This is a genomic window from Halopseudomonas salina (assembly GCF_008641105.1).
The window spans coordinates 97,536-139,906 of the sequence record NZ_VTTI01000012.1 but is presented as its reverse complement, the minus strand read 5'-3'; the positions used below and the strand labels follow the sequence as shown (position 1 = coordinate 139,906).

Sequence of the window (42,371 nt, the reverse complement as noted above, 5' to 3'; positions counted from 1 at the left end):
TTCAGTTCAGATACATTTTTGTACATTCCATAGCCAATATGGCTTCTACTGTCGATGTATTTCATAGAGTGCTAACGTGTGAACTCATGGGCCGGTTTGTAGCCGCGAAGCGGCGGAGAAGCGGTCCCATGCAGTGATTGGTTATGCATTTTTACGCCACAGAAGGCTCTTGATGAAGATGGCCATATAGGTAGCGCTGAACAGCCAGGCCGCAAGCTTGAAAAACACGACAAAAGTGAACCATGCCGGCCTAGTGCCAAAATGCACTGATTCTGTAGTTCGAATGTTGGGTACTGATAAGGTCGTTGCTGCTTGAGCTAAATGGGCTCCCAAAAAGATTACGAGAAAAACGAAAATACAAAAATAGAGCCAGCCTTGCTTTCTGGAACGCATCAAGCTCTCAAAAACATCGCTTAGCATGGAGAGTCCGGACACGCGCGATGCTTTGACCGATTCTTCATTTCGTGCGCGCTTCTTCTTGCTCGGATGCCATTTCATAAATATGCATAACGTCCGGCACAGCGGCGAGCGTCAGCGAGTCCAGCCCCGAAGGGGCGATGCTGCTGCCGCTTGTTATGTTTCATTTCTGCCACCCTGATTGCGTTGCCTCACCTGTGGATGGATTTATTGTGTATGTGTTACCAAAGAAACGGCGACCGGTAATTATGCCATTGCTCTCTTTATTAAGCTCTACGAAGGAGTCTCTTTCAAAACCAGTAGCCGGCGCAGATACTCGCCAAATTATATTCATATTGTTATCAAAGCAGACGATATTTGAATTAGCCTCTTTGATTGGAATAGTCTTATCACCGGCTACATAAATTAGTGCCATCCGGTTTCCGCCATCGAGTTCAATAATTTCTTGATATTCCATGATGACCCTAGGAAACATAACAGTGATTAGACCGCATGCGGTGTTAATGCATAACGGATGGTTCGATATAACTCCGGGACTCCTTCGAGGGCACCGGAAGCCTTTTCCTAGCTATAACAACGTTTTAGCACCTACGCGATGCTTCCAGCTCGTATTCGCTTGACTTCGACATTCTATGAACCTATTACTACTGTATAAATACACAGCATTGGAGTCAGCATGGACAGCCCCTCTCCCAAGCCGCGCCTGCGCGATCAGTTTCGCGCGGTGATTCGTGTAAACCATTACAGCATTCGAACAGAGAAAAGCTACTGGTACTGGATCCGTTACTTCATTCGCTTTCATCAGATGCGTCACCCGCTTGAGCTTGGCCCGGCCGAGGTAAACGCCTTTCTCAGCTGGCTGGCAACTGATCGGCAAGTGGCTGCGGCGACCCAGAACCTTGCGCTGAACGCGATTGTATTTCTGTATGCGCGAGTGCTTGAGCATCCCCTTGGAGACATTGGTGAAACGGTGAGGGTCAAACGCCCTCCCCGCTTGCCTGTGGTGCTGACCCATGCAGAAGCGATGAGCATCATTGATCGGTTGGCCGAACCCTACAAACTGATGGCCTCGCTGATGTATGGCGCCGGCTTGCGCGTTGTGGAAACGTCGCGCTTGCGTATCAAGGATATCGATTTTGATCGGCAAATCATCACCGTGAGAGATGGTAAGGGTGGCAAAGATCGCACTACGTTACTCCCTACGGCGCTTATTCAAGCTTTACATCACCGCAATCAGCGCATTTTTTCCGACTGGAAAAGCCAGGACGGTTTTTTTGCCGTCCCGGTTTCCCTGCCTTTTGCGTTACGTCGGAAATATCCCTCAGCTTCGCGATCTCTTGAGTGGCAATGGCTTTTCCCATCCAACAATATCTGTCTGGATGAGGACGGAAACAGTGTTCGTCATCACGTGCATGTCAGCAGTATCCAGCGAGCGGTGAAGATCGCCGTCGGCGAAGCGGGTGTTGGCAAACCGGCTGGGTGCCACACCTTTCGACATACGTTCGCTACCGAGCTGCTGCGCCGCGGTAGCGACATTCGCACCGTACAGACCCTGCTTGGCCATGCGGACGTGCGCACTACGCAGATATACACCCATGTGCTCGGCCAGGGCTTTGCGGGTGTGCAGAGCCCTTTGGGCTGAACTGTGTTCAGGCACGCTACCGCCCTATCCTGTTCCCGGACAAGTGGAAGAAGCTCGTTATATTTGGTTTGAAAGGAGTGCAGGCTGTCCTTGCCTGGAGGCGGGATGGAGCTCGCATTCCGTTGCGTACCCTGAGAGTAATCCAGAGCAGCGGGAATTGTCCAAAGGGATTTTCGCTGGTTGTGAGTTGCGACCAAAAAGCAAAACCCCGGCGGGCGCCGGGGTGTTGGTTACTGCTCTGGGTGGCGTCAGCCGACCCAGACTCGGGCATTGCGGAACATGCGCATCCAGGCACCGTCTTCGCTCCACTCACTGGGGTGCCAGGAGTTTTGCGAGGCGCGGAATACGCGTTCCGGGTGGGGCATCATGATGGTGACTCGGCCGTCACGGGTGGTCAGGCCGGTGATACCGCGCGGCGAGCCGTTGGGGTTGGCCGGGTAGCGTTCGGTCATGCGGCCGCGGTTGTCCACGTAGCGCATTGCGACGCTATTGCTTGCTTCACAGGCGTCCACGGCTGCGCTATCAGCGAACTCGGCGTGGCCTTCACCGTGGGCGATGGCAATGGGCAGTTGCGAGCCGACCATGCCGCTGAGGAAGATCGAGGGCGATGGCTGGATTTCGACCATGGCGACCCGCGCTTCAAACTGCTCGGAGCGGTTACGCACAAAGTGTGGCCAATGCTCACTGCCGGGAATCAGTTCTCGCAGGTTGGAGAGCATCTGGCAGCCGTTGCACACACCCAGGGTGAAGGTATCGGGGCGGGCAAAGAAGGCGCTGAAATCCTCACGGGCCTGGGCATTGAACAGAATCGACTTGGCCCAGCCTTCGCCGGCTCCGAGCACGTCACCGTAGGAGAAGCCGCCACAGGCGACCAGCCCGCGGAAGTCTTCCAGATGCACCCGGCCGCTGAGTATGTCGCTCATGTGCACGTCAACGGCGGTGAACCCGGCGCGGGTAAAGGCGGCGGCCATTTCTACCTGACCGTTAACGCCCTGCTCGCGCAGTATGGCGATGCGCGGGCGCGCACTGCCACTGATGAATGGCGCAGCCACATCTTCGTTGATGTCGAAGCTGAGCATGGCTTGCAGCCCGGGGTTGGCGTCGTCGGCCAGCAGCTCGAACTCCTGATCCGCACAATCGGGGTTGTCGCGCATCCGTTGGATGTGCCAGCTGGTTTCGCTCCAGGCCCGCTGCCAGCTTGCCCGAGTGCCGGTGAGTACGTCTTCGCCGGCAAAGCTAAACCAGAAGTCCTGCGGCCCTTGCGGCTGGCCGATCACAGCGCTGCAGTCACCCAGGCCAGCGGCTGAAAGCTGGCTGAGAACGGCTTCGGTATCGCTCTGGCGTACCTGAATCACGGCGCCCAGTTCTTCATTGAACAAGGCAGCAGGCAACTCGCTCGCGGCGTCGGCCAGTACGTCGAGCTGGATTTTCAAGCCGCAGTGACCGGCAAAGGCCATCTCGGCCAAGGTGGTCAGCAGACCCCCGTCGGACCGGTCGTGATAAGCCAGCAGCAGCTCATCCTGATTCAGACCCTGAATCACAGCAAAGAAGGCTTTGAGGTCTTCGGCGTCGTCCAGGTCCGGTGCGGTCTGGCCGATGCTGTTGTATACCTGCGCCAGCGCAGAGCCGCCGAGGCGGTTCTGGCCACGGCCCAGGTCGATCAGGATCAGATCAGTATCGCCCTGGTCGAGATGCAATTGTGGTGTGAGCGTGGCGCGCACGTCCTGTACCGGTGCAAAGCCGGTGACCACCAGGGACATCGGCGAGGTCACGCTGCGGTCTTCGCCGGCATCATCCCAGCGGGTTTTCATGGACATGGAATCCTTGCCCACCGGCACGGTGATGCCGAGTGCCGGGCACAGTTCCATGCCGACGGCGCGCACGGTGTCATACAGGCGAGCGTCTTCCCCGGGGTGGCCGGCGGCAGCCATCCAGTTGGCGGACAGGCGAATATCGGAAATGCTGTCGATGCGTGAGGCGGCCAGGTTGGTAATGGCCTCGGCGACGGCCATGCGGCCGGATGCAGGCGCATCGAGCAATGCCAGCGGTGTACGCTCGCCCATGGCCATGGCTTCACCGGTGTGCACATCAAAACTGCTGGCAGTCACGGCGCAATCGGCGACCGGTACCTGCCAGGGTCCAACCATCTGATCACGGGCAACCAGACCGGTAATGCTACGATCACCAATGGTGATCAGAAAGCCCTTGCTCGCCACCGAGGGCAGACGCAACACGCGGTTCACTGCTTCTTCCAAGGGCAGTGCACTGGCGTCAAAGTCATCCGCGGGCTCGGCTTCACGCTCAACACTGCGGTGCATGCGTGGCGGCTTGCCGAGCAATACCGACAGGGGCATGTCGACCGGATTGTTCTCAAAATGGCTGTCGCTCAGAGTCAACAACTGCTCTTCTGTAGCTTCACCGACGACAGCGAAGGGGCAGCGCTCGCGCTCGCAGATAGCCTGGAAGCGATCGAAATCGCTGTTATCCACGGCCATGACATAACGTTCCTGAGATTCGTTGGACCAGATTGCCAATGGGCTCATGCCCGGCTCATCGTTGGGGACGTTGCGCAGTTCGAAACGACCTCCGCGACCACCATCATTCACCAGTTCCGGGAAGGCGTTGGACAGGCCACCGGCACCCACATCGTGGATGAAGGCGATCGGGTTCTTGTCGCCCAGCTGCCAGCAGCGATCGATCACTTCCTGACAGCGGCGTTCCATTTCCGGGTTTTCGCGCTGTACCGAAGCAAAATCAAGATCTTCAGCGCTGCTGCCGGTATCCATAGAGGAGGCAGCACCGCCACCGAGACCGATCAGCATCGCCGGTCCGCCGAGAACGATCAGCCTGGCACCAACAGTGATTTCGGCCTTTTCCACGTGGTTGGCACGGATGTTACCCATGCCACCGGCGATCATGATTGGCTTGTGATAGCCACGGATCTCAGGGCCGCGCGGGGAGTTGACGGTCTGCTCCCAGGTACGGAAGTAACCGGTCAGGTTTGGCCGGCCGAATTCGTTGTTGAAGGCAGCGGCGCCCAGCGGACCATCGATCATGATCTGCAGCGGCGTGACAATACGCTCGGGCTTGCCGTTATCTTCTTCCCAGGGCTGAACGAAGCCTGGGATGCGCAGGTTGGAGACGGTAAAACCGGCCAGACCCGCCTTGGGCTTACCGCCGCGACCGGTGGCGCCCTCGTCACGAATCTCGCCGCCGGAGCCGGTGGCAGCACCGGGGAAAGGTGCAATCGCTGTGGGGTGGTTGTGCGTCTCGACCTTCATCAGGATGTGCACAGGCTCTTCATGGGCGCGGTATTCGCCGCTGCCGGCAACCGGGAAGAAACGCCCGGCGACAAAGCCTTCAATGACTGCGGCGTTGTCCTTGTAGGCAGACAGCACGCCTTCGCTGTGCAGTTGGTAGGTGTTCTTGATCATGCCGAACAGGCTCTTGTCCTGCGCTTCACCGTCAATGTCCCAGGTGGCATTGAAGATCTTGTGGCGGCAATGCTCGGAGTTCGCTTGCGCGAACATCATCAGTTCGACGTCACTGGGATTACGCTCCAGCTCCTTGAAGCTGTCGACCAGGTAGTCGATCTCGTCATCCGCCAGCGCCAGACCGAGGCTGATATTCGCCTGCTCCAGTGCCTTGCGGCCACCGCCGAGAATGTCGACGCGCTGGAAGGGTTGCGGCTCAGCATGGCGGAACAGGTCGGCTGCGGCCTCGACGTTGTCCAGTACACGCTCGGTCATGCGGTCGTGCAGCAGTGCTGCGACCTGCTTGTGATCGGCGGCGCTCAGCTCCCCATCCGCGCTGGTCACGTGATAGGCGATACCTCGCTCCAGACGGACAACAGACTCCAGGCCGCAGTTATGTGCGATGTCGGTCGCCTTGCTGGACCAGGGAGAAATGGTGCCAAACCGCGGCACGACCAGAAACTGGCTGCCCCGCGGCTCTTCGGCAGGAACCGAGGGGCCGTAACGCAGAATACGCTCGAGCACTTCCAGCTGCGCCTCATCGAGTGCTTCGCGCAGCTCGGCAAAGTGCATGAACTCGGCGTAAACGGCGCTCACGCCGGGAACACGCTCCTGCAATCGGGCCAGGAGCTTGTCACGACGGAATGGGGAAAGGGCTGGGGCGCCACGCAGTGTATGCATGCTGGTTACGGCCTCGGAGAAGTGTAAAAAAGAAGGCACATAGGATACCCCAAGCTGGCGTTGGGGGCCATGGCAGGCTGATGACACATAGTCGAACAGCTGGCAGCTATGTCCGCCCTGCGCTTTTGCATATACTCACTCCCATGCCAGCAAAACTGACTCGATTAGCTCTGCTGCCGTTTTCGACCATAGTGCTTTTTACTGCATTGTTGTCGGGCTGCGAGCAACCCACTACCCACCTGGAGCAAATGCGCGACCAGGGTGTAGTTCGCATGGCTACCCGCAACACACCCACCACTTTTTACCAGGACCGCCACGGTAATACCGGGTTGGAATACGAGCTGAGCAAGCGCTTTGCCGACAGTCTTCAGCTGGACCTGGAAGTGGAAACCATCGACACCCTGGATGAGCTGTTCGAGCAGATGTCGGAGCCCACCGGTCCTCATATCGGCGCGGCCGGCATTACCGTCAACCCGCAACGTTCTGACCAGGTGCGCTTCTCCACACCTTACATGGATGTCACCCCCCAGGTGGTCTATCGCCATGGCGAGTCGCAGCCGCGTACGCTCGAAGATCTTTACGGCAAGCGCATCATGGTGCTCAAGGGCAGCACCCTGGCGGACCAACTACGTGATTTGCAGACCGAGCATCCAGACCTGGTATTTGAAGAGTCCGACCGGGTCGAGGTGGTTGACCTGCTGCGCCTGGTCAATGACAACGAGATAGACCATGCGGTGGTGTATTCCAACGAGCTGGTGGTAAACCAGGCGTTCTATCCGGCAGTGCGGGTGGGTTTTGATTTGTCCGAACCCCAACCTATGGCCTGGGCCTTACCCCCCGGCGAGGATGACAGCCTGCAACAGGCAGTGGATGTGTTCTTTGCCGGCATACGCGCCGATGGCACGCTGGATCAATTGGTTGAACGGTTCTACGGCCATGCCGACGTGCTCGACTACGTGGGAGCCCGCTGGTTCGCCCAGCACACGCTGCAACGCTTGCCACGCTATGAGACTCTGTTCCGTCAAGCCGGTGATCAGTACGGACTGGACTGGCGCCTGTTGGCAGCAATGGGCTACCAGGAGTCCTTATGGGATCCGGATGCCGTGTCGTTCACCGGCGTGCGTGGGATCATGATGTTGACGCTGCCCACCGCCAAATTCGTCGGCGTGACCAACCGTATCGATCCAAAGCAGAGTATTTTTGGCGGCGCCCGGTATCTGATCTGGGTGCGCGACCAGTTACCCGAAGACATCCCCGAGCCTGATCGCACCTGGTTTGCTATGGCCGCCTATAACGTGGGCATAGGTCACCTGGATGACGCACGCAACCTGACCCGCAGCAACGGCCGCGACCCCAATCGCTGGGTCGACGTAAAGGACCACCTGCCGTTGCTATCGAAAAAGGAGTGGTACACCAAGACCCGCTACGGCTATGCCCGCGGCGCCGAGCCGGTGCACTACGTGCAGAACATCCGCCGCTACCACGAGATCCTGCAATGGGTGACCCAGCCACAGGCCGAAATGGCCCAGGCGGATGCCGAGCAATATCATGCGCCGGGAATCCTGGACCAACTCCCGCAAAACTTTTAAGTCTTGCGGGAGTTAGTCCAGCTGCAAGCTTCAAGCGGCAAGCTGCAAGAAAACCCTAGACCAAACCTCTACCCCTGGATCTGAGTGGGCAGGGACAGCTTGCCGCTTGCCGCTTGCCGCTGTGTTTGGGCTTGGGGCTTCACCTCCGCCCTTTAAAAAACGCCCTGAGCACTTCCCCGCACTCCTCCGCCAAAACCCCGCCTTCCACTTCAATTCGGTGGTTCATCCAGGGCTGGTCGAAGATCTGCGCGCGGCTGATCACGGCGCCGGCGCGGGGTTCGCTGGCGCCGAACACCAGCCTCGAGACGCGGCTGTGAATCAGCAGGCCCGCGCACATGGTGCAGGGTTCGAGGGTGACGTACAGGGTGGTGTCCGGCAGGCGGTAGTTGCTTTGGGCCAGGGCGGCCTGGCGCAGGGCAACCATCTCGGCATGGGCACTGGGGTCGTTACTGCTGATCGGTTGATTGAAGCCCTTGCCGATCACCCGGCCCTGGTGCACCAGTACCGCGCCCACCGGCACCTCGCCTAGCTCCGCGGCAAGATGCGCCTCGGCCAGGGCCAGGCGCATAAAGTCGATGTCGGCGGGCTTCATCGGCGGTCGCGCTCAGATCAACTTGCGGGTTCTGAGCAGCTCTATCACCTCGGCAACGCAGGTCTCCAGATTCTGCTTGCTGGTGTCCAACACCAGATCCGCATCAGCCGGAGCTTCGTACGGATAGGAAACGCCCGGTATGGTGCCTTCGGCATTAGCTGCATACAGACCGGAAGGATCACGTTCCTGGCAGACGTCCATGGGTGTATCCAGATACACCATCAAGCAGCGCTCACCCAGAATGTAACGGGCCTGAGCGCGGCTTTCCGCGGTCGGAGCCACGAAGGCTCCCAGCGCGATCAGTCCGGCTTCGTTCATCTGCCGGGCAATACGTGCGCCCTTGTGCAGATTCTCGGCGCGGCCAGCGGCATCCTGTGTCAGCCCCTTGCTCAGATCCTGACGCAACTCCTTGCCATCGAGCACGTAGCAGGCACGGCCGCTGTCGAACAGTTTGCGTTCAACCGCATAGGCCAGGGTGCTCTTGCCGGCACCGGAAAGACCGGTAAACAGCAGAGTAACCGGCTCCTGGCCGAAACGCTGCGCGCGTTCGCTGGCAGTCACATGGGCGAACCCGCCATGGCGGCTACCGGTGGTGTTCTGACCCAACAGGCCCTTGGCGACAATCATGCCGGCGCCAACGGTGCCATTGGTCATGCGGTCGATGACGATAAACGAGCCGCTGGTGCGGTTGGCCCGGTAGTCGTCATAGGCAATCGGACGCTCAAGGGATAACTCGACGCGGCCGATCTCGTTCAGACCCAGTTCGGGCGCATCCTGTTTTTCCAGCGTATTGACGTCGATGCGGTGTACGATCCGGGTAAAGGAGCCCGGGCTGTTGCTGGTTGCTCGCTTGATATCGTACTTGCGGCCCGGCTGCATCGGCTGGTCGGCCATCCACACCAGATTGGCTTCAAACAGATCGCCGATCAGGGGGCGGTTGTCGATATGCGCGAGCACGTCGCCACGGGAGATGTCGATTTCGTCTTCCAGGGTCAGCGTCACTGCCTGACCAGGACCGGCGCTTTCCAGCTCTCCGTCGAAGGTGACAATGGATTTGACCCGACTGCTCTTGCCCGATGGCAATACGACCAACTCATCACCCTTGTGCACGACACCGGATGCCAGGGTGCCGGCAAAGCCGCGGAAGTTAAGGTTCGGCCGGGTAACCAGCTGGACCGGGAAACGCAGATCCTTGAGGTTGCGATCGGCGGCGACTTCAACGGTCTCGAGGATCTCCATCAGGGTCTGGCCGGTATACCAGGGGCTGCGCTCGCTACGGTTGACGACGTTGTCGCCCTTGAGTGCAGACATCGGCACGAAATGTACGCTATTGCCGTCGAGCATTTCCAAGCCCTTGGCAAACTCGCGGTAGTCGTCACAGATCTGATTGAAGACGCCTTCATCGAAGTCCTTCAGATCCATCTTGTTTACTGCAACAACGATATGCTTGATACCCAGCAAGGAGGCGATAAAGCTGTGGCGCTTGGTCTGGGTCTGCACGCCGTAACGGGCGTCGATCAGGATGATCGCCAGATCACAGGTCGAGGCACCGGTGGCCATGTTGCGGGTGTACTGCTCATGGCCGGGGGTATCGGCGATGATGAACTTGCGCTTGGCGGTCGAGAAATAGCGGTAGGCAACGTCAATGGTGATGCCCTGCTCGCGCTCGGCCTGCAGACCATCGACCAGCAGCGCCAGATCGACCTCTTCACCGGTGGTGCCAGACTTCTTGGAGTCGCGGGTAATGGCTTCCATATGATCTTCGTAGATCATCTTGGAATCATGCAGCAAACGCCCGATCAGCGTGCTCTTGCCGTCGTCGACGTTACCGCAGGTAAGAAAACGCAGCAGTTCCTTGCGTTCGTGCTGGCCGAGGTACGCCAGGATATCTTCGCTGATCAGTTCTGATTGGTGACTCATGTTCCAAGCTCCAAGCTGCAAGCGACAAGCGGCAAGCTGTCCGTGCAATTATTCAGTAATTCTATTAATCAAGCCTGTCAGCATTCGCGACAGCTCGCGTGTTTCATGGATCCAATGCGCGGCAAACGCCTGCTCCACGTAATCAATCTCTTGTCCTACCATCAGCTGCGTGCGCACTTCTGCGCAAGACCCTTTGGCAACGCTGAGAAAGTAACGCTTCTCTGCATTGCCAGCTCTCTCCATTCCCTCGGCGATATTGCTTGGAACGGATAGAGCAGACCGCGTCAGTTGATTCCGGAAGCCATAATCCGGGCAGTCTGCCAGCGCTCGATACATGGCAACCGAAAGCGCTTTGCTGCGATGCCAGACCTCAAGCTTTTCAAAATCCATCAGCAACCTCCATGTTGCCGTTATAAATCGTAAATACGGCGACTGCTCCAATCTGCTTGTCGCTTGCAGCTTGAGGCTTGCCGCTTTTTTAGCTACCGCTAGAAATAGCCCTGCCTCTTCTTCTCTTCCATCGATCCGGCTTGATCATGATCGATCATGCGGCCCTGGCGTTCGGATGTACGGGTCAGGAGCATTTCCTGGATGATTTCCGGGAGCGTGGCGGCGGTGGATTCGACGGCGCCGGTGAGGGGGTAACAGCCCAGGGTACGGAAACGAACCATTTTCATTTCCGGCTTCTGACCTTCTTCCATGGGCATGCGCTCGTCATCGACCATGATCAATGAGCCGTTGTGCTCGACTACCGGACGTTCGGCGGCAAAGTACAGAGGCACAATCGGGATGCTTTCCAGGTAGATGTATTGCCAGATGTCGAGTTCGGTCCAGTTGGACAGGGGGAATACGCGAATGCTTTCGCCCTTGTGTACTTTGCCGTTATAGACGTTCCACAGCTCGGGACGCTGGTTCTTGGGATCCCAGCGGTGATGCTTGTCGCGGAATGAGTAGACGCGCTCCTTGGCGCGGGACTTTTCCTCGTCACGGCGGGCACCACCGAAGGCCGCGTCAAAACCGTACTTGTCCAGGGCCTGCTTCAGCGCCTGGGTCTTCATCACGTCGGTATGCACGGCGCTGCCATGGGTGAAGGGGCCTACGCCCTGGGCCAGGCCTTCAGCGTTCTGATGCACCAGCAGGTCGAGATCCATTTCTTCGACCATGCGCTCGCGGAACTTGTACATTTCGCGGAACTTCCAGCCGGTATCCACGTGCAGGACCGGGAACGGCAGGCGACCAGGATAGAAGGCCTTGCGCGCCAGGTGGAGCATTACAGCGGAGTCCTTGCCGATCGAGTAGAGCATCACCGGATTCTGAAACTCCGCAGCCACTTCACGAATGATGTGGATGCTTTCCGCTTCCAGTTGCTTGAGATGAGTCAGTTTTTCCAGCATGGCGTACTCGCGATATCAAGGGGACGAGGCGCATCCCGTATTCAGTTGACGGCATTGTATCAAACGCCAAGCAATCTAATAAGGCGTGTTTTAATACCTTTAAAGCATATCAATATAGCTCGGGTCGCCTGCCGGTTACCGCTCAAACCGGGTTGTCGATATCGATAAATTCGTGGTGCAGGCCAAAGCGCTCGGCCAGATGCTCGCCCAGAGCCTTGACGCCATACCGCTCTGTCGCATGGTGTCCGGCAGCAAAAAAGTGGATGCCATTCTCCCGCGCTGCGTGAACCGTGGGCTCGGACACTTCCCCGGTCACATAAGCGTCGGCGCCTAGGGCGATAGCCCGTTCGATATAGCCCTGGGCTGCACCAGTACACCAGGCAATACGTTTGATGGGGCGGTCATTACCGGCGATATGCAAAGGCTCGCGCTGCAGCACGTCGGCCATATGACGTGCCAGCGCGCCACCCTCCATTGCTTCGGGCAATTCGCCGTAAAGCCCTACCGAACGGGGGTTGTCCGGTTCAAGCCCGCCAAGCACCTTCCAGCCCAGCAGTTTTGCCAGTTGCACGTTGTTGCCCAGTTCGCCATGCACATCCAGCGGCAGATGGTAGGCGAGCAGATTGACGTCTGCGCCAAGCAGCGCCTTGAGGCGACGATACTTGATACCGGTCACTGCCGCAGGCTCACCTTTCCAGAAGTACCCATGGTGCACTAGCAGCATCTGCGCGCCGGTGGCCACGGCAGCATCTACCAATGCCTGACTGGCGGTTACGCCAGTCACCAGCCGCTGTACCTGGCCTGCTCCTTCCACCTGTAGCCCATTGGGGCAGTAATCCTGGAACGCATCTGATTCCAGCAGGTTGTTGCAGTAATCGACCAGCGTTGACCTTTCCACCATGGGGGAGCCTCCTGTGTATAGAACCTGCGCGTATTGTCTGCGCTGTGAACCTGTTTGGCCAGTTCTGCACCTACCCGGCCACTCCCCGGCGCAATACCTGCATTTATGGGTTTGATCCCCTTATACTATGCAGCACTAACGGCCATTGGCTGCGGGCGGGATCGGGACTGTTTGATGAATGAATTGATGCGCGACTGGGGCTGGCCAGTGACCTGCGGCGTGCTGCTGGCACTCGTCTTGCTGCAGTATTACCCACAACCTCTGGGCATGCCGGCGAGTGATCCGGTTATCGAGATAGCCCCACCCGATAAGGATGAGAAGTCTGGGCAAGGGTCTTACCGTATAGCTGTGCAGCGTGCAGCGCCAGCAGTAGCCAATGTATACACAACCAAGCGCGTAGCCAATCAGATTGGGCAGCCTTTACTCCCCAACCCTGCCACCGGTGATTACTCAGACGCCTTACCCGCACCCACAAGACGCGACTCGAGTCTGGGCTCTGCGGTAATTCTCAGCCCAGATGGCTACCTGCTTACCAACAATCATGTGATTGCCGGTGCGGAGCAGATCCTGGTTGGCCTGCGCGATGGGCGCGAAGCCATTGCGACCCTGGTGGGGACCGATCCCGAAACTGATCTGGCGGTTCTCAAGATCAAACTCGGCGATCTGCCATCCATCTCGATCAGCGGCGCCGGTGAACAGCAGGTGGGCGACGTGGTGCTGGCCATCGGCAATCCGTTTGGTCTTGGTCAGACGGTGACCATGGGGATCGTCAGCGCCACGGGTCGCAACCAGCTGGGACTCAACACCTACGAAGACTTCATCCAGACGGATGCGGCGATCAACCAGGGCAACTCGGGCGGCGCACTGATCGATACCGCCGGCAATCTGGTGGGAATCAATACGGCGATTTTCTCCCAATCGGGCGGATCTCAGGGCATCGGTTTTGCGATTCCGGTGAAGCTGGCAGCAGAGGTGATGCAGGAAATCATCAAGAACGGCCGGGTGGTGCGTGGCTGGCTGGGGGTGGAAGTGCAACCCCTCACCGCTGAACTGGCCGAAGCGCTCAACGTGGACGCAGGCACGGGCCTGGTCATTTCCGGACTGTACCGTGACGGACCTGCGTCCCTGGCGGGCCTGATGCCGGGTGACGTGATATTGCGGATTGAAAACGAACCTGCGATTACCGGTCGACAGGCAATGAACCAGGTGGCCAGAGCCGACCCCGGTGAAACTGTAACCCTTGAAGTGCTGCGTGAGGGCAAGGCAATAAGCTTCGAGGCGGCAGTGGGCGTGCGGCCCAACTTCCGCCCCTGAGCGCTAGAATCTTAGAGCAGGTCGCGCAGAACGGCGATGAGCTTGCTGTTCTGCTCCTCGGTCCCCACGGTGATGCGCAGAAACTGATCGATACGCGGCTTCGCAAAGTGGCGCACGATCACACGCTGATCCCTGAGGCCTTTCGCCAGCGCAGCTGCATCATGGTCAGGATGGCGAACGAATACGAAGTTTGCCGCCGAAGGTAGTACCTCAAACCCCATGTCTTGAAGTGTCTCAGCAAGATGCTCCCGACTCTGGATGACCTTTTGCCGAGTATCTTCAAAGTACGCCGTATCAACAAATGCCGCCTCGGCTCCAGCGAGCGCCAGTCGGTCCAGCGGGTAGGAATTGAAGCTGTTCTTGATTCGCTCCAGCGCCTCAATGAGATCAGCATGACCCACGGCAAGCCCAACCCGCAGCCCCGCCAGGGAGCGTGACTTGGACAGACTCTGGGTTACCAGCAGGTTGGGATACTGATCGATCAGGCTGATAGCGGTCTGGCCGCCAAAATCCACGTAGGCTTCATCCACTACCACGACCGAATCTGCATTGGCTTTGAGCAGCTGTTCGATTGCACTCAACCCCAGTGCAATACCCGTAGGCGCGTTGGGATTGGGGAAGATAATGCCGCCATTGGGCTGCAGGTAATCGTCTACATTGATCCGAAAGTCGTCGGTCAGGGGTATGGTCTGTGCCTGTATTCCGTAGAGACCGCAGTAGACCGGATAAAAGCTGTAGCTGATATCAGGGAACAACAAGGGCTTGCCATGCTGGAACAGCCCATGAAACACATGGGCCAACACCTCGTCTGAACCATTGCCGACAAATACCTGGTTGCTCTGTACGCCATAGTAATCGGCGATAGCGCCCTTCAAACCCTCGGCGTCAGGCGCCGGGTAAAGCCGCAGGCTGTCATCAGGCACTGCGCGAATGGCTTCAATCGCCCTGGGCGAGGGCCCGTAGGGGTTTTCATTGGTGTTCAGCTTGACCAGATTGTCCAGCTTGGGCTGCTCGCCGGGCACATAGGGCACCAGGCTGGCAACGAACGGGCTCCAGAATCGGCTCACAGATCAATCCTCAATAAAATAGCCTCAAGCTGCAAGCTGCAAGCTTCAAGCGGCAAGCCGTCCGTGCATACTGCAGCGACGAGCGTCGGAACGGTTATTGGTGCTTGTAGCTTGCTGCTTTTGGCTTTTGGCTTGTAGCTTGTAGCTTGCAGCTTGCAGCTTGCAGCTAGGGCTTTATACGGTATTCCGCACTGCGCGCGTGCGCTGTCAGGCTTTCACCGCGGGCCAGTACCGATGCTGTTTTGCCCAGCTCGGAAGCACCCTCGGGTGAGCAGAAGATCACCGAGGAGCGCTTCTGGAAGTCATAGACACCCAGAGGTGAGGAGAAGCGCGCCGTGCCTGAGGTAGGCAATACGTGGTTCGGGCCGGCGCAATAATCGCCTACTGCCTCGGGGGTGTAGCGGCCCATGAAGATGGCGCCTGCGTGGCGAATCTGCGACAACAGGCTTTCCGGGTCGGCTACCGATAATTCCAGGTGCTCTGGAGCGATGCGGTTGGACACCTCGCAGGCGTGTTCCAGATTGTCTACCTTGATCAGCGCACCGCGATTCTCCAGGGAAACACGGGCGATATCGGCCCGCTCAAGACCGTCAAGCAGACGATTGAGACTGGCTTCAACGGCGTCGAGAAAATCCGCATCCGGCGATAGCAGGATCGACTGCGCATCCTCATCGTGTTCGGCCTGGGAGAACAGATCCATCGCAATCCAGTCCGGGTCAGTCTGACCGTCACACACCACCAGAATCTCGGAAGGGCCGGCAATCATGTCGATTCCCACCTGGCCGAACACCGAGCGTTTGGCTGTGGCTACATAGATATTGCCTGGGCCGACGATCTTGTCCACCCGCGGAACGGTCTCGGTGCCGTAGGCCATTGCCGCCACCGCCTGAGCACCACCCAGGGTAAACACGCGGTCTACGCCCGCCAGGCAAGCAGCGGCAAGCACCAGCTCGTTGATCTCGCCACGGGGCGTGGGCACGACCATGACCACTTCCCGTACACCGGCTACCTTGGCGGGAATCGCGTTCATCAACACTGACGAAGGGTAAGACGCTTTACCACCCGGCACATAGAGGCCGGCGCGGTCCAGCGGTGTAATCTGCTGGCCAAGAATGGTGCCGTCCGGCTCGGTGTAGCGCCAGGAAGGCTGTACCTGATGCTCGTGATACACACGAATTCGCTCGGCGGCAAACTCGAGAGCCGTTCGCTGTTCTGGAGTAATACGCTCCAGCGCCAGCTCCAGCCGAGCACGGTCGAGGGTCAGGTCTGCCATGGAGCTGACATCCAACCCATCAAAACGGGCGGTATATTCGATCAGCGCAGCATCACCCCGTGCGCGCACGGCAGCAATGATCTCTTCAACACGCTGGTTGACGCCTTTATCCGATACCCCTTCCCAGGCCAGCAACGTGTCGAGATGCTGGCTGAAGTCAGACTGACTGGCGTCCAGACGGGCAATTTTCAGCGGTGCATTCATCACATTCACCTTTTCAGAATAAGTGGGTTCGTAAGGGGCTTTCAGGCGGAGCGCTGCTCTACCGCAGCAGCCAGCAATTCAATCAGTGCCTTGATCCGGGCGTGCTTCATTTTCATTGCGGCCTTGTTGACCACCAGCCTGGAGCTGATGGTGGCAATCAGTTCCTGCGCCTCGAGGCCGTTGGCCCGCAGGGTGTTGCCGGTGTCGACCACGTCGATGATCTTGTCTGCCAGACCAACCAGAGGTGCGAGCTCCATGGAGCCGTACAGTTTGATGACCTCGACCTGACGGCCTTGTTCGGCGTAGTAGCGACGCGCCACGTTGACGAACTTGGTGGCCACCCGCAGACGCCCCTTGGGCTCTGGGGTATTCACCGGCCCGGCAGTCATCAGTCGGCAATTGGCAATTTTCAGGTCCAGTGGCTCATAGAGCCCCTGACTGCCATATTCCATCAGCACATCCTTGCCAGCCACGCCCATGTCCGCTGCACCCAGCTCCACATAGGTCGGCACATCGGTGGCGCGGATGATCAGCAAACGCACATCAGGATCAGTGGTTTCGAAAATCAGTTTGCGACTTTTGTCCAGATCCTCGAGCGGCTCGATGCCAGCCAGCTTCAGCAGCGGCAGCGTATCGTCAAGAATGCGACCCTTGGACAGGGCGATAGTCAGACTCTGGGTCATGCGTGATCCCTTGTTTGGCTCAGGAGACGCGGCGGATTATACCGCCAAGCATCTGCAACTTTTCCTCGATACATTCGTAACCGCGGTCGATGTGATAAATCCGGTCGACCAGGGTTTCGCCCTCGGCAACCAGACCAGCGATAACCAGACTGGCCGATGCGCGCAGGTCGGTGGCCATGACAGGCGCACCCTTGAGCTTTTCTACACCGGTAACGATTGCAGTATTGCCCTCGATGGTGATGTGAGCTCCCATACGGTTCATTTCCTGCACGTGCATAAAGCGGTTTTCGAACACCGTTTCTATGACTGTCGAAGTGCCTTCAGCCACCGCATTCATGGCAATGAACTGAGCCTGCATGTCCGTCGGAAATGCCGGATAGGGGGCAGTACGCAGATTGACTGCCTTTGGCCGGTTACCTTTCATGTCCAGAGATATCCAGTTCTTGCCGGTATCAATCTGGGCGCCGGCCTCAACCAGCTTGAGCAAAACCGCTTCGAGAATGGTCGGGTCGGTATCCTTGAGCTTGATGCGCCCGCCTGTTGCCGCCGCAGCGACCAGATAGGTACCGGTCTCGATGCGGTCAGGCATCACCGAGTATCGCGCACCGTGCAGGCTTTTCACTCCGTCGATGGTGATGGTGTCGGTGCCGTGACCGGAAATTTTCGCGCCCATGGCGATCAGGCATTCGGCCAGATCCACCACTTCGGGTTCACGGGCGGCGTTTTCCAGTATGGTGCGGCCGTTGGCCAGGGTGGCGGCCATCAGAATGTTTTCAGTACCGGTTACCGAGACCACATCAAAGAAAAAATGTGCGCCGCGCAAGCCGCCTTCGGGCGCGCGGGCCTTGATATAGCCCTCTTCCACGGTAATTTCGGCGCCCATGGCCTCAAGACCGCGAATGTGCAGGTCAACCGGGCGTGAACCGATGGCACAACCACCGGGCAAGGCCACCTCGGCATAGCCGAAGTGCGCCACCATTGGACCCAGCACCAGGATGGACGCACGCATGGTCTTGACCAGTTCGTAGGGCGCAACCAGCGTGGTGATGCGTGTTGGGTCAACCGCCACATTCATCCGCTCGTCCAACACCGGCTCAACACCCATGCGGCCAAAGAGCTCGATCATGGTGGTGATGTCATGCAGGTGCGGCAAATTACAGACTGTCACCGGTCCGTCCGCGAGCAGGGTGGCTGCCAGAATGGGCAGCGCGGAGTTTTTTGCCCCGGAAATGCGGATTTCTCCATCCAGGCGGTTGCCGCCGGTGATGAGCAGTTTGTCCATGTGCAATATGTTCTCTTGTCAGGCGCAGGACGCCAGGTAAGTGTGGCTTTGACGTGTTACCGCTTCAGGCGCGCTGATTCCAGGCGTCACGGGTAAAGAATTTCATGGTGACGGCATGAATGCTGCCATCCGCTATCTGGTCACCCAGTAGCGCGTAGATCTGCTGTTGACGCTTGACCGGACTCATTGCCGCCAGGGTATCGCTGATCACATTCAGCTGAAAATTGCAGCCCTCGCCTTCCACCAGCACTTCAGTGTCGGGCAATTGCGGCTCTATCAATTGTTTAACCTGTTCGGACTGCATGTATTTCCCATCCGTTAAAAAATAATTTTCAGACTGTCAGTGTGCCCAGCCAGTCTTCCAGCTCGCAGACCCGGGCAATACTCCGTAGTCCGTCGGGCACACTCTGTAAACGCAGGCTGCCTTCACGCCCTTCCAGGGCCCGCGCAGCAACCAGTATGAGTGACAGTCCGACGCTGTTGGTCAAGGTGACGCCGGCAAAATCAAGTGTAATATCGCTGGACTGTGCCTTGACTGCCTCCTCGATATCGGAGCGCAGACTCACCGCAGTGGTAAAGTCCAACACACCCTCGAGCCGAATCAGGCCGTTGTTGTCACTGACAATACTGGCGCTCAATTCTCTACCTCTTTTTCTACTGTCTTGGCGGACTGGGCAACCACGGTCCCCCAATTGTCGATAACGGCATCCAGATCGCCACGGTGGGACTGCATTGCCTGGGCGAACTGATCACGGAACAGCAAGCCCATGTTGATACCTTCCACTATGACGTTGCGCACCTTCCACTGGTCGTCAATAAGAACCATGGTGTAGGTAACGGGGTATACCATGCCATTGGAGGTACGAATCTCCATGTCGACACTAGTGCGGTCATCACCGTATTTGCCCCGACCTGTGGGTGGCAACACCTTGATCATACCGCTATCGAATTCCAGCAGGGCGTTACCGTAAAACTGCACCATGCTGCGCTTGAAAGTCTCGATAAAGCGGTCCATCTGCTCGTCGGTAGCACGGCCGCTGTAACGCACCGTCATCACGCTGCGCGCAATCCCACGGAAGTCGACCACCGGATTCATGATCTCGTTGAGTCCGTCAAGGAAGGCGTCCGTGTCCTGTTTGTAGGTCTCGCGGTTGGCGTCCAGAACTTCCATTACCCGTACGGAAGTGTCTTCGACCACTTCATGGGGCGTAAGCGCCGCGTGCACCGCAAGCGGAGCAGCAAGGGCCAGTACCAGCAGTGCTTTGAACATGGCTCGCATAATCATTCTCCGTATTAGTCTTCTTTACTGACGGTGCTGAGGAGGAAACGACCAATCAGCTCTTCCAGTACCAGTGCCGATTGAGTGTCCACAATTCGATCGCCATCCTTGAGCATGGTGTCCTCACCACCCACGCTGATGCCGACATATTTTTCACCGAGCAAACCCGCTGTAAGGATCGAGGCTGCACTATCAGAAGGCAAGGTGTTGACGCTGCCGTCGATCGCCATTTCGACCCGCGCTGTGTAACGGGTCTTGTCGAACTCGATGGCCGTCACCTGGCCGATGGTTACACCGGACATGGTGACCTTGGCACGGGGAGTCAGGCCGGCAATATTGTCAAAATGGGCATGAACCTTATAGGTATCAGCTCCCGGGCTGACGCTCAGCCCGCTGACCCGCAGCGCCAGAACCAGCAGTGCCATGATGCCAACCAGTATGAACAGGCCGACGGTCAACTCTAAAGTACGGGTACGCATGTTCGGTTTCCTTGCTGATCAGAACATCAAAGCTGTGAGGATAAAGTCCAGGCCGAGTACGGCAAGGGAGGCATAAACAACGGTACGGGTGGTTGCCCGGCTGATACCTTCCGAGGTGGGCTCGCAATCATAACCCTGGAATACCGCGATCCAGGTAACCACAAACGCGAAGGCCACTGCCTTTATGAGGCCGTTGATGATATCGCTGCCAAACTCCACGGAGTTTTGCATATTGGCCCAGTATGAGCCTGAATAAACGCCGAGCCAGTCGACCGCAACCATGGCTCCGCCCCAAATCCCGACAACGCAGAAGATCATTGCCAGCAGTGGCATGGACACGAAGCCAGCCCACAATCGCGGCGCAATCACATACTTGAGCGGATCGACGCCAATCATCTCCAGGCCGGATAACTGCTCAGTCGCTTTCATCAAGCCAATTTCGGCAGTCAGCGCGGAACCCGCACGGCCTGCAAACAATAGAGCAGTCACAACCGGCCCAAGTTCACGCAGCAGGGTCAAAGCTACCATCTGCCCCACTGCCTGCTCGGAACCGTAGGTACTGAGAATATTGTAGCCCTGCAGGGCCAGCACCATCCCGATAAAGAGTCCGGATACGATGATGATTGCCAGAGACAGTACGCCCACGGCATAGAGCTGTTTGATGAACAGGCTCCAGCCACTGCCAAAGTTTGAACGACCAGTGATGGCATGGAATAGAAACACGCCGGACCGGCCGATGGCTGCGATCACGTCCAGCCCGGAGGCACCCATCAACGCCAGGCGATCAGCGAGGGTCTTCATTTATGCTCACCCCGCTGCAACAGATCGCTGGTCAATTCGTCAGCCGGATAATGGAAAGGTACCGGTCCATCTGGCTCGCCGCGCATGAACTGCCGGATGCGCGGGTTACTGGACTCCATCAGCTCGCCCGGCGCCCCGTGGCCCAATACCTGTCCATCAGCAATCACGTATAAATAGTCGGCAATACTGGCGGTTTCGGTCAGGTCGTGGGACACCACAATACTGGTCAGCCCCAGCGCATCATTGAGCAACCGGATCAGACGCACCAGCACACCCATTGAGATTGGGTCCTGACCTACGAAGGGTTCGTCGTACATCAACAATTGCGGGTCGAGTGCGATGGCGCGCGCCAGCGCTACACGCCGCTTCATTCCGCCGGACAGCTCGTCGGGCATCAATGTGTGCGCGCCGCGCAAACCCACAGCCTGCAGCTTGAGCTTGACGATATCGCCGATCATGTCCTCGCTGAGCTCGGTGTGCACCCTCAAAGGAAAAGCCACGTTTTCAAACACACTCAGGTCTGTGAACAACGCGCCACTCTGAAACAACATGCCCATGTTCTGCCGGGCGCGGAAAAGATCGCCTCGTTTGAGCTTGGGAATATCCTGTCCGTTGACCAGTACTGCGCCGCTTTCGGGCCGCAGCTGCGCGCCAATCAACCGCAGCAAGGTGGTCTTGCCGCAGCCTGAAGGCCCCATGATCCCGGTCACCTTGCCGCGCGGAATACGGATATCCACACCATCAAAAATGGTGCGTCCGCTGCGCTTGAAGGTGACCTGTTTGAGGTCAACGATGAATTCTGAATCGTCGGTCATAAAAAAATCGGGCTTCCTGGCTACCGGCGCAAGGCGGGCAAAATGAACGCGCTAATATAACAGTTTGGTGTATCCAGCCCAAGTGAGGGCTGCACAATAAAACCGCCGCGCAATATTCGCCAACACAATGCCACCCTTGTGCGGACTTAACAGCGGCGGCAAGACTGGCAACGGATGAGTTAAAGGAGACAAGGCGCTATACTCTCACGCTTGCCAACAGACGAAGTGTGCATATGCCTGATTTTGATTTTACCGCTTCCGCGCGGCGTAGCATCGAGATGGAGCGCGACGCGGTTCACAGCCTACTTGAGCGCCTTGACGAGGGCTTCGTCAAAGCCTGTGATGCCCTGCTGTCATGTACAGGACGCATTGTTGTAACCGGCATGGGCAAGTCCGGACATATAGGCAAGAAAATTGCGGCCACTCTGGCCAGCACTGGCTCCCCTGCTTTTTTTGTGCATCCGGGCGAAGCCAGTCACGGCGACATGGGCATGATCACCCGGCAGGACGTGGTCATCGCCTTGTCCAACTCCGGCAACACTGCCGAAGTCGTCACATTGCTGCCGCTGCTCAAGCGTCTCGGGGTACCGCTGATCAGTATTACCGGCAATCCCGACTCGGTCTTGGCCAAGGCGGCTCTGGCCAACCTGCATACCGGTGTTGAGCAGGAAGCCTGCCCGTTGAATCTGGCGCCGACATCCAGTACTACTACTGCGCTGGTCATGGGCGACGCCCTGGCTATTGCATTGCTCGAAGCCCGCGGCTTCAGCGCCGAGGATTTTGCCTTCTCTCACCCCGGGGGCACACTGGGACGCCGATTACTGCTGCTGGTTGACGATATAATGCACGACGGTGAGCGGATGCCCATGGTTACCCCGCAAACATCACTGCGCGACGCGCTCCTGGAGATGACCCGCAAGGGCCTGGGTCTCACAGGGATTACCGATCAACAGGGCAGGCTCGCTGGCATATTCACCGACGGCGACCTGCGTCGCACACTGGATCAGAACCTGGATATCCACACCTCGAGCATCTCCCTGGTGATGACCCCGCAGTGCAAGACAGTGAGCCAGGGCGCCCTTGCTGCCGAGGCATTGAAGATCATGGAAGACGCCAAGATCAACGGGCTTTTTGTAGTTGACCCGGATGGCCGACCGGTGGGCGCATTGAATATGCACGACCTGTTGCGCGCGGGGGTAGTATGAGCTCGATCGAATCAGGCATGAGTGCTGACCTGAGCCGCCGCGCAGCCGGCATCCGACTGGCGATTTTCGATGTCGATGGAGTGCTTACCGATGGCCGGTTGTTCTTCATGCCTGACGGCACCGAATTCAAATCCTTCAATACCCTGGACGGCCACGGCATCAAGATGCTGATGGCTTCGGGCGTTGAAGTGGCGATTATCAGTGGTCGCAAGTCACCGCTGGTGGAAAACCGCGCAGCAAATCTGGGCATCAAGCATTTGATTCAGGGGCGCGAAGACAAACTCAACGCACTTGCCGAGCTACGCGAGATATTGCCCTTCGAGCTCGAGCAGATCGCTTTCCTGGGCGATGATCTTCCAGACCTTCCGGTCATGCGCCGCGTCGGACTGGGTGTGGCGGTGGCCACGGCTGACAGCTTTGTGCGCGAGCAGGCCCATTGCGTCACCCGTGCAGCAGGCGGCGCTGGAGCAGCCCGGGAATTCTGCGAAATGATAATGGGCGCGCAGGGCACACTTGGCAAAGCACGCGAGGCTTATCTCTGATGTTTGCTATCCCACGCTACTTACGCACTGCCGGACTGATAGGCCTGGCAGTAGCCCTGGCACTGGCCGTGGGGTATTTCAATATTCGGCCCTCCTCCTTCGACCAGGAGCCGCTGGTGACCGACCCGCTGCAACCGGATTTTTTCATGGAAAATACGCAGATACTCATGTTCAACGGACAGGGGACACCGGCATACCAGCTGCGTAGCACCCGGGCAACGCATCAACGCACCGATGACAGTACGCAGCTTGAACAGCCAAACCTGTTGTACTATCGCCCCGGCGAAGAGCACCCCTGGTTGCTGCAGGCGCAACAGGGCGCCGTAACCAAAGGCGGCAATCAAGTGCAATTGAACACCGATGTACTGCTGCAGCGGCAGGATCCCACTGAGCCCTCGGCACGCATGACCACGCAGGCTCTGACGCTGTTTCCCGAGCGTGATTATGCCGAAACGGCACAAAGCGTTAGAATCGAGACCGCTGGCAGCGTCACCACTGCTGACGGCATGCAGGTTTTTCTTGATGACGGCCGCCTGGAGCTGCTGTCCAACGTACGAGGTCAGCATGAGCTTCAATAAATTCCTGCCGGTGGTCGCACTGCTGCTGGTTGCCAGCCTGCCGGCAATGGCATTACCTCAGGACAGCAACCAGCCGATCCGAATCCAGGCCAACAGTGCCACCCTGGATGAGCGCCGCAACACTGCGGTCTACCGGGGCAACGTCATTATTACCCAGGGCAGCATGCGCCTCACTGGAAACCAGGTCACGCTGGCTACCGACAGTGCCGGTGCGGTGAGCAAGATCACCAGCACGGGAAACCCCGCTACCTACACTCAGACCCCCGGCGAAAACGACGGCGAAGTGAACGCCCGCGCGCAGACCATCGAGTACTTTGCCGACAGCGAACGCGTAGTACTGATCGACCAGGCACGCCTGGAGCAGCGCGGCAACACCTTTCAGGGTGACTTCGTCAGCTACGACATCAATGAACAGGTGGTAGACGCGGGACGACCGGCGGCGGGTGACTCGGGCGAACCGGGGCGCATCGAAATCGTGATCCAGCCCCGCCAACGCGATGAAGCCGCCAATCCATGACCGGGCCCGCCATGACCGAATCTGCTGCAACCGTCCTCGAAGCACGCCATCTGGCCAAGGCCTACAAGACGAGAAAGGTCGTTGAGGATGTGTCCCTGTCCATCCGCAGTGGCGAAGTAGTTGGCCTGCTTGGCCCTAATGGCGCTGGCAAGACCACCTGCTTCTACATGATTGTCGGGCTGGTGAAGGCCGACCATGGTCACATACTGGTAGACGGCCTCGACGTCACCCATCTGCCCATGCATGGACGGGCTCGCCAGGGCATCGGCTACCTCCCCCAGGAGGCATCCATTTTCCGCAAGCTGAGTGTGGCCGACAATATCATGGCGATACTCCAGACTCGCAAGGATCTGGACCGGCAGGGCCGGCTCGACAAGCTGAGCTCCCTGATGCACGAATTTCATATCCATCATCTGGCCGACAGCAAGGGCATGAGTCTGTCCGGCGGCGAGCGCCGTCGTGCTGAGATAGCTCGCGCGCTGGCAAGTGACCCCAAGTTCATTCTGCTCGATGAGCCCTTTGCCGGTGTGGATCCGATCTCGGTAAACGATATAAAACAGATCATTCAGCATCTCAGGGACAAGGGCATTGGCGTGCTGATCACCGATCACAATGTGCGCGAGACACTCGACATCTGCGACAAGGCCTACATCGTCAGCGATGGGCATATTATCGCCGAGGGAAACGCGCAGGCCGTACTCGACAATCAGCTGGTCAAGGATGTGTATCTGGGCCAAGAGTTCCGGCTATAAAAACAGGGTCGATTCAGGCATGCTAGCCTCAGGCCAGCCTCGCACCAACGCCAGTAATAGCGCATAAGGTAATACGTCCGATAATGAAACCTACGCTCGTCCTCAAGATGGGGCAGCAGCTGACCATGACGCCGCAGCTGCAGCAGGCCATCAGACTGCTCCAACTGTCGAGTCTCGACCTCCAACAGGAGGTTCAGGAGGCCCTTGAAGCTAATCCGATGCTGGAAATGGCTGACGAGGCTGACGATGATCATGGCGGCTCGGGATCAGATGGAGCCGACAACGACGATGCCCCCGCCGTCTCCGTACCCGAGCCGGTTGAAATGGACGCCATTGATCAGCACTCCCAGGCCGCCGAGGAAGGCAACTGGAATGAACAGATTCCTAGCGATTTGCCCGTAGATACCCAGTGGGAAGATGTCTATCAGACATCGGCAAGCTCGCTCCCCAGCGGCGATGATGATGACTGGGATTTCACTTCCCGCACCGGTACCGGTGAAACGCTGCAAAGCCACCTGGAATGGCAGCTGAACCTGATTCCTCTTTCGGAAACCGACCAGCTCATTGCACTATCGATCATTGATGCAATCAATGCAGACGGCTATCTGGAGGAGTCTCTCGAAGAGATCCTTGCCTCCATCGACCCGGAGCGCGAAGTGGAGCTCGACGAAATCGAAATGGTGCTGCACCGAATCCAGCAGTTCGAACCCGTGGGTGTAGGGGCACGTGATCTGAGCGAGTGCCTGCTGCTGCAACTGCGCCAGCTGCCGGCCGACACCCCGCTGCTGGAGCAGGCACAGAAGGTCGTGCGCGATCATCTGGGCTTGCTTGGCAGTCGCGATTTCAGTCAGCTGATGCGTCGCACACGGCTCAAGGAAGACCAGCTGGGTCGCGTTATCGCGTTGATCCAGACGCTCAACCCCCGCCCCGGCTCGGAAATAGCTTCGGGTGAACCCGAATATGTGATCCCCGATGTTATTGTGCGCCGCGACAGCAACCGCTGGATTGTCGAGCTGAATCAGGAATCTGTTCCCAAGATCCGGGTCAACAGCCAATACGCCTCCATGGTACGGCGTGCCGACTCCAGCACAGACAACACCTACCTGCGCAATAACCTGCAGGAAGCACGCTGGTTCATTAAGAGCCTGCAAAGCCGCAACGAAACATTGATGAAAGTGGCCACTCAGATTGTCGAGCACCAGCGCGAGTTTCTCGAGTACGGTGAAGAAGCAATGAAGCCCCTGGTGCTGCACGACATAGCCGAAGCCGTAGGTATGCATGAATCAACGATCTCGCGGGTAACTACGCAGAAATTCATGCACACGCCTCGGGGTATCTTCGAGCTTAAGTACTTTTTTTCCAGCCATGTCGGCACCTCTGAAGGCGGCGAATTTTCCTCCACGGCGATCCGCGCGCTGATCAAGAAACTGGTCTCGACAGAAAACCCGAAGAAACCATTGAGCGACAGCAAGATCGCTGGTTTACTGGAAGAGCAGGGAATTGATGTAGCCCGTCGTACCATCGCCAAGTACCGCGAATCGCTCAATATCGCTCCGTCGAGCGAACGTAAGCGGATTGTCTGACCGGCGGGCCTGATACGCAGAGCACGAAATACGGCATTATGGGGAATCGACTTCGTTTCCCTGCTTCATCAAGCCAATCAGGAGAAGTCATATGCAACTGAACCTAAGCGGTCATCAGCTCGACATTACCGATCCACTGCGCAATTACGTGAACGAGAAAATGTCCCGCCTGGAGCGACATTTCGACAAGATTACCAATGTTCAGGTCATACTCGAAGTCGAGAACTTCCGACAGAAAGCTGAAGCTATCCTGCATGTAGCCGGCGGCGAGGTAGTCGCCAACGCAGAGCACACAGACATGTACGCCGCCATTGACCTGATGACCGACAAACTTGATCGGCAGCTGATAAAGCACAAGGAAAAAAACCTCAATCGCCAGCAAGGCGTCAACGACCGCTAACCGCTAAGGCAACCGTAGCCAAAACCCATGCAAATTGATCACATACTGACCCCCCAGCGCACCTTTGCCGGTGTGCAGGGGGGCTCCAAGAAAAAGATGCTCGAGCTGATCGGCAAGATGATCGCCCAACATAGTCATCTTGATCCCGACAGCATTTACCAGAACCTGATAGCCAGGGAGAAACTTGGCTCAACCGGTTTTGGTAACGGTATAGCCATACCCCACTGTCGGCTGGAGGATTGCCATAAACCGGTAGGCGCGCTGTTCCAGCTGCAATCGAAAATTGATTTTGATGCACTGGACGGAGAACCGGTGGACCTTATCTTTGTGCTGCTGGTCCCACAGGAAGCCACCGAACAGCATTTACAGATACTCAAGATGCTTGCCGAAAAGCTTGACCAGGCTAGCCTGCGTGAAGCCTTGCGCGAAGCGGACGATGCCGATGAGCTTTATCGCATCATGACCGTTACAGACTCGGATACCTGAGCGCCATGCATCTTGTTGTAGTCAGTGGTCGTTCCGGGTCCGGCAAAAGTACCGCGCTGCACCTGCTGGAAGATAACGGGTTTTATTGCATCGACAATCTACCCGCGGGGCTGCTGCCAGACCTGGCACGGCAGGCCAACAAATCAGGCATGCAATTACCCAAGGTCGCCATCAGCATCGATGCAAGAAATCTGCGCAGTGACTTGCAGCGGTTTCCCGAGCTGTTGGCGCAGGTACGTGATAGTGGCATTACCTGTGACGTGATTTTTCTTGCTGCCACCGATGAAGTGCTGATCAAGCGTTTTTCAGAGACCCGCCGCAAGCATCCGCTCACCGACCAGAGCCACTCCCTGGCCGAAGCAATAGCGGCCGAGCTCCGTCTGCTTGAGCCTATCATCGACCTAGCCAACCTGAAGATCGATACCAGCCATCTCAATCTCTACCAGCTACGCGACACCCTGAAGCAGCGTCTGCTGGGTAGCCAGGGTAGTGCGCCGTCCGTTCTGATCCAGTCCTTCGGATTCAAGCGGGGCGTACCCGTTGATGCGGATCTGGTGTTTGATGTGCGATGCCTGCCCAACCCTTACTGGAAACCCGAACTGAGGCAGTTCTCCGGCAAGGATCAACCTGTTCGCGACTTTCTCGACGCCCAACCCGACGCCCAGGAAATGTTCGAGGACATACATCGATTTCTGAGCAAGTGGCTGCCGCGCTACGCCGCTGGTGAACGCAGCTACATGACCATTGCGATTGGCTGCACCGGAGGGCACCACCGTTCGGTCTATATTGCCGAACGACTTTTGCAGGCTCTGGGCAGCAAAACAGCCAACATGCTTATCCGCCACAGGGATATTCCCTGACCATGCTCACCAGGCGCACGCTGATTATCAACAAGCTCGGCCTGCATGCCCGAGCTGCAGCCAAGTTCGTTGGCGTAGCCAATCGACACGGCTGTGAAGTACGTATCGGCTCAACAGAAGAAGATCAGGTCAATGGCAAAAGCATCATGCAGGTCATGATGCTGGCAGCCGGCAAGGGCAGCGAAGTCTGCATCACCTGCCAAGGTGACGACGCTGAACAGGCGATGCAGGAACTGCTGGCATTGATTGAGGATTATTTCGAAGAGGGGGAGTGAAAGCGGCAAGCCGCTAGGCTCAAGCGGCAAGCTACAAGCGGCAAGCCTCAAGCTAAAAGCCAAAGCCAAAGCCACGCTGCGGCCTGTTAACTCTAATGGTGCGCTCCCTGCAACACCTGCTCCATTGTCTTCAGCACCCAACTGATTCCGTCATACCCTCGGCGGGAATCCAGGCGGATTCTTTCGATACAAACCTGAACCTCAACTCAGCCAGACTCCCGCTTGCCGCTTGTAGCTTGTAGCTTGCCGCTTGCCGCTGCTTTACTCCCCTCCCACCGTCATCCCGTCCACCAGCCAGCTCCCGGTCAGATTATTCCCGCGTCGCTCGATGTCCGATCCCACACAACGCAGATTAGCGAACATATCCTTCAGGTTGCCAGCTATGGTCACTTCCTGAACCGGGTGCTGAATCTGGCCATTCTCCACCCAGAACCCACCGGCTCCGCGAGAATAGTCTCCGGTAACGCCATTGACGCCCTGCCCCATCAGTTCGGTGACCAGCAGCCCCGTACCCATCTCCTGCAGCAAAGCTTCGAGATCGCCAGCGTTACTGGTGATGTGCAAATTATGTACGCCACCAGCGTTAGCGGTACTGGGCAGTCCAAGCTTGCGGCCGGAGTAGGTGCTGAGTACCCAACTGATCAACCTGCCCTGATCGACAAATGCCTGCTCGCGGGTGGCCAGACCATCGCCATCGAACGTCGAGCTGCCAAGTGCACGCGGCATATAGGGCCGCTCATCAATGCTCACCCAGGTTGGGAAGATAGGCTGACCCAATGCATCAAGTAAAAAGGTGGACTGACGATAAACCGCGCCGCCGGCGATCGCGCCAATCAGGTGCCCCAGCAGGCCTGCAGCCTGGTCCGCGGCGAACAATACCGGGACCTTGGCCGTTTTGATCGGTCTTGAGCCGAGCCGAGCCAGCGTGCGTTGCGCGGCCTTGCGTCCAAGCGCTTGCGGACTCGGCAGATTGCCCGCCTGACGGTCTACGTCGTACCAGTAATCGCGCTGCATGCCCTGGTCGGACGCGACAATCATCACTGCAGAAGCACTGTGCCGGGTACCCATGGAACTACCGATAAAACCGTTGCTGTTGCCATAGACACGGCAACCCTTCTGAGTGCTCACGTTAGCGCTGTCGCTGGTGAGCCGAGGGTCGGTTTCCAGGGCAGCAGCCTCGCAGGCAAGCGCTCGCTCGATGGCCTCGCTGGCGTCCAGATTCCAGGGGTGGTACAGGTCCAGGTCAGGCAGGTCTTGGGCCATAAGCTCAGGATCAGCGAGACCTGCAAAGCTGTCTTCTGAAGCATGCTGGGCAATACCCAGGGCTGCCTTGATCGCCGCACTGATCGCCTCGTCGGAGGTATCGGAAGTGCTAGCCGAGCCCTTGCGCTGCCCAACGTGAAGACTGATCGCAAAACCCTGGTCGCGATTGAATTCGACGGTTTCCACTTCGCCCTGACGCACCGCAACCGACAGTCCGGTGTTCTGGCTTACGCCTACCTCACAGGCAGTCGCACCCTGGCGACGTGACTCTTCAAGAATAAAGGCAACTCGCTGTTCTAGTTCCTGACGCAGGGTATCCTGGCGCAGCGCATGGGGATCTTCCTGTCGGGTGGGCTGGTAATCGGTCATGTAATCTCCTCTCAGGCGGGCATTGTACCGCGGACAGCCCCGCTGTGAACGGGTATCATGGCGCATTGAAAAGTAACCGCATGTAGTAACCAGAGGCGGGCCGCAACGAGGTGACCATGACAGACTTCTACGACGAGGAACAGGATGACGAGGGCGTCAGCAGATCGCAGCTCAAACGTGAGCGCGATGAGCTGCGCGCCCTTGGGCGCCGACTGATTGACCTCAAACCTGCCCAGTTGGCCAAGCTTAACCTGACCGACAAACTGCTCGCCGCTCTGGAAGAGGCGCCGCGTCACACCGCCCGCGGTGCGCTGAAACGGCATTTGAGCTTTGTTGGCAAACAGATGCCCGATCAGGATATCGATGCCATTCGCGCTTATCTGGATCGGCTCGACAGCAGCAGCCAAGCCCATGCCCAACATTTCCATCAGATCGAACGTTGGCGTGACCGGCTACTCACAGGTAATGCCGAGGACCAGGAAGCGTTCATGGCTGCCTACCCTCAGACTGATCGTCAGCAATTACGCCAGCTGATACGCCAGGCCGCCAAGGAAGCTGCCGAGAACAAACCACCAGCGGCATCGCGGAAGATTTTCAAACTGGTGCGCGAGACCGTCGAACAGGACCTCTGAGCCACTCACCTCCGCGCCGCACGCAAAAAAAGGCCGCGCCCTTTCGGGAGCGGCCTTCTATCTTGCCAATCGGGTCAACCCGGCAGGACTTATCCGGCCAGATCTATCCCTCCAGATCTATCAATAGCCCAGTGCGAAGTTCTCTTCCGGCATATCCATCAGGTTGTCAGCACCCGACAGCATCGCATCTACATGCGTGCGGGTACGCGGCAAGATGCGCTGGAAGTAGAAACGCGCAGTCTGCAGCTTGGCCTGGTAGAAAGCGGCATCGGAGGTGCCTTCAGCCAGCTTGGCTGCAGCAACCCGAGCCATGTCAGCCCAGAAGTAGGCCAGACAGGCGTAACCGGAATACATGCAATAATCGACAGATGCCGCGCCAACCATCTCACGGTCCTTCATCGCTGCCATGCCGATCTTCATGGTCAGCTCGCCCCATTCCTTGTTCAACGCGTTAAGCGGCGCTACAAACTCGGAAATAGCTTCGTTGCCTTCTTCGGTTTGACAGAACTTGTGCACGATCTTGGTGAAGCACTTGAGCGCTTCGCCCTGGGTCATCAGTACCTTGCGACCCAGCAGGTCCAGTGCCTGAATACCGGTAGTGCCTTCATACAGCATGGAGATACGGGCATCACGCACGTTCTGCTCCATGCCCCACTCGGCGATGAAACCGTGGCCACCGTAGATCTGTACGCCATGGTTAGCCGCTTCAAAACCGACTTCAGTCATGAACGCCTTGGCGATAGGAGTCAGGAAGGCCAAGAGCGCGTCAGCTTGCTTCTTCTGTGCTTCGTCCTGGCTGTTCTTGACGATGTCCACCTGCTGGGCAGTGAAGTACACCATGGCGCGGCTGCCTTCGGCAAAGGCCTTCATGGTCAATAGCATACGACGTACATCAGGGTGCACGATGATCGGGTCAGCCGCCTTCTCAGGCGCCTTCGGACCAGTCAGCGAACGCATCTGCAGACGATCACGGGCGTACTGGATGCCACCCTGGAAGCCGACTTCAGCATGGGCCAGCCCCTGCAGAGCAGTACCCAGGCGGGCAGTGTTCATAAAGGTGAACATGGCGTTCAGACCCTTGTTCGGTGGCCCGATCAAAAAGCCGGTAGCGCCGTCAAAGTTCATCACGCAGGTAGCGTTACCGTGGATACCCATCTTGTGCTCAAGGGAACCGCAGTTCACGCCGTTACGCTCACCCTTCTCGCCATTCGCGTCAGGCAGGAACTTGGGAACGATAAACAGCGAGATACCCTTGGTGCCAGCCGGTGCGTCGGGCAGGCGGGCCAGAACGATGTGGACGATATTCTCGGCCATGTCGTGCTCACCGGAAGAGATGAAGATCTTGGTACCGCTGAGCTTGTAGCTTCCGTCAGCCTGGGGCTCTGCCTTGGTACGCAGCATGCCCAGATCCGTTCCACAATGGGATTCGGTCAGGCACATGGTGCCTGTCCACTGACCAGAAACAAGCTTGGTCAGGTAAGTGTGCTTGTGCTCGTCAGTGCCGTGCTGCGCGATGGTGTTCATGCAACCATGTGACAGGCCAGGGTACATACCCCAGGACCAGTTTGCCTGACCAACCATTTCGCTGACTGCCAGACCCAGTGACTCGGGCAGACCCTGGCCGCCATGATCAACATCATGGGCCAGACTAGGCCAGCCGCCTTCAACGTACTGAGCGTAGGCTTCCTTGAAACCGGTCGGGGTCTTGACGCCCTCCGCGCTCCAGGTACAGCCCTCGGTATCGCCCACGCGATTCAGGGGGGCAATCACCTGCTCACAGAATTTGGCGCCCTCTTCGAGAATGGCGTTAACCATGTCCGGCGTCGCGTCTTCGCAGCCGGGCAGGCTCTTGTAGTGTTCTTCATATCCCAGGACTTCGTCACGGACGAAGCGGATGTCACGCAGGGGAGCCTTGTAATCTGGCATGGTACTTGACCTCAACGGTTGAAACGGGATTCAAGAGCAGCTGTTGGCTGCGGACTAGGTGCTGATTCAAACAGACGTTTGAAACATACGTTTAGACCTTAGATATGTCAAGCCCCAGTCATCCGCTGGCCCGGGAATTATTTGTAACCTGCCCGCGCCCACGCACCATTACTTGCAATGCACAAAACAACGGCTGAAGTACGAAGGAAGGGAAGCAGAAAGATACGGCAGATTCAGGCGCTGGCGCTGAAGGTTGCCTGTGCATACTGTGACGAGGAATCTATCTGGCGATAGGTGGCCAGCTCCCGGGAGCCGGACACCACCGGTGCGGCATCCGGCTGCTCTATGACATCAGTTTCTGCCTCACCGGACTCATTCCCGGAGGCAGCAGACCGCGGTTCAGCTTCCACGGTGCTGGAAGCGATTTCTGAGCGCGCCTGGGCAATCAGTTGCGCCGCCTGGGCGGCGACTACCCGGTCCTGTCCGGAGGGCTCGGCCGGTGCCAGCGCGGCACGCTGCACCTGTTGCATCTTGTTGATGGTCGCTGCCGGATCACCTGAGACAGGGGATATGTCAATCGAGACCGAACCACCCGTCGCGTAAAGACGCCCATCGGGTCCACGACTGTAATCGTAACTGACGCCACCCGCGTACTGACCACCGACGGCCATGTGCGCCTGCTCGTGGGCGCGAACCTCACGATCCCTGGCTGCCAGGTCCTGAATCTCGGCCTGCTCGATCATTTCCAGCCTGGCTTCTCTGCTCGCCAGCTCCTGGCGAACTTGCGCCTCGCGCTGCGAGCTATCGTCCGACTCTTTCGCAACGCCGCCCTCTCCGACTAGGGAACCCGGCAGATCGTTACGGATACCGGCAGATTGTCCACTTGGCGGATTCTCCCCCTCACCAGGGGCGGCAGTTGCCATACCTGCGGAAACTGCTACGGGAAACTGATCACCCGCAGAAAAACCGCGCGCGGGCTCCGCACGAGCGGACGGCGGTATGTAGGATGGAAAAGGAGAATACGAGCCAATGCTGCTCACGGGCGTTCCAATGGCCTGATTAAATCAGGCCTTCACGTCCAGAAGAGTGCCAAGCACTTCAGAAGCAGTATCGATAACGGAAGAACCCGCCTCGACCTCGCGCTGACCCTGTCGCATTTCGACCAGGCTGTCTACCAGATTGACCGGGCGGTTGCTGTCCACTGCGGTAGTAGCCGCGGGCTTGTCGATGGCAGGCTGCAGCGGTACAGCCTGAGAGGCAGCCGGATCGGCAGGGACGCCCACGCGCGCAATTTCTGCTGCGGCAGTCGACGCACGGTACTGACCCTGACGGACACTGTTCATGCCGGCTGACATCAAATCGAGACTAGCCATGAGCATAACTCCTTGGTGTGTTAACACTGCTATTGAAGCACAAAGCCACTACCTGGAATACCGGCCCGCTACCGCTTTCAGACCAGCGGTGTTATATCCAGAAAATCCGCCACAAGATCCGCGGTAGCATCTTCCAACCAGGGCACATAGCCCAGATAAGGCGCCTGTATCAACTTTTTCAGTGTAGCCAGATTCTCCTGTGGACGACTCATGTCAGGGTCCACCTGGTTTGCAACCCAGCCGGCCAGCTCGATGCCATCCGCCGCGATCGCTTCAGCCGTAAGAATAGCGTGGTTGATACAGCCCAGGCGCATACCCACAACCATGATGACCGGTACCCGGAGTTCGCGTGCCAAATCAGCCAGGGTCTGCTCCGGATTGAGAGGAACGCGCCAGCCACCCGCGCCCTCAACCAGGGTAAATTCGGCCTTGCGATCAAATACCTGCAGGCAACCACCGGCGAGGAGTTCGACCGTCAGATTCGCACCCTCTTCATTCGCTGCAATATGCGGTGCGATAGCCGCCTCCAGTGTGACTGGATTGATCAGCTCGTAGGCCAATGCCGGATCGCACTGGGCCTGCAGGGCCAAGGCATCTTCATTGCGCAGGCCCTCGCTGGTACGCTCGCAGCCAGCCGCGACAGGCTTGGCCGCTGCAGTGGTAAGCCCTGTGCGTCGAGCTGCACACAACAAGCCACAGGCGATGGTGGTCTTGCCGATTTCAGTGTCGGTGCCAGTCACAAAATAACGCTTGAGCATGTCATGACTCCTTGAACATGAGAATTTGCGCGACCTGATAGGTAGCGGGCAGCCCTTCGGGTTGGCGGAACGCTTCATAAGCCTGGGTCAGAGCGCGCAGTCGCGCGCGCCCGGTGAGGCCTCCCGGCCTGCCCTGATTGATATTGTGCGCGCCCAATGCCTTGAGCTCGCGGGTCAGTTCGCCTAGCTGGCCATACCGCAGCACGTGGGTCTCTAAGTCACAACGCCAATGCGAAAAACCGGATGCGGCCAGAATCTGTCGAAGCTCGTCAGAAGGCATAAATCGGTTGACGTGCACGAAAGCATCCACCGACTGCCAGGCACGTTGCAACTCGAACAACGTCCCTTCAACCAGAGTGTTAAAAGCAAGACAACCGCCCGGGCGCAGCGCCTGCCGCGCTTCTGCGATTGCCCGCGCAAGGTCGGGACACCACTGCAGCGCCAGACTGGAAAAAATCAGATCCTGGGAGGCCGGGCGCAGAGGAAGAGCCTCTGCATCAGCCACTACCCAGCGCGGTTGCCTGTCGAGCAGGGCATGTTCGGAACCATTGCACTGGCGGGCAAAACGTAGCATGCCCTCGGCCAGATCCAGACCTGCTGCGGCAACCGCAAAACGCTGCGTCAGAGCTCGGGTGAAATAACCCGTGCCCGCACCCAGATCAACGATCTCATGCGCCTGCAGCTGGGCGGGTATGCGTGCCAGCAGGTTACTCCCCGCACTCCGCTGAAAGGCTGCCGCCTGATCGTAAGTAGCTGCGGCGCGACTGAATGAATCCGCGACCCGTTGCTTGTCTATCGCTGTCTCAGACATTGGCGGTCTCCAGGAAACCGGCGATCTGATCGGCCAGCCAGAGGGGTTGCTCGAGCACGATCGCATGGCTGGCCTCTGGATGTACAACCACCCGCGCCACGCCTGGCTCAGCCAGGCGTTCCAGCGGCCCAGCCGCATCAGCGGGCACCAGAGCATCGTTAGCGCCCAGGCAATGCAGCATCGGCGCTACACTGCGCGATAGCGGCACACGATTGTCCACAACCGCCAGTAACGCCAGACCATTGAGGCGTTGCTGGTGATCGGCTCGGTCCCACTCCAGCAACTTACCCAGACTGCGACGCTGCGCACTGCCTTGCGTCACCAACAGTGCGAAACGCTTCAGCGTTTTCTCTGGCTCGCTGCGCATATCCGCGAAGAACTGCTTGAAAGTGTCAGACGGCATCGCGGTCGGCCAGTCGGCTCTCGCGACAAAACAGGCATTAGTGGCGATAGTAACTACCGCGCTGAAGCGCTCGGGAAAACGACGCTGCAGCTGTAGTGCGAGCATGCCTCCGAGTGACCAGCCAACCAGCACGCCCGGCTTCAGGCTCTCAGCCAGCGCGGTCAAATCCGGCTCCATGCTGGAAAGCTGGATTGCTGGCAGCGCATGACACCCCACTCGGCTGGCTGGCAAGCGCTCCAGCAGGGCATCACGCAGCGACTGCATTGTTGTTGGGGCCATCGCCCAGCCAGGCAGCAAGCTGATATCAGTCATGTGTCTGCTCCGGCAGTTTGGTCAGCGCATGCTTCAGGGCGGCTATCAGTTGCCCCACGTCATCCTCGCTATGAGCGGCGCACAGGGTGACGCGCAATCTGGCGGTGCCTTGGGGTACAGTCGGCGGACGAATCGCGGTAACCAGAATCCCCTGCTCACGCAGCGCGGCAGACAATGCCAGCGCGCGGGCGCTGCTACCCACCAGAATAGGCTGAATGGGGCTAGGGCTGTCCATCAGCTCCAGCCCGAGCTCGGCAACGCCGGCGCGAAACTGTGTAATCAGTTGCTGCAGGTGATCGCGGCGCCAGTGTTCATCGCGCAGCAACTGCAGACTGGCCAGTGTGGCGCATGCCACTGCGGGTGGCTGGCTAGTGGTGTATATGTATGGTCGGGCGAATTGAATCAATGTCTCGATCAACTCCTCACTGCCAGCAATAAAGGCGCCCGCGGTACCAAAACCCTTGCCCAAGGTACCTATCAATACCGGGACATCCCCCATGCCCAGGCCGAAATGCTCGACAATGCCGCCGCCGTTCCTGCCCAGGCAGCCGAAACCGTGGGCATCATCCACCATGACCCAGGCATCCTTGGCTCGTGCGGTCGCACACAGGGAAGGCAGGTCGGCAAGATCGCCGTCCATACTGAACACCCCGTCAGTCACAACCAGCGTATTTCCCACGGCCTTTTCCAGCCGGGATGCCAGGCTGACCGGGTCATTGTGCAGATAACGCGAGAACCGCGCGCCACTGAGCAGGCCCGCATCCAGGAGAGATGCGTGATTGAGACGGTCCTGCAAAATGGTATCGCCCTTGCCGACCAGCGCCGTCACCGCGCCGATATTGGCCATATAACCGCTGGACATCAGCAGTGCTCGCGGCCGACCGGTAAAGTGCGCCAGGGCTTCTTCCAGCTGATGATGTGGTTCGCTGTGACCGACCACCAGATGCGAGGCGCCGCCACCGACACCCCACTGGCGCGCACCCCGGGTGAATGCATCGATCACTTCCGGGTGGTTGGCCAGCCCCAGGTAATCGTTACTACAAAATGCCAATAATGCCTGCCCGTCCACCGTCACCCTAACGCCCTGGGGCGACTCGAGCAGCGGACGCTGACGATACAGGTGAGCGGCACGGCGCTCGGCAAGACGGGACGACAGGTCGAAGGACATATGGCTCACACAGCTGCAAGCGGCAAGCTTCAAGCAGCAAGCTGACCGTGCGCACTGATAGTCGAATTGATCGGGGACACCCTGAGGGTGCCGAGAGCACCCGCAGCTTGTCACTTGAAGCTTGAAGCTTGCGGCTGCTGTTTATCAGCCTGCCGCGTTAACAAACATTTCGCTATCACGCTGCTCGACCAGGGCTTGCTCGATCGCGGCCTGGTGCACTTCGTCGTCGTGCTCCTGGCGCTCTTCGGGCTTGATGCCCAGACGCTCGAACAGACGCATGTCTTTCTCGGCCTGCGGATTGGAGGTGGTCAGCAGCCGGTCACCGTAGAAGATCGAGTTGGCGCCAGCGAAAAATGCCAGGGCCTGGGTCTGCTCGTTCATCTGTTCGCGACCTGCAGACAGACGCACATGGGACTTGGGCATCATGATGCGCGCTACGGCCAGGGTGCGGATAAAATCAAAGGGATCAACATCCTCTTCGTTTTCCAGCGGCGTGCCCTTGACCTTGACCAGCATGTTGATCGGCACACTCTCGGGATGCTCTGGCAGGTTGGCCAACTGGATCAGCAGACCAGCGCGATCCTCAATGGATTCACCCATACCCAGAATACCGCCGGAGCAGATCTTCATGCCCGCATCACGCACATAGGAAAGCGTTTCCAAGCGATCACCGAATGTGCGAGTGGTGATGATACTGCTATAGAATTCGGGGGAGGTGTCCAGGTTGTGGTTGTAGTAGTCCAGCCCGGCGTCGGCCAGTGCAGCTGTCTGCTCCTTGGTCAGCTTGCCCAGGGTCATGCAGGTTTCCAGACCCAACTTGCGTACACCCTTGACCATCTCCAGAACGTAGGGCATGTCCTTCTCGGAAGGATGCTTCCATGCCGCGCCCATACAGAAGCGGGTTGCGCCAATCGCCTTGGCTGCAGCGGCCTCATCCAGCACTTTTTGCACTTCCAGCAGCTTTTCCTTTTCCAGGCCAGTGTTGTAGTGGCCGGACTGGGGGCAATACTTGCAATCCTCTGGGCAAGAACCGGTCTTGATCGACAGCAACGTTGAGACCTGCACCCGGTTGGCATCGAAATGCTGGCGGTGAACGGTCTGGGCCTGGAACAGCAGGTCGTTGAAAGGCTGACGGAACAGGGCCAGCACGTCTGCCGGTGTCCAGTTGTGGCGGGTTACTGAGGCTGTCATGAATTAGATCCTGGCGGTTGCACGGAAAACGGAGTTGGTTGAAGCTATGAGTCGCATGATAACGGCGGCAAGGAGGCTGTCAACCATTGAACATATCGCAGGTTTACAAGTGGTTAATTAATAGCCATCCGAGCCGTTGCCTGTTGTGCCTGGGCGACGGCGCCCAGACCACTAGCGGAATCTGCGACGCCTGCCGCACAGATCTGCCCTGGCTGCACAGCCAATGCCGACGCTGCGCCCTGCCGCTCCCCGTAGACAACCAGCTGTGCGGCAAGTGTCAGCTGCGCAACCCCACCTTTGCACAGGTGGTCAGCCCCCTGCTGTACCGCTTCCCCATCGACAGCCTGATTCCAGCCTTCAAATATCACGACCAACTGATCTACGGCAGACTCCTGGCGCGCCTACTGGCTGAGGCAGTTCATTTTCACTACAGCGAACATGATCAATCGTTGCCCGACCGGGTGCTGCCTATGCCGCTGCATCCAAAGCGCCAGGCCAGACGCGGTTTCAATCAGGCCCAGGAAATCGCCGGTCCGGTGGCCAGATATCTGCAGCTCCCACTGTGCAGGCATAGCCTGCGGCGGGTGCGCCACACCGCGGCACAACAGGGGCTAAGTGCCAATGATCGCAAACGCAATCTGGCCAACGCTTTTCAATCTCCGCCAACGGCGGCGGTTACCGGCCTGCATCTGGCTCTTGTCGATGACGTGGTGACTACCGGTACCACCGCCGACGCAGCCAGTCAGACATTGATAGAGGCCGGCGCTGCCAGCGTGAGCATCTGGTGCATAGCCAGAACCCCCTGAGCCATCCCCCGGCAAATCTCCACCGGCACCCTAGCTCTGTCGCTTGAAGCTTGCGGCTTGCGGTCATAAGCGCGAACATGACCGTCTATTCTTGCTGGCTGCTCAACCATGGACTCGCAACACCCCTTTGCTCTACTGACACCCGACACCGTGCTCGATGCGGTGGAGTCCCTTGGCTTTCTCAGTGATGCACGCACTCTAACGTTGAACAGCTACGAGAACCGGGTTTTTCAGATAGGTATTGAGGGCGCACAGCCACTGATTGCCAAATTCTACCGCCCTGTGCGCTGGAGCGATGAAGCCATACTCGAGGAGCATGCCTATTCGCTCGAATTGGCTGACAGGGACATTCCAGTCATTCCGCCGATGCAGGTCGAAGGCCGCACGCTGTTCGAGTTTGCCGGCTTTCGCTTCAGCCTGTTCAAGCGCTTTGGTGGACGCGCACCGGAACTGGATAATCCCGACCACCTGTTGATGCTTGGCCGTCTGGTTGGTCGCCTGCATGCGGTGGGAGCGATGCGCCCCTTCGAACACCGACCATCGCTCACTGTGCAGAGCTTCGGCCACGACAGTATTGCCTGGCTGCGCGACTCTGGCGTAGTACCCGAGAATCTGCGTCCGGCGTACTTCTCCGTTGCCGACGACCTGATGCAGGTGATCGACCAGCGCATGCAAGCAGTCCCGTACAAAACGATCCGGCTTCACGGCGATCTGCATGTAGGCAACCTGCTCTGGCGAGACGAAAGCCTGTATATGGTCGACATGGACGACTGCCGGCAGGGCCCGGCAATTCAGGATCTGTGGATGATGCTGTCTGGTGACCATAACCAGCGTCAGGCCCAACTGGCCGAGCTGGTAGAAGGTTACAACGAGTTTCACGACTTCGATCCACGCCAGTTGGCTCTGATAGAATCGCTGAGAACATTGCGTCTGGTACATTACAGCGCCTGGTTGGCACGTCGCTGGGACGATCCGGCCTTTCCGCGGCACTTTCCCTGGTTTGCCAGCGAGCGGTACTGGGCAGACCAGGTCTTGACCCTGCGCGAGCAGCGCGCGGCGCTTGATGAGCCGCTGCTTCGGCTGTTCTGATCAGACGGCATAAGAGATATCAATGGCCGTTTTCAGTCACCTTTTGACTGCATACACTGCACGCACTTTTCACAGAGGCACCGAGCATGTCCGATACCCTACTTGATTCACGCAACCTGGCCTTCGAACTCTACGAAGTGCTGGATGCCGAAGGCCTGACCGAGCGCCCTCGCTTCGCCGATCACAACCGTGAGACCTTTGACGCGGCTATCAATACTGCGCGCACCATTGCCGACAAGTATTTCGCGCCGCACAACCGCAAGAGCGACGAGAACGAGCCCAAGTACGTCGATGGTGCGGCCGAGCTCATCCCGGAAGTGAAACCGGCCGTCGACGCCTTCCTCGAAGCCGGCTTTCTGAATGCAACGCGCACCTTCGAGCAGGGCGGCATGCAGATGCCCAACCTGCTGTCCCAGGCCTGCTTTGCGCATTTCCAGTCAGCCAATGCCGCCACCTCCTCTTATGCAATGCTGACAATGGGCGCAGCCAACCTGATCGAGAACTTTGGTAGCGAAGAGCAGAAGGAGCGCTTCCTGCAGCCTATGATCGAGGGTCGCTTCTTCGGCACCATGGCGCTGACCGAGCCGCATGCCGGCTCGTCGCTGTCGGATATCCGCACCAAGGCAGAACCTGCCGAGGACGGCAGCTATCGCCTCAAGGGCAACAAGATCTATATTTCCGGTGGCGACCATCCGCTTTCGGAAAACATCGTGCACATGGTGCTGGCCAAGCTGCCCGATGCTCCCCCCGGTGTGAAAGGCATTTCGCTGTTCATCGTGCCCAAGTTTCTGGTCAATGATGACGGCACCGTCGGCGAGCGCAACGACGTTGCCCTGGCCGGTCTGTTCCACAAGATGGGCTGGCGCGGCACCACCTCAACCGCGTTGAACTTTGGCGAAAAAGGCGAGTGCGTGGGCTATCTGGTAGGCAAGCCGCACAACGGGCTGTCGTACATGTTCCAGATGATGAACGAAGCACGTATCGGTGTGGGTATGGGCGCGGTCATGCTCGGCTATGCCGGCTACCTGTACTCCCTGGAATATGCTCGTGATCGTCCCCAGGGCCGGCTACCCGATGGCAAGGACCCGTCTTCGCCACAGGTGTCGATCATCCAGCACACTGACATCAAGCGCCTGCTGCTGACCCAGAAAGCCTATGTGGAAGGCGCGTTCGATCTGGGCCTCTACGCTGCACGCCTGTTCGATGATACCGAGACCCTGGAAACCGAAGAGGAGCGCAAGACCGCCCTTGAACTGCTCGATCTGC

At 58.3% G+C, this 42,371-nt stretch carries 44 protein-coding genes; 17 read left to right on the top strand and 27 right to left on the bottom strand.

Annotated elements, in window-relative coordinates; genetic code table 11:
* Positions 1–141 precede the first annotated feature (141 nt).
* Positions 142–498 (bottom strand): hypothetical protein, encoded by a 357-nt coding sequence (locus tag FZF01_RS16965; RefSeq protein WP_150279260.1) that lies wholly within the window; start codon positions 496–498, stop codon positions 142–144.
* A gap of 82 nt (positions 499–580) precedes the next feature.
* Positions 581–874 (bottom strand): hypothetical protein, encoded by a 294-nt coding sequence (locus FZF01_RS16960; RefSeq protein WP_150279259.1) that lies wholly within the window; start codon positions 872–874, stop codon positions 581–583.
* 219 nt (positions 875–1,093) lie between these two features.
* Here FZF01_RS16960 and FZF01_RS16955 point away from each other — a divergent pair, with 219 nt between their 5' ends.
* A complete protein-coding gene (locus FZF01_RS16955) occupies positions 1,094–2,059 on the top strand; it encodes an integron integrase (protein ID WP_150279258.1) in 966 nt (321 codons plus the stop codon).
* 248 nt (positions 2,060–2,307) lie between these two features.
* Here the strand turns inward: FZF01_RS16955 and purL are convergent, their stop codons facing one another.
* Positions 2,308–6,213 (bottom strand): phosphoribosylformylglycinamidine synthase, encoded by a 3,906-nt coding sequence (gene purL, locus FZF01_RS16950; RefSeq protein WP_150279257.1) that lies wholly within the window; start codon positions 6,211–6,213, stop codon positions 2,308–2,310.
* An 80-nt stretch (positions 6,214–6,293) separates the two neighbouring features.
* Here purL and mltF point away from each other — a divergent pair, with 80 nt between their 5' ends.
* Positions 6,294–7,802, top strand: a complete 1,509-nt coding sequence (gene mltF, locus FZF01_RS16945; protein WP_223825551.1) for a membrane-bound lytic murein transglycosylase MltF — start codon at positions 6,294–6,296, stop codon at positions 7,800–7,802.
* A 139-nt stretch (positions 7,803–7,941) separates the two neighbouring features.
* On the opposite strand, the gene tadA is transcribed toward mltF, so the two are convergent.
* The 5 genes from tadA to FZF01_RS16920 form a co-directional block, all read right to left on the bottom strand.
* A complete protein-coding gene (tadA, locus tag FZF01_RS16940; protein WP_223825550.1) occupies positions 7,942–8,394 on the bottom strand; it encodes a tRNA adenosine(34) deaminase TadA in 453 nt (150 codons plus the stop codon).
* Between the two features lie 12 nt (positions 8,395–8,406).
* A complete protein-coding gene (gene cysN, locus FZF01_RS16935; protein WP_150279256.1) occupies positions 8,407–10,314 on the bottom strand; it encodes a sulfate adenylyltransferase subunit CysN in 1,908 nt (635 codons plus the stop codon).
* A 48-nt stretch (positions 10,315–10,362) separates the two neighbouring features.
* Positions 10,363–10,704 carry a four helix bundle protein gene (locus FZF01_RS16930; protein ID WP_150279255.1) on the bottom strand — a complete coding sequence of 114 codons (342 nt, stop codon included), beginning with the start codon at positions 10,702–10,704 and terminating at the stop codon, positions 10,363–10,365.
* Between the two features lie 98 nt (positions 10,705–10,802).
* On the bottom strand, positions 10,803–11,708 hold the full coding sequence (cysD, locus tag FZF01_RS16925; protein WP_150279254.1) for a sulfate adenylyltransferase subunit CysD: 906 nt from the start codon (positions 11,706–11,708) through the stop codon (positions 10,803–10,805).
* Positions 11,709–11,850: 142 nt separating this feature from the next.
* A complete protein-coding gene (locus tag FZF01_RS16920) occupies positions 11,851–12,609 on the bottom strand; it encodes a Nif3-like dinuclear metal center hexameric protein (protein WP_150279253.1) in 759 nt (252 codons plus the stop codon).
* 174 nt (positions 12,610–12,783) lie between these two features.
* On the opposite strand from FZF01_RS16920, the gene FZF01_RS16915 reads away from it, so the two are divergent.
* On the top strand, positions 12,784–13,923 hold the full coding sequence (locus FZF01_RS16915; protein WP_150279252.1) for a S1C family serine protease: 1,140 nt from the start codon (positions 12,784–12,786) through the stop codon (positions 13,921–13,923).
* A gap of 11 nt (positions 13,924–13,934) precedes the next feature.
* Here the strand turns inward: FZF01_RS16915 and hisC are convergent, their stop codons facing one another.
* The 10 genes from hisC to FZF01_RS16865 form a co-directional block, all read right to left on the bottom strand.
* Positions 13,935–14,990: a histidinol-phosphate transaminase gene (gene hisC / locus FZF01_RS16910; protein ID WP_150279251.1), complete on the bottom strand. Its 1,056-nt coding sequence runs from the start codon at positions 14,988–14,990 to the stop codon at positions 13,935–13,937.
* Between the two features lie 166 nt (positions 14,991–15,156).
* The gene (gene hisD, locus FZF01_RS16905) at positions 15,157–16,467 is read right to left on the bottom strand and encodes a histidinol dehydrogenase (protein WP_150279250.1); all 1,311 of its coding nucleotides are present in this window, start codon (positions 16,465–16,467) and stop codon (positions 15,157–15,159) included.
* Between the two features lie 41 nt (positions 16,468–16,508).
* Entirely contained in the window at positions 16,509–17,150 is a 642-nt protein-coding gene (gene hisG, locus FZF01_RS16900; protein ID WP_150279249.1) for an ATP phosphoribosyltransferase, read from the bottom strand.
* A gap of 19 nt (positions 17,151–17,169) precedes the next feature.
* Entirely contained in the window at positions 17,170–18,432 is a 1,263-nt protein-coding gene (murA, locus tag FZF01_RS16895) for a UDP-N-acetylglucosamine 1-carboxyvinyltransferase (RefSeq protein WP_150279248.1), read from the bottom strand.
* Positions 18,433–18,496: 64 nt separating this feature from the next.
* Positions 18,497–18,736: a BolA family protein gene (locus FZF01_RS16890; protein ID WP_150279247.1), complete on the bottom strand. Its 240-nt coding sequence runs from the start codon at positions 18,734–18,736 to the stop codon at positions 18,497–18,499.
* Between the two features lie 28 nt (positions 18,737–18,764).
* Entirely contained in the window at positions 18,765–19,070 is a 306-nt protein-coding gene (locus FZF01_RS16885; protein ID WP_188434485.1) for an STAS domain-containing protein, read from the bottom strand.
* Positions 19,067–19,702 (bottom strand): MlaC/ttg2D family ABC transporter substrate-binding protein, encoded by a 636-nt coding sequence (locus tag FZF01_RS16880; protein WP_150279272.1) that lies wholly within the window; start codon positions 19,700–19,702, stop codon positions 19,067–19,069. The genes FZF01_RS16885 and FZF01_RS16880 overlap by 4 nt, the downstream gene beginning before the upstream one ends.
* Before the next feature lie 23 nt (positions 19,703–19,725).
* Entirely contained in the window at positions 19,726–20,190 is a 465-nt protein-coding gene (mlaD, locus tag FZF01_RS16875) for an outer membrane lipid asymmetry maintenance protein MlaD (RefSeq protein WP_150279245.1), read from the bottom strand.
* A gap of 18 nt (positions 20,191–20,208) precedes the next feature.
* A complete protein-coding gene (mlaE, locus tag FZF01_RS16870; protein WP_150279244.1) occupies positions 20,209–20,991 on the bottom strand; it encodes a lipid asymmetry maintenance ABC transporter permease subunit MlaE in 783 nt (260 codons plus the stop codon).
* Positions 20,988–21,806 (bottom strand): ATP-binding cassette domain-containing protein, encoded by an 819-nt coding sequence (locus tag FZF01_RS16865; protein WP_150279243.1) that lies wholly within the window; start codon positions 21,804–21,806, stop codon positions 20,988–20,990. The genes mlaE and FZF01_RS16865 overlap by 4 nt, the downstream gene beginning before the upstream one ends.
* Before the next feature lie 233 nt (positions 21,807–22,039).
* Here FZF01_RS16865 and FZF01_RS16860 point away from each other — a divergent pair, with 233 nt between their 5' ends.
* The 10 genes from FZF01_RS16860 (at position 22,040) to FZF01_RS16815 (ending at position 29,004) form a co-directional block, all read left to right on the top strand.
* Positions 22,040–23,011, top strand: coding sequence for a KpsF/GutQ family sugar-phosphate isomerase (locus tag FZF01_RS16860; protein ID WP_150279242.1), 972 nt, complete (start codon positions 22,040–22,042; stop codon positions 23,009–23,011).
* 17 nt (positions 23,012–23,028) lie between these two features.
* Positions 23,029–23,553: a KdsC family phosphatase gene (locus FZF01_RS16855; RefSeq protein WP_150279271.1), complete on the top strand. Its 525-nt coding sequence runs from the start codon at positions 23,029–23,031 to the stop codon at positions 23,551–23,553.
* On the top strand, positions 23,553–24,131 hold the full coding sequence (gene lptC, locus FZF01_RS16850) for an LPS export ABC transporter periplasmic protein LptC (protein WP_150279241.1): 579 nt from the start codon (positions 23,553–23,555) through the stop codon (positions 24,129–24,131). Before FZF01_RS16855 ends, lptC begins: the two co-directional genes overlap by 1 nt.
* Positions 24,118–24,648, top strand: a complete 531-nt coding sequence (gene lptA / locus FZF01_RS16845) for a lipopolysaccharide transport periplasmic protein LptA (protein WP_150279240.1) — start codon at positions 24,118–24,120, stop codon at positions 24,646–24,648. The genes lptC and lptA overlap by 14 nt, the downstream gene beginning before the upstream one ends.
* 11 nt (positions 24,649–24,659) lie before the next feature.
* Positions 24,660–25,400 carry an LPS export ABC transporter ATP-binding protein gene (gene lptB, locus FZF01_RS16840; RefSeq protein WP_150279270.1) on the top strand — a complete coding sequence of 247 codons (741 nt, stop codon included), beginning with the start codon at positions 24,660–24,662 and terminating at the stop codon, positions 25,398–25,400.
* An 83-nt stretch (positions 25,401–25,483) separates the two neighbouring features.
* Positions 25,484–26,983 carry an RNA polymerase factor sigma-54 gene (locus FZF01_RS16835; protein WP_150279239.1) on the top strand — a complete coding sequence of 500 codons (1,500 nt, stop codon included), beginning with the start codon at positions 25,484–25,486 and terminating at the stop codon, positions 26,981–26,983.
* A 91-nt stretch (positions 26,984–27,074) separates the two neighbouring features.
* A complete protein-coding gene (gene hpf / locus FZF01_RS16830; RefSeq protein WP_150279238.1) occupies positions 27,075–27,383 on the top strand; it encodes a ribosome hibernation-promoting factor, HPF/YfiA family in 309 nt (102 codons plus the stop codon).
* 27 nt (positions 27,384–27,410) lie between these two features.
* Positions 27,411–27,869: a PTS IIA-like nitrogen regulatory protein PtsN gene (gene ptsN / locus FZF01_RS16825; RefSeq protein WP_150279237.1), complete on the top strand. Its 459-nt coding sequence runs from the start codon at positions 27,411–27,413 to the stop codon at positions 27,867–27,869.
* Between the two features lie 5 nt (positions 27,870–27,874).
* Positions 27,875–28,729 carry an RNase adapter RapZ gene (rapZ, locus tag FZF01_RS16820; RefSeq protein WP_150279236.1) on the top strand — a complete coding sequence of 285 codons (855 nt, stop codon included), beginning with the start codon at positions 27,875–27,877 and terminating at the stop codon, positions 28,727–28,729.
* Positions 28,730–28,731: 2 nt separating this feature from the next.
* Positions 28,732–29,004, top strand: coding sequence for an HPr family phosphocarrier protein (locus FZF01_RS16815; protein WP_150279235.1), 273 nt, complete (start codon positions 28,732–28,734; stop codon positions 29,002–29,004).
* 261 nt (positions 29,005–29,265) lie between these two features.
* Here the strand turns inward: FZF01_RS16815 and pmbA are convergent, their stop codons facing one another.
* Positions 29,266–30,636 carry a metalloprotease PmbA gene (gene pmbA, locus FZF01_RS16810; RefSeq protein WP_150279234.1) on the bottom strand — a complete coding sequence of 457 codons (1,371 nt, stop codon included), beginning with the start codon at positions 30,634–30,636 and terminating at the stop codon, positions 29,266–29,268.
* Between the two features lie 116 nt (positions 30,637–30,752).
* Between pmbA and yjgA the strand changes: the two genes are divergently transcribed.
* Entirely contained in the window at positions 30,753–31,268 is a 516-nt protein-coding gene (gene yjgA, locus FZF01_RS16805; protein ID WP_150279233.1) for a ribosome biogenesis factor YjgA, read from the top strand.
* Between the two features lie 120 nt (positions 31,269–31,388).
* Here the strand turns inward: yjgA and FZF01_RS16800 are convergent, their stop codons facing one another.
* From FZF01_RS16800 to bioB, 8 genes are all read right to left on the bottom strand, one after another.
* The gene (locus FZF01_RS16800; RefSeq protein ID WP_150279232.1) at positions 31,389–33,194 is read right to left on the bottom strand and encodes a phenylacyl-CoA dehydrogenase; all 1,806 of its coding nucleotides are present in this window, start codon (positions 33,192–33,194) and stop codon (positions 31,389–31,391) included.
* 233 nt (positions 33,195–33,427) lie between these two features.
* Positions 33,428–34,117 (bottom strand): putative metalloprotease CJM1_0395 family protein, encoded by a 690-nt coding sequence (locus tag FZF01_RS16795; protein ID WP_150279231.1) that lies wholly within the window; start codon positions 34,115–34,117, stop codon positions 33,428–33,430.
* Positions 34,118–34,258: 141 nt separating this feature from the next.
* The gene (locus FZF01_RS16790) at positions 34,259–34,567 is read right to left on the bottom strand and encodes a flagellar basal body rod C-terminal domain-containing protein (protein ID WP_150279230.1); all 309 of its coding nucleotides are present in this window, start codon (positions 34,565–34,567) and stop codon (positions 34,259–34,261) included.
* 77 nt (positions 34,568–34,644) lie between these two features.
* Positions 34,645–35,325, bottom strand: coding sequence for a dethiobiotin synthase (gene bioD / locus FZF01_RS16785; protein WP_150279229.1), 681 nt, complete (start codon positions 35,323–35,325; stop codon positions 34,645–34,647).
* Position 35,326: 1 nt separating this feature from the next.
* Positions 35,327–36,136 carry a malonyl-ACP O-methyltransferase BioC gene (gene bioC / locus FZF01_RS16780; RefSeq protein WP_150279228.1) on the bottom strand — a complete coding sequence of 270 codons (810 nt, stop codon included), beginning with the start codon at positions 36,134–36,136 and terminating at the stop codon, positions 35,327–35,329.
* Entirely contained in the window at positions 36,129–36,851 is a 723-nt protein-coding gene (locus FZF01_RS16775) for an alpha/beta fold hydrolase (protein WP_150279227.1), read from the bottom strand. Before FZF01_RS16775 ends, bioC begins: the two co-directional genes overlap by 8 nt.
* The gene (gene bioF, locus FZF01_RS16770) at positions 36,844–38,019 is read right to left on the bottom strand and encodes an 8-amino-7-oxononanoate synthase (protein WP_150279226.1); all 1,176 of its coding nucleotides are present in this window, start codon (positions 38,017–38,019) and stop codon (positions 36,844–36,846) included. Before bioF ends, FZF01_RS16775 begins: the two co-directional genes overlap by 8 nt.
* A gap of 144 nt (positions 38,020–38,163) precedes the next feature.
* Entirely contained in the window at positions 38,164–39,210 is a 1,047-nt protein-coding gene (gene bioB / locus FZF01_RS16765) for a biotin synthase BioB (RefSeq protein ID WP_150279225.1), read from the bottom strand.
* 86 nt (positions 39,211–39,296) lie between these two features.
* Here bioB and FZF01_RS16760 point away from each other — a divergent pair, with 86 nt between their 5' ends.
* The 3 genes from FZF01_RS16760 to FZF01_RS16750 form a co-directional block, all read left to right on the top strand.
* Positions 39,297–40,016 (top strand): ComF family protein, encoded by a 720-nt coding sequence (locus FZF01_RS16760; RefSeq protein ID WP_150279224.1) that lies wholly within the window; start codon positions 39,297–39,299, stop codon positions 40,014–40,016.
* 108 nt (positions 40,017–40,124) lie between these two features.
* Complete coding sequence (locus tag FZF01_RS16755) at positions 40,125–41,105, top strand: serine/threonine protein kinase (protein WP_150279223.1); 981 nt, start codon at positions 40,125–40,127, stop codon at positions 41,103–41,105.
* An 86-nt stretch (positions 41,106–41,191) separates the two neighbouring features.
* Positions 41,192–42,371: acyl-CoA dehydrogenase family protein (locus tag FZF01_RS16750; protein ID WP_223825549.1), on the top strand; the 1,180-nt coding region annotated here is incomplete at its 3' end.

What these genes read in the sequence shown, in the direction of transcription:
- yjgA (WP_150279233.1), top strand. Translation starts at nt 30,753, where the DNA reads ATGACAGACTTCTACGACGAGGAACAGGATGACGAGGGCGTCAGCAGA.
- cysN (WP_150279256.1), bottom strand. Translation starts at nt 10,314, where the DNA reads ATGAGTCACCAATCAGAACTGATCAGCGAAGATATCCTGGCGTACCTC.
- lptC (WP_150279241.1), top strand. Translation starts at nt 23,553, where the DNA reads ATGTTTGCTATCCCACGCTACTTACGCACTGCCGGACTGATAGGCCTG.
- murA (WP_150279248.1), bottom strand. Translation starts at nt 18,432, where the DNA reads ATGGACAAACTGCTCATCACCGGCGGCAACCGCCTGGATGGAGAAATC.
- FZF01_RS16960 (WP_150279259.1), bottom strand. Translation starts at nt 874, where the DNA reads ATGGAATATCAAGAAATTATTGAACTCGATGGCGGAAACCGGATGGCA.
- hisG (WP_150279249.1), bottom strand. Translation starts at nt 17,150, where the DNA reads ATGACCCAGAGTCTGACTATCGCCCTGTCCAAGGGTCGCATTCTTGAC.
- bioD (WP_150279229.1), bottom strand. Translation starts at nt 35,325, where the DNA reads ATGCTCAAGCGTTATTTTGTGACTGGCACCGACACTGAAATCGGCAAG.
- lptB (WP_150279270.1), top strand. Translation starts at nt 24,660, where the DNA reads ATGACCGAATCTGCTGCAACCGTCCTCGAAGCACGCCATCTGGCCAAG.
- hisD (WP_150279250.1), bottom strand. Translation starts at nt 16,467, where the DNA reads ATGAATGCACCGCTGAAAATTGCCCGTCTGGACGCCAGTCAGTCTGAC.
- lptA (WP_150279240.1), top strand. Translation starts at nt 24,118, where the DNA reads ATGAGCTTCAATAAATTCCTGCCGGTGGTCGCACTGCTGCTGGTTGCC.
- bioF (WP_150279226.1), bottom strand. Translation starts at nt 38,019, where the DNA reads ATGTCCTTCGACCTGTCGTCCCGTCTTGCCGAGCGCCGTGCCGCTCAC.
- hpf (WP_150279238.1), top strand. Translation starts at nt 27,075, where the DNA reads ATGCAACTGAACCTAAGCGGTCATCAGCTCGACATTACCGATCCACTG.
- mlaE (WP_150279244.1), bottom strand. Translation starts at nt 20,991, where the DNA reads ATGAAGACCCTCGCTGATCGCCTGGCGTTGATGGGTGCCTCCGGGCTG.
- tadA (WP_223825550.1), bottom strand. Translation starts at nt 8,394, where the DNA reads ATGAAGCCCGCCGACATCGACTTTATGCGCCTGGCCCTGGCCGAGGCG.
- FZF01_RS16795 (WP_150279231.1), bottom strand. Translation starts at nt 34,117, where the DNA reads ATGGCAACTGCCGCCCCTGGTGAGGGGGAGAATCCGCCAAGTGGACAA.
- FZF01_RS16915 (WP_150279252.1), top strand. Translation starts at nt 12,784, where the DNA reads ATGAATGAATTGATGCGCGACTGGGGCTGGCCAGTGACCTGCGGCGTG.
- FZF01_RS16835 (WP_150279239.1), top strand. Translation starts at nt 25,484, where the DNA reads ATGAAACCTACGCTCGTCCTCAAGATGGGGCAGCAGCTGACCATGACG.
- purL (WP_150279257.1), bottom strand. Translation starts at nt 6,213, where the DNA reads ATGCATACACTGCGTGGCGCCCCAGCCCTTTCCCCATTCCGTCGTGAC.
- bioB (WP_150279225.1), bottom strand. Translation starts at nt 39,210, where the DNA reads ATGACAGCCTCAGTAACCCGCCACAACTGGACACCGGCAGACGTGCTG.
- FZF01_RS16955 (WP_150279258.1), top strand. Translation starts at nt 1,094, where the DNA reads ATGGACAGCCCCTCTCCCAAGCCGCGCCTGCGCGATCAGTTTCGCGCG.
- FZF01_RS16790 (WP_150279230.1), bottom strand. Translation starts at nt 34,567, where the DNA reads ATGGCTAGTCTCGATTTGATGTCAGCCGGCATGAACAGTGTCCGTCAG.
- mlaD (WP_150279245.1), bottom strand. Translation starts at nt 20,190, where the DNA reads ATGCGTACCCGTACTTTAGAGTTGACCGTCGGCCTGTTCATACTGGTT.
- cysD (WP_150279254.1), bottom strand. Translation starts at nt 11,708, where the DNA reads ATGCTGGAAAAACTGACTCATCTCAAGCAACTGGAAGCGGAAAGCATC.
- mltF (WP_223825551.1), top strand. Translation starts at nt 6,294, where the DNA reads ATGACACATAGTCGAACAGCTGGCAGCTATGTCCGCCCTGCGCTTTTG.
- FZF01_RS16860 (WP_150279242.1), top strand. Translation starts at nt 22,040, where the DNA reads ATGCCTGATTTTGATTTTACCGCTTCCGCGCGGCGTAGCATCGAGATG.
- FZF01_RS16815 (WP_150279235.1), top strand. Translation starts at nt 28,732, where the DNA reads ATGCTCACCAGGCGCACGCTGATTATCAACAAGCTCGGCCTGCATGCC.
- FZF01_RS16865 (WP_150279243.1), bottom strand. Translation starts at nt 21,806, where the DNA reads ATGACCGACGATTCAGAATTCATCGTTGACCTCAAACAGGTCACCTTC.
- FZF01_RS16775 (WP_150279227.1), bottom strand. Translation starts at nt 36,851, where the DNA reads ATGACTGATATCAGCTTGCTGCCTGGCTGGGCGATGGCCCCAACAACA.
- FZF01_RS16890 (WP_150279247.1), bottom strand. Translation starts at nt 18,736, where the DNA reads ATGCAGTCCGAACAGGTTAAACAATTGATAGAGCCGCAATTGCCCGAC.
- FZF01_RS16755 (WP_150279223.1), top strand. Translation starts at nt 40,125, where the DNA reads ATGGACTCGCAACACCCCTTTGCTCTACTGACACCCGACACCGTGCTC.
- FZF01_RS16930 (WP_150279255.1), bottom strand. Translation starts at nt 10,704, where the DNA reads ATGGATTTTGAAAAGCTTGAGGTCTGGCATCGCAGCAAAGCGCTTTCG.
- ptsN (WP_150279237.1), top strand. Translation starts at nt 27,411, where the DNA reads ATGCAAATTGATCACATACTGACCCCCCAGCGCACCTTTGCCGGTGTG.
- FZF01_RS16880 (WP_150279272.1), bottom strand. Translation starts at nt 19,702, where the DNA reads ATGTTCAAAGCACTGCTGGTACTGGCCCTTGCTGCTCCGCTTGCGGTG.
- rapZ (WP_150279236.1), top strand. Translation starts at nt 27,875, where the DNA reads ATGCATCTTGTTGTAGTCAGTGGTCGTTCCGGGTCCGGCAAAAGTACC.
- bioC (WP_150279228.1), bottom strand. Translation starts at nt 36,136, where the DNA reads ATGTCTGAGACAGCGATAGACAAGCAACGGGTCGCGGATTCATTCAGT.
- FZF01_RS16965 (WP_150279260.1), bottom strand. Translation starts at nt 498, where the DNA reads ATGAAATGGCATCCGAGCAAGAAGAAGCGCGCACGAAATGAAGAATCG.
- FZF01_RS16855 (WP_150279271.1), top strand. Translation starts at nt 23,029, where the DNA reads ATGAGTGCTGACCTGAGCCGCCGCGCAGCCGGCATCCGACTGGCGATT.
- FZF01_RS16920 (WP_150279253.1), bottom strand. Translation starts at nt 12,609, where the DNA reads ATGGTGGAAAGGTCAACGCTGGTCGATTACTGCAACAACCTGCTGGAA.
- FZF01_RS16800 (WP_150279232.1), bottom strand. Translation starts at nt 33,194, where the DNA reads ATGCCAGATTACAAGGCTCCCCTGCGTGACATCCGCTTCGTCCGTGAC.
- pmbA (WP_150279234.1), bottom strand. Translation starts at nt 30,636, where the DNA reads ATGACCGATTACCAGCCCACCCGACAGGAAGATCCCCATGCGCTGCGC.